55 protein-coding genes and 1 tRNA gene (1 of these 56 only partly in view) are annotated in these 56,658 nt (G+C 71.6%); 23 read left to right on the forward strand and 33 right to left on the reverse strand.

The genetic code is table 11. The annotated features are described in order from the left end of the window. The first annotated feature begins 213 nt into the window (after positions 1–213). Positions 214–675, forward strand: a complete 462-nt coding sequence (locus VFW71_08150; protein ID HEU5002734.1) for a PaaI family thioesterase — start codon at positions 214–216, stop codon at positions 673–675. Continuing rightward, on the forward strand, positions 668–2,104 hold the full coding sequence (locus VFW71_08155; GenBank protein ID HEU5002735.1) for a pyridoxal-dependent decarboxylase: 1,437 nt from the start codon (positions 668–670) through the stop codon (positions 2,102–2,104). The genes VFW71_08150 and VFW71_08155 overlap by 8 nt, the downstream gene beginning before the upstream one ends. Here VFW71_08155 and VFW71_08160 read toward each other — a convergent pair. Then, a complete protein-coding gene (locus VFW71_08160) occupies positions 2,040–2,981 on the reverse strand; it encodes an ABC transporter substrate-binding protein (protein HEU5002736.1) in 942 nt (313 codons plus the stop codon). The genes VFW71_08155 and VFW71_08160 overlap by 65 nt on opposite strands. 220 nt (positions 2,982–3,201) lie before the next feature. Between VFW71_08160 and VFW71_08165 the strand changes: the two genes are divergently transcribed. Both VFW71_08165 and cysS read left to right on the forward strand, forming a co-directional pair. Then, positions 3,202–5,205, forward strand: coding sequence for a hypothetical protein (locus tag VFW71_08165; protein HEU5002737.1), 2,004 nt, complete (start codon positions 3,202–3,204; stop codon positions 5,203–5,205). Between the two features lie 91 nt (positions 5,206–5,296). Continuing rightward, entirely contained in the window at positions 5,297–6,604 is a 1,308-nt protein-coding gene (gene cysS / locus VFW71_08170) for a cysteine--tRNA ligase (GenBank protein HEU5002738.1), read from the forward strand. Between the two features lie 37 nt (positions 6,605–6,641). Here cysS and VFW71_08175 read toward each other — a convergent pair whose 3' ends face one another. The 3 genes from VFW71_08175 to VFW71_08185 all read right to left on the reverse strand — a co-directional run bounded on the left by VFW71_08175 (position 6,642) and on the right by VFW71_08185 (position 8,278). Then, positions 6,642–7,232: a response regulator gene (locus tag VFW71_08175; GenBank protein ID HEU5002739.1), complete on the reverse strand. Its 591-nt coding sequence runs from the start codon at positions 7,230–7,232 to the stop codon at positions 6,642–6,644. After that, positions 7,229–7,573, reverse strand: a complete 345-nt coding sequence (locus VFW71_08180; GenBank protein HEU5002740.1) for a hypothetical protein — start codon at positions 7,571–7,573, stop codon at positions 7,229–7,231. Before VFW71_08180 ends, VFW71_08175 begins: the two co-directional genes overlap by 4 nt. Before the next feature lie 90 nt (positions 7,574–7,663). Beyond that, a complete protein-coding gene (locus VFW71_08185) occupies positions 7,664–8,278 on the reverse strand; it encodes an L-threonylcarbamoyladenylate synthase (protein ID HEU5002741.1) in 615 nt (204 codons plus the stop codon). An 11-nt stretch (positions 8,279–8,289) separates the two neighbouring features. On the opposite strand from VFW71_08185, the gene VFW71_08190 reads away from it, so the two are divergent. The 4 genes from VFW71_08190 to VFW71_08205 all read left to right on the forward strand — a co-directional run bounded on the left by VFW71_08190 (position 8,290) and on the right by VFW71_08205 (position 13,788). Next, positions 8,290–9,582, forward strand: a complete 1,293-nt coding sequence (locus VFW71_08190) for an NAD(P)/FAD-dependent oxidoreductase (protein HEU5002742.1) — start codon at positions 8,290–8,292, stop codon at positions 9,580–9,582. Between the two features lie 44 nt (positions 9,583–9,626). Beyond that, positions 9,627–11,012: an NfeD family protein gene (locus VFW71_08195; protein ID HEU5002743.1), complete on the forward strand. Its 1,386-nt coding sequence runs from the start codon at positions 9,627–9,629 to the stop codon at positions 11,010–11,012. 3 nt (positions 11,013–11,015) lie between these two features. Next, positions 11,016–11,903, forward strand: coding sequence for an SPFH domain-containing protein (locus VFW71_08200; GenBank protein ID HEU5002744.1), 888 nt, complete (start codon positions 11,016–11,018; stop codon positions 11,901–11,903). 106 nt (positions 11,904–12,009) lie between these two features. Next, the gene (locus tag VFW71_08205) at positions 12,010–13,788 is read left to right on the forward strand and encodes a GGDEF domain-containing protein (protein HEU5002745.1); all 1,779 of its coding nucleotides are present in this window, start codon (positions 12,010–12,012) and stop codon (positions 13,786–13,788) included. A gap of 142 nt (positions 13,789–13,930) precedes the next feature. Here VFW71_08205 and VFW71_08210 read toward each other — a convergent pair. Continuing rightward, positions 13,931–14,014, reverse strand: a tRNA-Leu gene (locus VFW71_08210). A gap of 126 nt (positions 14,015–14,140) precedes the next feature. Here VFW71_08210 and VFW71_08215 point away from each other — a divergent pair. From VFW71_08215 to VFW71_08225, 3 genes are all read left to right on the forward strand, one after another. Then, complete coding sequence (locus VFW71_08215; GenBank protein HEU5002746.1) at positions 14,141–14,848, forward strand: ABC transporter ATP-binding protein; 708 nt, start codon at positions 14,141–14,143, stop codon at positions 14,846–14,848. Positions 14,849–14,885: 37 nt separating this feature from the next. Further along, a complete protein-coding gene (locus VFW71_08220) occupies positions 14,886–17,258 on the forward strand; it encodes an FtsX-like permease family protein (GenBank protein HEU5002747.1) in 2,373 nt (790 codons plus the stop codon). 188 nt (positions 17,259–17,446) lie between these two features. Next, entirely contained in the window at positions 17,447–18,847 is a 1,401-nt protein-coding gene (locus tag VFW71_08225) for an aldehyde dehydrogenase family protein (protein ID HEU5002748.1), read from the forward strand. A 119-nt stretch (positions 18,848–18,966) separates the two neighbouring features. Here the strand turns inward: VFW71_08225 and VFW71_08230 are convergent, their stop codons facing one another. The 10 genes from VFW71_08230 to nadA all read right to left on the reverse strand — a co-directional run bounded on the left by VFW71_08230 (position 18,967) and on the right by nadA (position 27,996). Then, a complete protein-coding gene (locus VFW71_08230) occupies positions 18,967–19,185 on the reverse strand; it encodes a hypothetical protein (GenBank protein ID HEU5002749.1) in 219 nt (72 codons plus the stop codon). Between the two features lie 36 nt (positions 19,186–19,221). Further along, positions 19,222–20,034 (reverse strand): tryptophan synthase subunit alpha, encoded by an 813-nt coding sequence (gene trpA / locus VFW71_08235; GenBank protein ID HEU5002750.1) that lies wholly within the window; start codon positions 20,032–20,034, stop codon positions 19,222–19,224. Further along, on the reverse strand, positions 20,035–21,249 hold the full coding sequence (gene trpB / locus VFW71_08240) for a tryptophan synthase subunit beta (protein ID HEU5002751.1): 1,215 nt from the start codon (positions 21,247–21,249) through the stop codon (positions 20,035–20,037). Positions 21,250–21,263: 14 nt separating this feature from the next. Further along, positions 21,264–22,106 carry an indole-3-glycerol phosphate synthase TrpC gene (trpC, locus tag VFW71_08245; GenBank protein HEU5002752.1) on the reverse strand — a complete coding sequence of 281 codons (843 nt, stop codon included), beginning with the start codon at positions 22,104–22,106 and terminating at the stop codon, positions 21,264–21,266. 134 nt (positions 22,107–22,240) lie between these two features. Then, positions 22,241–22,690 (reverse strand): secondary thiamine-phosphate synthase enzyme YjbQ, encoded by a 450-nt coding sequence (locus VFW71_08250; GenBank protein HEU5002753.1) that lies wholly within the window; start codon positions 22,688–22,690, stop codon positions 22,241–22,243. Then, positions 22,687–24,162: an ATP-binding protein gene (locus VFW71_08255; GenBank protein HEU5002754.1), complete on the reverse strand. Its 1,476-nt coding sequence runs from the start codon at positions 24,160–24,162 to the stop codon at positions 22,687–22,689. The genes VFW71_08250 and VFW71_08255 overlap by 4 nt, the downstream gene beginning before the upstream one ends. Continuing rightward, the gene (locus VFW71_08260) at positions 24,159–24,893 is read right to left on the reverse strand and encodes a response regulator transcription factor (protein HEU5002755.1); all 735 of its coding nucleotides are present in this window, start codon (positions 24,891–24,893) and stop codon (positions 24,159–24,161) included. The genes VFW71_08255 and VFW71_08260 overlap by 4 nt, the downstream gene beginning before the upstream one ends. Before the next feature lie 300 nt (positions 24,894–25,193). Next, a complete protein-coding gene (trpE, locus tag VFW71_08265; protein ID HEU5002756.1) occupies positions 25,194–26,675 on the reverse strand; it encodes an anthranilate synthase component I in 1,482 nt (493 codons plus the stop codon). A 5-nt stretch (positions 26,676–26,680) separates the two neighbouring features. Then, positions 26,681–26,986 (reverse strand): phosphoribosyl-AMP cyclohydrolase, encoded by a 306-nt coding sequence (hisI, locus tag VFW71_08270; GenBank protein HEU5002757.1) that lies wholly within the window; start codon positions 26,984–26,986, stop codon positions 26,681–26,683. 32 nt (positions 26,987–27,018) lie between these two features. Beyond that, on the reverse strand, positions 27,019–27,996 hold the full coding sequence (gene nadA, locus VFW71_08275) for a quinolinate synthase NadA (protein ID HEU5002758.1): 978 nt from the start codon (positions 27,994–27,996) through the stop codon (positions 27,019–27,021). Positions 27,997–28,036: 40 nt separating this feature from the next. Here nadA and nadC point away from each other — a divergent pair, with 40 nt between their 5' ends. After that, positions 28,037–28,939: a carboxylating nicotinate-nucleotide diphosphorylase gene (gene nadC / locus VFW71_08280; protein ID HEU5002759.1), complete on the forward strand. Its 903-nt coding sequence runs from the start codon at positions 28,037–28,039 to the stop codon at positions 28,937–28,939. A gap of 63 nt (positions 28,940–29,002) precedes the next feature. Here nadC and VFW71_08285 read toward each other — a convergent pair whose 3' ends face one another. The 10 genes from VFW71_08285 to dnaE all read right to left on the reverse strand — a co-directional run bounded on the left by VFW71_08285 (position 29,003) and on the right by dnaE (position 40,338). Then, on the reverse strand, positions 29,003–30,199 hold the full coding sequence (locus VFW71_08285; GenBank protein HEU5002760.1) for a hypothetical protein: 1,197 nt from the start codon (positions 30,197–30,199) through the stop codon (positions 29,003–29,005). Positions 30,200–30,411: 212 nt separating this feature from the next. Further along, complete coding sequence (locus VFW71_08290; GenBank protein HEU5002761.1) at positions 30,412–31,188, reverse strand: SDR family oxidoreductase; 777 nt, start codon at positions 31,186–31,188, stop codon at positions 30,412–30,414. A 49-nt stretch (positions 31,189–31,237) separates the two neighbouring features. Next, positions 31,238–31,999 carry an imidazole glycerol phosphate synthase subunit HisF gene (gene hisF, locus VFW71_08295; GenBank protein HEU5002762.1) on the reverse strand — a complete coding sequence of 254 codons (762 nt, stop codon included), beginning with the start codon at positions 31,997–31,999 and terminating at the stop codon, positions 31,238–31,240. A 4-nt stretch (positions 32,000–32,003) separates the two neighbouring features. Then, positions 32,004–32,732: a HisA/HisF-related TIM barrel protein gene (locus VFW71_08300; protein ID HEU5002763.1), complete on the reverse strand. Its 729-nt coding sequence runs from the start codon at positions 32,730–32,732 to the stop codon at positions 32,004–32,006. Between the two features lie 18 nt (positions 32,733–32,750). Then, positions 32,751–33,347, reverse strand: a complete 597-nt coding sequence (hisH, locus tag VFW71_08305; GenBank protein HEU5002764.1) for an imidazole glycerol phosphate synthase subunit HisH — start codon at positions 33,345–33,347, stop codon at positions 32,751–32,753. Between the two features lie 25 nt (positions 33,348–33,372). Continuing rightward, positions 33,373–33,984: an imidazoleglycerol-phosphate dehydratase HisB gene (gene hisB, locus VFW71_08310; GenBank protein HEU5002765.1), complete on the reverse strand. Its 612-nt coding sequence runs from the start codon at positions 33,982–33,984 to the stop codon at positions 33,373–33,375. Next, a complete protein-coding gene (locus tag VFW71_08315) occupies positions 33,981–35,063 on the reverse strand; it encodes a histidinol-phosphate transaminase (GenBank protein ID HEU5002766.1) in 1,083 nt (360 codons plus the stop codon). Before VFW71_08315 ends, hisB begins: the two co-directional genes overlap by 4 nt. Beyond that, entirely contained in the window at positions 35,060–36,376 is a 1,317-nt protein-coding gene (gene hisD / locus VFW71_08320) for a histidinol dehydrogenase (protein ID HEU5002767.1), read from the reverse strand. Before hisD ends, VFW71_08315 begins: the two co-directional genes overlap by 4 nt. Positions 36,377–36,560: 184 nt before the next feature. After that, on the reverse strand, positions 36,561–36,794 hold the full coding sequence (locus VFW71_08325) for a hypothetical protein (protein ID HEU5002768.1): 234 nt from the start codon (positions 36,792–36,794) through the stop codon (positions 36,561–36,563). A gap of 22 nt (positions 36,795–36,816) precedes the next feature. Continuing rightward, positions 36,817–40,338, reverse strand: coding sequence for a DNA polymerase III subunit alpha (gene dnaE / locus VFW71_08330; GenBank protein HEU5002769.1), 3,522 nt, complete (start codon positions 40,336–40,338; stop codon positions 36,817–36,819). A 201-nt stretch (positions 40,339–40,539) separates the two neighbouring features. Between dnaE and VFW71_08335 the strand changes: the two genes are divergently transcribed. Beyond that, positions 40,540–40,881: a helix-turn-helix transcriptional regulator gene (locus VFW71_08335; GenBank protein ID HEU5002770.1), complete on the forward strand. Its 342-nt coding sequence runs from the start codon at positions 40,540–40,542 to the stop codon at positions 40,879–40,881. Here the strand turns inward: VFW71_08335 and VFW71_08340 are convergent. Then, positions 40,853–41,275, reverse strand: coding sequence for a type II toxin-antitoxin system RelE/ParE family toxin (locus tag VFW71_08340; GenBank protein HEU5002771.1), 423 nt, complete (start codon positions 41,273–41,275; stop codon positions 40,853–40,855). The two genes, VFW71_08335 and VFW71_08340, sit on opposite strands and share 29 nt — an antisense overlap. A gap of 5 nt (positions 41,276–41,280) precedes the next feature. Beyond that, entirely contained in the window at positions 41,281–41,862 is a 582-nt protein-coding gene (locus VFW71_08345; protein HEU5002772.1) for a hypothetical protein, read from the reverse strand. A gap of 136 nt (positions 41,863–41,998) precedes the next feature. On the opposite strand from VFW71_08345, the gene VFW71_08350 reads away from it, so the two are divergent. The 8 genes from VFW71_08350 to VFW71_08385 all read left to right on the forward strand — a co-directional run bounded on the left by VFW71_08350 (position 41,999) and on the right by VFW71_08385 (position 48,085). Then, positions 41,999–43,084, forward strand: a complete 1,086-nt coding sequence (locus VFW71_08350; GenBank protein ID HEU5002773.1) for a DUF929 family protein — start codon at positions 41,999–42,001, stop codon at positions 43,082–43,084. Continuing rightward, a complete protein-coding gene (locus VFW71_08355) occupies positions 43,077–43,553 on the forward strand; it encodes a vitamin K epoxide reductase family protein (protein ID HEU5002774.1) in 477 nt (158 codons plus the stop codon). The genes VFW71_08350 and VFW71_08355 overlap by 8 nt, the downstream gene beginning before the upstream one ends. A gap of 64 nt (positions 43,554–43,617) precedes the next feature. Beyond that, positions 43,618–44,226: a hypothetical protein gene (locus VFW71_08360; protein ID HEU5002775.1), complete on the forward strand. Its 609-nt coding sequence runs from the start codon at positions 43,618–43,620 to the stop codon at positions 44,224–44,226. 87 nt (positions 44,227–44,313) lie between these two features. Further along, entirely contained in the window at positions 44,314–44,883 is a 570-nt protein-coding gene (locus tag VFW71_08365) for a hypothetical protein (protein ID HEU5002776.1), read from the forward strand. 73 nt (positions 44,884–44,956) lie between these two features. Then, positions 44,957–45,904, forward strand: coding sequence for a zinc ABC transporter substrate-binding protein (locus VFW71_08370; GenBank protein HEU5002777.1), 948 nt, complete (start codon positions 44,957–44,959; stop codon positions 45,902–45,904). After that, positions 45,901–46,764 carry a metal ABC transporter ATP-binding protein gene (locus VFW71_08375; protein ID HEU5002778.1) on the forward strand — a complete coding sequence of 288 codons (864 nt, stop codon included), beginning with the start codon at positions 45,901–45,903 and terminating at the stop codon, positions 46,762–46,764. Before VFW71_08370 ends, VFW71_08375 begins: the two co-directional genes overlap by 4 nt. After that, the gene (locus VFW71_08380; GenBank protein HEU5002779.1) at positions 46,758–47,645 is read left to right on the forward strand and encodes a metal ABC transporter permease; all 888 of its coding nucleotides are present in this window, start codon (positions 46,758–46,760) and stop codon (positions 47,643–47,645) included. The genes VFW71_08375 and VFW71_08380 overlap by 7 nt, the downstream gene beginning before the upstream one ends. Then, complete coding sequence (locus VFW71_08385) at positions 47,642–48,085, forward strand: Fur family transcriptional regulator (protein HEU5002780.1); 444 nt, start codon at positions 47,642–47,644, stop codon at positions 48,083–48,085. The genes VFW71_08380 and VFW71_08385 overlap by 4 nt, the downstream gene beginning before the upstream one ends. 75 nt (positions 48,086–48,160) lie before the next feature. On the opposite strand, the gene VFW71_08390 is transcribed toward VFW71_08385, so the two are convergent. From VFW71_08390 to VFW71_08410, 5 genes are all read right to left on the reverse strand, one after another. After that, positions 48,161–49,396, reverse strand: a complete 1,236-nt coding sequence (locus VFW71_08390) for a S53 family peptidase (protein HEU5002781.1) — start codon at positions 49,394–49,396, stop codon at positions 48,161–48,163. 86 nt (positions 49,397–49,482) lie between these two features. Continuing rightward, the gene (locus tag VFW71_08395; GenBank protein HEU5002782.1) at positions 49,483–50,400 is read right to left on the reverse strand and encodes an RluA family pseudouridine synthase; all 918 of its coding nucleotides are present in this window, start codon (positions 50,398–50,400) and stop codon (positions 49,483–49,485) included. A gap of 4 nt (positions 50,401–50,404) precedes the next feature. Next, the gene (lspA, locus tag VFW71_08400) at positions 50,405–50,827 is read right to left on the reverse strand and encodes a signal peptidase II (protein ID HEU5002783.1); all 423 of its coding nucleotides are present in this window, start codon (positions 50,825–50,827) and stop codon (positions 50,405–50,407) included. Between the two features lie 26 nt (positions 50,828–50,853). After that, entirely contained in the window at positions 50,854–51,642 is a 789-nt protein-coding gene (locus tag VFW71_08405; GenBank protein HEU5002784.1) for a TraR/DksA C4-type zinc finger protein, read from the reverse strand. Positions 51,643–51,728: 86 nt separating this feature from the next. Continuing rightward, positions 51,729–52,055, reverse strand: coding sequence for a DUF167 domain-containing protein (locus tag VFW71_08410; GenBank protein HEU5002785.1), 327 nt, complete (start codon positions 52,053–52,055; stop codon positions 51,729–51,731). Between the two features lie 23 nt (positions 52,056–52,078). Between VFW71_08410 and ileS the strand changes: the two genes are divergently transcribed. Beyond that, complete coding sequence (gene ileS / locus VFW71_08415) at positions 52,079–55,234, forward strand: isoleucine--tRNA ligase (GenBank protein ID HEU5002786.1); 3,156 nt, start codon at positions 52,079–52,081, stop codon at positions 55,232–55,234. Positions 55,235–55,349: 115 nt separating this feature from the next. On the opposite strand, the gene VFW71_08420 is transcribed toward ileS, so the two are convergent. Beyond that, positions 55,350–56,000 carry a hypothetical protein gene (locus VFW71_08420; GenBank protein ID HEU5002787.1) on the reverse strand — a complete coding sequence of 217 codons (651 nt, stop codon included), beginning with the start codon at positions 55,998–56,000 and terminating at the stop codon, positions 55,350–55,352. 94 nt (positions 56,001–56,094) lie between these two features. Here VFW71_08420 and VFW71_08425 point away from each other — a divergent pair, with 94 nt between their 5' ends. Further along, positions 56,095–56,658: the 5' portion of a hypothetical protein gene (locus VFW71_08425; GenBank protein ID HEU5002788.1), read on the forward strand. It continues 6 nt past the right edge of the window; only the first 564 of its 570 coding nucleotides appear in the window; it begins with the start codon at positions 56,095–56,097; its stop codon lies off the right edge, out of view.

Consider the following 56,658-nt stretch of genomic DNA (forward strand, 5'->3'; position numbering starts at 1 on the left):
GCTCGCTCAGGCGCGTCTTGCACGGGACCGGGCGCAGAAACATCCTCCGGCGGGATGTCCTTGTGGCGGCCTAGGAGCCTCCGGATGTGACCCATCGAGGGGTGAAGCCCGCTCCATGGGGCGTGATTCTGCGACGGCCTGGTAGCACCCCCGGACACTCACAGACGATCCACGGCGGACCCAGTCGGGCGCCACTGCGGCACAATACGGCTCATGCCTGAACCCCAGCCAACCCCCGAGACCACGGCCGAGCGCGGGGCCGTCCCCGATCAGGTGGCCCAGGCCGCCCTGCTGACCAAGCTCGGCATCGAGTTCCTCGAGGCCACCGCCGAGAAGGTGGTGGCGCGCATGCCCATCGAGGGCAACACCCAGCCCCTGGGCATGCTCCACGGGGGCGCCTCGGCGGCCCTCGCCGAGACGGTGGCCTCCTACGGCGGGTGGCTGGCCGCCACGCCCGGGCAGCTCGTGCTGGGCCTGGAGATCAAGTGCAACCACCTGCGCCCCGCCCGGGCAGGATGGCTGACCGCCACGGGGGTGCCGGTGCACGTCGGGCGCACCACCCAGCTGTGGGAGATCCGCCTCACCAACGAGGAGGACAAACTGGTGGCCTTCGCCACCTGCACGCTGGCGGTGCGGGAGATGGACGCCCAGCCGGGCACCCCAGACGGTGGGTGACCTCTGCGAGGACCCGGGCGGCTACCTGGCGCCGGCGGTGGAGTGGGTCGACCACTACCTCGGCGGCATCCGGGAGCTGCCGGTGGCCCACCAGGTGGCCCCCGGCGACATCACCCGGGCGCTGCCCGAGGAGGCCCCAGCCCTCGGCGAGGACCTCCGGGCGGCGCTTGAGGATCTCGACCGGATCCTGCTGCCCGGGGTCACCCACTGGAACCATCCTCGCTTCTTCGGGTACTTCGGGATCACGGGGTCGCTGCCCGGCGTGGCGGGCGAGCTGCTGGCCGCCGCCCTCAACTCCAACGCCATGCTGTGGCGCACCGGGCCGGCGGCAACCGAGCTCGAGGGCGTCGCCACCCGGTGGCTCAGCCGCCTGCTGGGCCTACCCGACTGGTTCGGCGTGATCCAGGACACCGCCTCCAGCGCCACCTTCACCGCCCTGGCCGCCGCCCGCCACCGGGTGGACCCCGAGGTGCGCCGCCGGGGCCTGGCCGGCCGGCCGCCGATGGCCGTGTACTGCTCGGAGCTGGCGCATTCCTCGGTGGACAAGGCGGTGCTGGGCCTCGGGATCGGCACCGACCAGGTCCGCCACATCGCCGCCGACGGCGCGTTCCGGATGGACCCGGCGGCGCTGGAGGCGGCCATCGAGGCAGACGTCGGTACGGGTGTCCGGCCGATGGCGGTGGTGGCGACCGTCGGCACCACGGCGGTCACCAGCGTGGACCCCATCCCGCAGATTGTCGACGTCTGTGCCCGTCACGGGCTGTGGCTGCACATCGACGGCGCCTACGGGGCGGCGGCGGGAGCCGTGCCCGAGCTCCGCTGGGTGCTCGAGGGGGCCAGCGGGGCGGACTCCCTGGTGGTGAACCCGCACAAGTGGCTCTTCGTGCCGGTGGACTGCAGCGTGCTGTACCTGGCGGACCCGGAGGCGGCCCGGGCGTCCTTGTCGGTGGTGCCCGACTACCTGGCCGCCCCCGAGGACGCCCCCAACCTCATGGACTATGGCCTCCCGCTGGGCCGGCGCTTCCGGGCGCTGAAGCTGTGGCTGGTGCTGCGTTGCCTGGGGACGACCGGCATCCGGGCCGCTCTGCGGGAGCATGTGCGGCTGGCCGGGCTGCTGGCGGGCTGGGTGGAGGCGGAGCCCGGGTTCGACCTCGCCGCCCCGGTCCCGTTGTCGGTGGTGAACTTCTGGCCGCCGCCCTCCTACCCGGGCGGTGCCGAGGCCCTCGCCACGGCGGTGAACGCCAACGGCTTCTACGTCACCACCGCCCGGGTGCACGGCCGCCCGGCACTCCACGTGGCCGTCGGCAACCTCGGCACCACCGAGGACGACGTCCGGGCGCTCTGGGCGCTGATCACCCAGCTCGTCAGGGAGCCGGCGGTGAGCCCGGCTGGTTCGGTGGGGGCACCTGGAACCAGCGCTGGTAGATGAGCGCGTAGATCCCGTCGGTGACCATGTCGGCCAGGATGCGGTTGAGCGTGGCCCGCAGGTTGGGGTTGGTCTTGGCCACGGCGATGCCGTAGACCTCGCTGGTGCGGTAGATGGCCACCATCTGCAGACCGATCACCGCCTGCACCAGGCGCCGCGAGGTGGGGACGTCGGTCAGCACCGCCCCGATCCGGCCCACCGACAGGTCGGTGAACGCCTGCGAGATGTCGGTGTAGTCCTTGATGGCGAACCCCCCGTCGGGCGGCGGGTGGGCCCCGGAGAGCGCCTGGGCGCAGGTCTGCCCGTAGCTGCCCTTCAGGACCCCGACCGTCTTGCCGGCCAGCGACTTCACACCGGCGAAGCCCCGGGACTGGTCCACGCCGACGGTGAGGGCCAGGTCCTCGGTGAAATACGGGCTGGTGAAGTCGACCGCGGCACTCGCCTGCCGGGAGATCGGGATCGCCGATATGGCCACGTCGGTCTTGCCGTGGGCGACGTCGGCCAGGAGGGTGGCCTCGGTCTCGGGCTGGACCTCGGGCCGCAGCCCCAGCCGGCGGGCCACTTCGGCGATGAGGTCGATGTCGAAGCCGACGGGGACGGTCGCGCCCGCGCCCCCGTTGAGGGACTCGAACGGAGCCGTCCCGGGGATCGTCCCCACCAGCAGGATGCCGGACTGGGCGACGGTGTAGTCGCCCGAGTTGGACGCCGGGCTGCTGGCGGCCGGACTGGCGTGAGCCGGCGGGGCCACGCAGGCCGCCTGGACCGACGCCGGGGCCGAGGTGGGGTTGGGCGGCGTCGCGACGGTGGGGGCAGGCTCCTCGCACGCAGCCGCCGACAGCACCCCGACCACCAGGAGTGCAGCGAGCGCCAGCCTGCCCACGGAGCGCAAGGGAGTCGAAGCCGGGCAGGAGCTAGTGCGCGAAAAGGACCAGAAACTGGCAAAACCTGTTGACACCATTGGAAGGTACCAGGAGAATGCTGCGGCGGCACACGGAACGTAGGCGGAAGAAGAATTGAGGCGGAAGAAGAATCGACAAGGGGGGCACATGGGCGAACGTCGTACGCGTCAACGGTTCATTGCGGGTCTGAGCAGTCTCTTCGTGGTCGGCGGGCTCCTCGGAGTGGGCGTCGCGCTCACCGTGGCCCCGGTCGCCGCCCATGCGGCCACCGCCAGCGCCGCGCTCACCATCGGGGTTGACAATGTCACGCCGTCGCCCTGCACCGAGGCTCCCACCGGCACACTGCCCCCGGTGTGCCACAACTTCACCTACGACGACTATTTCCCGAACGGCGTCACCACGCCGACCCTCACCGTCCACTCCGGTGACGTGGTCGGGTTCGCCATGAGCGGTGGGTCGCAGGACGCACTCCACACCGTCACCTTCGAGAAGACGGGCGAGGTCCCCACCCAGACCCTGGCCGCCTACCCGCTGGCAGTGCCCGACCCGGTCACCGGCACCGATGCCGGAGACGACCCCGGGCAGCTGCAGTTCAACCCGTCCCTCTTCTCCCCCACGAGCCTGACGTGTGGCTCGTCGGCGGCAAACCCGTGCGTATACGACGGTACCAGCGATTTGAACTCAGGTGCCCTGCTCCCCGGGACGCCACCCACCTACGTCGAGGTGAGCGCCACCGTGGGGACGGCCGTCCACTTCATGTGCCTGATCCACCCGGGCATGCAGGGTGTGCTGAATGTGGTAGCCACCTCGACGGCCACCACGACGCAGGCTGACGCCAACGCCTGGTCTACCGCCACCTACACCACCGAGACCGCCGAAGCCCTCGCCCGGGAGAACGCGCTGGAGACCGCAGGCGCATCCCACACCACCGACAGCCACGGCGTCAGCAACTGGAACGTCACCGCGGGTGCCGACGGGCTCGCCTCCGACGGGTCGCCGGATCCTTTCGTCCAGTTGTTGGAGATGCTGCCCAGTGTGGTGAACATCAAGCCGGGCGACACCGTCACCTGGAATTCGCCCAGCAACTTCGAGCCGCACACCGTCACGTTCCCGCACAGCGAGGGGCTGACCCTCGGCAGCAAGTACGACTTCGCCCCGCAGGTCTGCGAAACCTCGACCGGCGACGTGCCGGCTGCCGGGCCGCCGCCCACCTTTGGGTGCGCCGGGCCTCCGTTCAGTCCTTCCGGGTTCGAGGTGCACCTCAACCTGGCACCGCTGGGCGGGCACAGCATCACCACCACCGTCACGCAGTCCACCTCGGGCGCCATCTCGTCGTTCCCGCTCGGGCCGGGTGCGCCGGTGACCTCCACCACGTACTCGTTCCCGAACCAGAACTCATTCAGCTACCAGTGCACGATCCACGACAACATGTACGGCGTGATCAACGTCATCGGCAGCCCGGGGTACCGTGAGCTGGGCGCCGATGGCGGGATCTTCAACTTCGGCTCGAGCAGCTTCCAGGGCTCGGCCGGCAGCATCAAGCTGAACAAGCCGGTGGTCGGCGGCGCCGCCACGCCCGACGGCGGTGGCTACTGGGAAGTGGCCTCCGACGGCGGCGTGTTCACCTACGGCGACGCCAAGTTCTACGGCTCAACCGGCAGCATCAAGCTGAACTCGCCCATTGTCGGTATGGCGGCCACGCCCGACGGCGGCGGCTACTGGCTCTTCGCCGCTGACGGCGGGGTGTTCAACTACGGCGACGCCGGGTTCTTCGGCTCCGCCGGCAGCATCAAGCTCAACAAGCCGGTGGTGGCCGGCATGGCCAGCCCCGACGGCCTGGGCTACCTGATGGTGGCGTCGGACGGCGGCGTGTTCACCTACGGCAACTCCCAGTTCCTCGGATCGACCGGCAGCATCAAGCTCAACAAGCCGGTGGTGGGCATCGCCGGGACACCCAGCGGCGGCGGCTACTTCCTGGTGGCCTCCGACGGTGGCATCTTCAACTACGGCGACGCCCTGTTCTTCGGCTCGACCGGCAGCATCAAGCTCAACAAGCCGATCGTCGGGCTCACCACCAGCATCGACGCCAAGGGCTACAACCTCGTGGCGTCCGACGGCGGGGTGTTCAACTACGGGGACACCTCCTTCGTCGGTGGCATGGGCGGGTCGCACCTCAACAGCCCCATCGTGGCGCTGACCCGCTGAGCTTCGCTGCACCGCACGACCGAAGCGCACGGGGGGGCGGGGAAACCCGCCCCCCCGTCGTTGCACCCGGCCCGGTACTGTGAAGGCACCCATGGAGCTCTACAACACCCTGTCGCGCCGCCTGGAACCGCTGCCGCCCGCCCCGGGACCGGTGCGCATGTACTTCTGCGGACCGACGGTCTACCGGAGCATCCACGTCGGTAACGCCCGGCCGTTCGTCATCTCCGCATGGCTCCGGCGCTGGCTGGCCGCCATCGGCTACGACGTGAGGCTGGTCCAGAACATCACCGACGTCAACGACAAGATCTACCAGGCCGCCCGCGCCCAGAAGATCGCCAGCGTCGACCTGGCCGCCACGGCGGCGCAGGCATACATCGACGACACCAGCGCCCTCGGCCTCGGGCGCCCCGACGTGGAGCCCCGGGCCACCGAGACGATTGCCGAGCAGATCGCCCTCATCCAGGACCTGTCCGACCGAGGCCTGGCCTACGCCGCCGACGGCGACGTCTACTTCCGGGTGGGGCGCTACCCGGCGTACGGCGAGCTCTCCGGCCAGCGCCCCGACCAGGTGCAGGAGCAGGAGCCCAACACGCGCAAGGAGGACCCCCGGGACTTCGCCCTGTGGAAGGGCCGCAAGCCCGACGAGGACACCTGGTGGCCCTCACCCTGGGGCGATGGGCGGCCGGGGTGGCACATCGAGTGCTCGGCCATGGCGGAGGCGTTCCTGGGGCCGGCGTTCGAGATCCACGGTGGGGGCCTCGACCTGATCTTCCCGCACCACGAGAACGAGCTGGCCCAGTCCCGGGGGGCGGGGCGGGACTTCGCCAAGATCTGGATGCACAACGGGATGCTCGAGATGTCGGGCGCCGACATGCACAAGTCGCTGGGCAACGACGTCTCCCTGCACAACGCCCTGGCCACCTGGGGGCCGGAGACGCTCCTGGTGTTCTTCCTCTCCGCCCACTGGCACAGCTCGATCGACTTCTCCGACGACGCCCTGAAAGCCGCCCGGGCGCGGGCCGCCGGGTTCCGGGACGCCTTCGCCGGGGGCGGCGCCTCGGCCCGGGAGGCCCCGGACGGGACCTGGGAGGAGCTGGTGGCGGTGCTGGACGACAACTTCAACACCCCGGAGGCCCTGGCCCTGTTCCACCGCTGGCGTTCGGCGGGCTACCTGGCACCGCTCCGCCGGGCGTTGGAGATTTTCGGCCTGAGGTCGCTCACGTCGTCTCGCGACGTGCCCGGGGAGGTGGTCGCCCTGGCAGAGGCCCGGCAGGCCGCCCGGGCGAAGCGGGACTGGGCGGAGTCTGACCGCCTACGGGCGGAGCTGGCGGCGGCGGGCTGGGAAGCCCGGGACACGGCCGAGGGGTTCACGCTGGTCCCGCTGGTCACCGCCACCTAGAGCTGGGTACCGCCACCGGCCGGAGATCCCTTCTCCGTCAGCTGGGCAGCCGGCCGTTCCACACGTCGCCGTCCAGGAGCCGTTCGGCGACCTTCGCCATCGGCATCCCCCGCTCCATCGAGATCCGCTGGATCAGGCGGAAGGCGTCCTCCTCGGACAGCCCGTGGCGGTCCCGCAGCACGCCCTTGGCCCGCTCCACCAGCTTGCGGGTCTCCAGGCGCTCGGTGAGGTTCTTCGACTCGTTGGCCAGTGCCCGGGCCTCGGTCCAGCGTTGCACGGCAACCTCAATGGCCGGCACCAGGTCGGCTTTGTCGAACGGCTTCACCAGGTAGGCCATCACGCCGGCCCGCGTGGCGCGGGCCACCTTGTCCCGGTGGCTGAAGGCGGTGAGGATCAGGACGGCGGCCAACTCCTGCTCGACGATGGTCTCGGCGGCGGACAGGCCGTCGGTCTTGGGCATGACGATGTCCAGGATCACCAGGTCGGGGCGCAGCTGCTCGGCGAGCTTGATGGCGTCGTCGCCGTCGGCAGCCTCGCCGACCACCTCGTAGCCCTCCTCGACCAGCATCTCCCGCAGGTCCATGCGGATGATGGCCTCGTCCTCGGCGATGACGATGCGGGCGCTCACGGCCGCCGTCCTCTCCCGCGGCCCGACGGGGCCGTCTGGTGAGCGTCCAGCTCCTCGACCCCTTCGAACAGGCGCTCCAGCAGCGCGTCGCGCTCGGCGGCCAGGGAGGCGATGTCCGCCCGGGTGCGAGACTCGTGCTTGCGCAGGCGCTCGAGGTCGTCCCGGGCCTCCCGGAACTCACGGTCCGCCAGCGGGGTGCCCGCGACCACCATCCGGGTCTGGGCCTCGTCCACGACGCCGGATTGGAAGGCCACCTGCTCGCCGGCCACGACCAGCTCCTGCTTGGCCCGGGCCAGGCGGCCGGCAAGCTCGTCGAGTTGGTCGTGAATGGTCATGGGCATGGTCCCGCGGTCGTTCGGATAGGCCCGGCTCCCACAGGGTGTGGGAGATTGGTGCGGGAGATTATCGCGTGCTCGTCGGGTCGTTCGCCGTCAAGCCAGCGCCGACAGGACCTCGACTCCCGGGAGGGCGCCCTCCCGCAGGACCACGGGCTGCCCGCCCACCAGCGACACCACCGTGGAGCCCAGGCCCCCGGGCGCCGGCCCACCATCGAGGTAGACCGCAACCGCCTCGCCGAAGACGGCCACGATGGCACCGATCTCCCCCGGGGTCGGCGCCCCGGACCGGTTGGCCGAGGTGGTCGCCAGCGGCCCGGTCCGTTCCAGGAGCGTGCGGGTCGCCGCCAGGGCGGGCACCCGCAGGCCGATGGTTGCCTCGTCACCGCCGAGCGGCGCGGCGAGCCCCGGCCGGCGGGGCACAACCATGGTGAGCGCCCCGGGCCACCAGGCGGCAGCCAGGGCGTCAGCGGCCGGCGAGAACACACCCAGCAACCCCGCATCCCGCGCCGAGGCCACCAGCACCGGCAGCGCCAGGTCAGGCGGGCGGCCCTTCGCCACGAACAGCGCCTTGAGGGCGTCGGTGCGGTCCAGGCGGCCCGCGATGCCGTAGATCGTGTCGGTGGGCAGGACCACCAAGCCTCCCGCCGCGAGGGCCCGGGCGGCTGCCTCGTGCGCCTCGGGGGTTTGGGCAGGCAGAATGGGGGTCACAGGAGGAAGGGATGATCGCGGAATTGAGCAAGCGGCCGAGGGTGCTGATCGTCGGCGGGGGGTTCGGCGGGCTGTCGGCCGCCCGCGGGCTGAAGGAGGCCCCGGTGGACATCACGGTGATCGACCGGCGCAATCATCACCTGTTCCAGCCCCTCCTCTACCAGGTCGCCACCGCCCAGCTGACCGCCAGCGACATCGCCCAGCCCATCCGCCAGGTGCTGCACAACCAGGCGAGCACCGACGTGATCCTGGGGGAGGTCGCCGCCATCGACGTCGGGAGCCGCACCCTCAAGCTCACCGACGGCACCGCCCTGGGCTACGACTACCTTATCGTCGCCGCCGGGGCGGGCCACACCTACTTCGGGCACGACGAGTGGGAGGCCTACGCCCCCAGCATGAAGAACATCGACGACGCCCTGGTGGTGCGGCGCCGGCTCTTGTACGCCTTCGAGGCCGCCGAGCGGGAGGCCGACGCCGATGCCCAGCGGGCGTGGCTGACCTTCGTGATCGTCGGCGGCGGCCCCACCGGCGTGGAGCTGGCCGGCTCCCTGGCCGAGATGGCCCGCCACACCCTCACCGGCGAGTTCCGCCACATCGACCCGGCATCGGCCACGATCATCCTCATCGAGGGCCTCGACCGGCTGCTGCCGACCTTCCCCGAGAAGCTCTCCGCCCGGGCGCGCAAGGACCTGGAGGGCCTGGGGGTCGAGGTGCGGACCGGGACCCTGGTGCGCGACATCGACGACCGGGGGGTGACGGTGGACGGGCACCACATGGCCGCCCACACCGTGCTCTGGGCCGCCGGGGTGCGGGCGTCGCCCCTGGGCGAGGCGCTCGGGGCGCCGCTCGACAAATCCGGGCGGGTGCTGGTCGAGCCCGACCTCTCCATCCCCGGCCACCCCGAGGTGTTCGTCGTCGGCGACCTGGCGGCCGTGCTCCAGGACGGGGAGGTGGTGCCCGGGGTCGCCCAGGGTGCCCTGCAGGGCGGCAAGCACGCCGCCGAGACCATCATCGGCCGGCTCGAGGGGTGGGGGCCGAAACCCTTCCACTACAAGGACAAGGGCATGCTGGCCACTATCGGCCGGGCCGACGCGGTGGCGGACCTGCCCGGCGTCAGGCTCTCCGGGCTCCCCGCCTGGCTGGTGTGGGCCGGGGTGCACATCTACTTCCTGATCGGCTTCCGCAACCGTTTCGCCGTCATGGCCTCGTGGAGCTGGGCATTCCTGACCGGCGACCGGCACGCCCGCCTCATCACCGGCCCCCCGCCCCGGCCCCCCGGGAAAGACCCGAGCCCGCAGGCCTGAGCGGCCGGCACCGGGACCGCCGGAAACGGTGGCATCATGTCCCCATGAGCCGCTTGCGGCTTCTGGTGCGAGTGGGGGCCGGCGCTGCCGGTGGGCTCCTGGTGGCGGTCGCCACGCTGGCGTTCCTCCTCGGGAACCCGGCGGCCGGAGCGGCCAGCACCAAGCCGGTCCTGACGCTCAACCTGACCGGGGTCGTCGACCCCTTCATGGCGACCTACATCGAGCGGGGCATCGCCGCCGCCGAGGCCGGCCACGACCCGGCGGTCCTCATCACCATCGACACCCCGGGCGGGCTCGACTCTTCGATGCGGGGCATCGTGCACGCCATCCTGGGAAGCTCGGTGCCGGTCGTCTGCTACACGCCGCCGGGGGCCCGGGCCGCCTCGGCGGGCACCTTCGTCATGGAGGCCTGCCCGATCAACGGGATGGCGCCCGGCAGTGAGATCGGTGCCGCCCACCCGGTGGGGATCTCGGGCGCCATCGAGACCGCCAAGGTGGTCAACGACGCCGCCGCCTTCATCGCCGGCCTCGCCTCCCGGCAGGGCCGCAACGCCACCTGGGCGACCGGTGCGGTGCGGAACTCGACCAGTCTCGACGCCGCCGGGGCGCTGACCCGCAACGTCGTCGACTTCGTCGCCCCGAGCGCGACGGCGATGCTGGCTGACGCCGGCCGCTGCACCGCCGGGGCCGGGACCCCCACCACGGGAGCGGACCGCAGCGCCGCCTACCGCGTCCCGACGTGCGGCGCCCCCACACAGGCCTTCGGCCCGACGGTCGGCGAGCGCCTCTTCCACGCCGTCGCCGACCCCAGCATCGCCTTCATCCTGCTGGACATCGGCCTGGTGGCCCTCATCGTCTGGGCCTTCCACCCCGGGTTCCACCCCCCGCTTGCCGTCGGCGTGGTCAGCCTCGCTCTCGGGCTGGCCATCCTCCAGACCCTCCCGGTGCGGCTGGCCGGTGTCTTCCTGCTGGTGGTGGCCGCCGTGCTCCTGGTGCTGGACATCAAGGCGAAGGTGCACGGCATCCTCACCACCGGCGGGGTCGTCGTGCTGGTCCTCGGTGGGCTGCTGCTGTTCAACCCCTCGGTGCCGAGCGCCCGGGTCTCCCCACTGCTGCTCTACCCGCTCCCGGTGGCCATCGGCGTCATGACCTTCTTCCTGCTCCGGGCTCTGGCCGCCGCCAAGCAGGAGCCGCTGCACGCCGGCGTCGGCGCCCTGCCCGGGACCATGGCGGTCGCCGAGACCGCGCTCACCCCCCTGGGCCGGGTGCGCCTGCGGGGCGAGTCCTGGGCGGCGGAGTCGGTGGGCGGCGAGGTGGCGGCGGGCACACCGGTTCGGATAGTACGTGCCCGAGGCCTGACTCTGGAGGTCTTCCCCGAGCCCGCCGCCGATATGGGAACCGGCTTGGGGTCCGCAACGAAAGGGGCGTAGCCGATGGAAGCGCTGATCGCGATTGCGGTGGTGGTGGTCGTCGTGCTGATCATCATCGCCAAGGCCATCCGGGTGGTGAAGGAGTACCAGCGGGTCGTGCTGTTCCGCCTGGGCCGGGCCATCGGCCTGCGGGGGCCGGGGCTGGTGTTCATTACGCCGGTGGTCGACCGGGCGGTGATGGTGGACCTCCGGGAGCAGTACCTGGAGATCCCCAAGCAGACGGCGATCACCGAGGACAACGCCGCCATCAACATCGACTTCATCATCTTCTACAAGGTGGTGGACGCCGAGATGTCGGTGCTGCAGGTGCAGAACTTCGCCGGGGCGGCGCTGAACATCGCTGCCACCACCCTGCGCAGCGTCGTGGGCGACATGACCCTGGACGAGGTCCTCTCCAAGCGGGACCAGATGAACCAGGTGCTGCAGGTGAAGCTGGACGAGGTCACCGAGCGCTGGGGCGTCAAGGTGGGCAACGTCGAGGTGCGGGAGATCGTGCCCCCGCCCCCGGTGCTGGATGCCATGACCCGGCAGATGTCGGCCGAGCGCACCCGGCGGGCCGTGGTCACCGAGGCCGAGGGGTCGAAGCAGTCGCAGATCACCGTCGCCGAGGGCCAGAAGCAGGCAGCGATCCTGTCCGCCGAGGGCGACCGCCAGGCCGCCATCCTGCGGGCCGAGGGATTCTCCCTGGCCCTGGGCAAGATCTTCGAGGTGGCCCGAGGCCTGGATGCCAACACCATGAGCCTGCAGTACCTCGACGCCCTGAAGCAGATCGGCGCCTCGCCCTCCACCAAGTTCGTGGTGCCGATGGAGCTGGCCGGGCTGCTGAGCTCGGTGACCGGCTTGACCGGCAAGGCGTTCGGCAACGGGGGGCCGCCCGCACCCCACGACTAGGGATTTCTACTAGTCCCGACCTGGTCCCTTTGCACTATGGAGGCCACCGGTCGGCCCGCCGATAGAAGGGAAGGGAGGACCTTTTCCCGTTCCCTGGAGGTTGCCGGTGTCACGGTTGTCGCTGAAGGCGCGGGCCCTGATCGTGCTCGGCGCTGTGCTCATCCCGGCGTTCCTCGCCATCGCCGCGGTGCAGGCCGGGCCGAAGTCCCTCCTGCTCCAGTACGGGGCCCACGTCACCGCCAGCCTGGCGGCCAAGGACCTCGACGCCCACCTGGGCGACGCCCACCTCCTCGCCGCCGAGCTCCTGGATGCCGCCAGCGGAGCGGAGACCCAGCAGCTCACCACCCAGCTGCTCAACCAGGCGGTGCCGGCAGTGGATCTCGGCCTGCAGACCATGCGGGGCCTGCAGGACGACGACCCGGCCGCACAGCAGTCGGCCCTGAACACCATTGCCGGCGCATGGCTCCGGTTCAAGACCCTCTGGGCGACGCAGGGTCTGGCGCCCCTGACCGACGCCGCCCGGGCGCCGGAGCTGGACCAATTGGATGCCCTCTTCACCCCGATGGAGGCCGGCTCCGAGTCACTGGCCGAGGCCGAGACCACCCAGGCGCAGACCGCCTACCACCGGGCACTGCGCAATTACCAGTCCACGGTGTGGGTGATGCGGGGCCTCCTGCTGGCCGGCCTTGCGCTGAGCGCAGCGGTGATGCTCTGGCTGGTCCGGGGCATCCTGCCGCGGACCGCGGCCTACGCCCGCTTCGCCGAGCGCATGGCCGACGGCGACTACAGCGAAGCCCCGGAGGTCAAGGGCAACGATGAGATCGGGCGCCTCGGCCACACCCTCGCCGCCATGGCGGCCCGGCAGCGCACCGCCGGGGAGTACGAGGCCACCCAGCTCGAGTTCGGCGACAACCTGCAGATGACCGAGAACGAGGAGGAGGCCCACGACCTCCTGAAGCGCCATCTGGAGCGGTCGATCCCGGCCAGCACGGTGACGGTCCTCAACCGCAACAACAGCGCCGACCGGCTGGAGGCCAAGACCGACGTGCCCGCCGGCTCGCCGCTGCGCACCTCGCTGCAGGGGGCGGAGCCCCGCTCGTGCCTGGCCATCCGCCTCAGCCGGCGCCACACCGAGGGCGGGGCCGCTCCCCTGCTCCCGTGCTCGGTGTGCTCGGGCTGCCCGGGCATGTCGGCGTGCACCCCGCTGCTGGTGGGCGGCGAGGTGATCGGCTCGGTGCTGGTCAACGGCCCCCAGCCGCTGGCCGAGGAGCAGGACCGCCGGATCCGGGAGACGGTGACCCAGTCCGCCCCGGTGCTGGCCAACCTGCGCAACCTGGCCATCGCCCAGCTCCGGGCGGCCACCGACGCCCTCACCGGGCTCGCCAACCGCCGGGCGGTGGACGACACCCTGAAGCGGATGGTGGCCCAGTCCTCCCGCACCCTGACGCCGCTGAGCGCCCTCCTGTTCGACCTCGACCTCTTCAAGCAGCTCAACGACACCTACGGCCATGGCCACGGCGACGAGGTCCTGGCCGCCGTCGGCGCCGCCCTGCGGGCGACGCTGCGGGACAGCGACTTCGCCGGCCGCTACGGCGGCGAGGAGTTCCTCGTCCTGCTCCCGGCCACCGGCGTCGACGGTGCGGCCGTGCTGGCGGACAAGATCCGGGAGGCGGTGGCGGAGATCTTCGTGCCGAGCGTGGAGCGGGCGATCACGATCAGCGTCGGGGTCGCCACGATCCCGGACCACGCCGCCGACGCCGACTCGCTCCTGCGCTCCGCCGACCGGGCCCTGTACGCCGCCAAGAGCGGGGGCCGCAACCGGGTGGAGGTAGCCATCCCCGGGGGCCACGCCCGGGAGGAGGAGCGAGCGCACCCGGCGGCGTAGAGCCTGTGCGGAGTGCGGTGGCCCCACGGTGGCCCCACGGTGGCCCCGGCGTTGGCCCCCGCGGGCATAGTTGGCGGCGTGGTACAGCCAGGGGATGTACTACTCCACCAACCATCTCCGGACCGTCCCCGAACTGGGCTCGTGCCGGGGACGGGATTCGAACCCGCATGGGCTTGCGCCCAGATGGGTTTGAGCCATCCGCCTCAGACCGTTGGGCTACCCCGGCCCTCCGAGTGTACCGGGCACCGCCGCCCGCCCGCACTACCCCGTCGGTAGCCCCTTCGCGCTAGTCCGCACGGGCTACGTGACATTCGCCATTGGGCGCCTCGTGGGGGAGCCCGATATACCTTGCATGGAACCCCTCGCCAAAGCCGAACGGCTCAGCAGGTGGATCGATGCCGGCGGCAAGCGCCACCCGATCCTCGAGGACCTCAACTTCGTGATTCCCCGAGGGAGCCTCTTCGTCATCAACGGGCCCTCGGGCAGCGGCAAGTCCACCTTGCTGAACCTGCTCACCGGCGTTGACCGCCCCAGCAGCGGCGGCATCCTGTTCTCGCACGAGCGCATGCCCGACAAGGGCGAGAACGCCCTGGCGCAGTGGCGGGGCCGCACCTTCGGGATCGTGTTCCAGTCCTTCCAGCTCATCCCCACGCTGTCCGCCCTCGACAACGTCATCCTGGCCCTCGAGCTGGGCAAGGGTCACTTCCTGCGCAAGCACTGGGCCTCCCGGGCGCTGGAGTGCCTGGCCCAGTTCGACGTCGCCGACCTGGCCCACCGCCTGCCGAGGCAGATGTCCGGCGGCCAGCAGCAGCGGGTGGCCATCGCCCGGGCCATGGCCAACGACCCCCCGATCGTCGTCGCCGACGAGCCCACCGGCAACCTCGACACCACCGCCGCCAGCGGCGTGATCGAGGCCCTGCGGGGCCTGGTCGCCCGGGGCAAGACCGTGGTGCTCGTCACCCACGACGCCGACATCGCCCGCCGGGGTACCGCCGGGATCGATCTGATGGACGGCCGGATCGTCGGCCGCAGGCTCGCACCCGCCTTCGTCGCCGCGTAACCACCGCCACCGAACCCAGAAGGGGGGCCGGACCACGATGCGGTTCTCGGCCCCCGGCTACTCGGCCCGTCGCTTCTCCGCCCTGGCGCGGAAGTCGCTGGCGGACGTCGCCCAGCGCCCGGCCCGCTCCAGCCTGGTGGTGCTCGGCATCGCCGTCGGGGTGGCCGGCCTGTGCGCCATCAACCTCTCGTCCCGGGCCATCGTGGGGGCGCAGGCCGCCCTGGTGAACTCGGGCCACACCGCCGACGTGCAGGTCGTCACCACCGGCACCAACCCCGCCCTGGCGGGCGCCCTGCAAGCGGTGCCCAACGTCAAGGCCGCCGAGCTGGCCACCGTGTACCAGGGCCTGTGGGAGATCTCGGCCGCACCCGGCCAGGTCAACCTGCAGATCACCGCCTACCCCAACCCCGCCCACATCGCCGTCCAGCCCTTCGAGCTCACCAGCGGGCACCTGCCCGGGCCGGGCCAGATCGTCATGGACTCGACCGACCGCGGCTATCAGGGCTTCACGCTGGGCGACACCGTGGACCTGCGCACTGCCAGCGGCGACGTCCTGCTCACCGTCGTCGGCACCGCCCGGGCGATGGGCCAGGGCAGCGCCTCGCTGGTCGGCACCGCCCGGGGCTACATGTCGACCGCCGGCCTCGCCGCCATCAGCGGGCTCACCAAGCCCAACCTCGCCCTCATCGAGGTGACCAACGAGAGTCAGGCCCAAGACACCGCGAAAGCGGCCGAGGCCGTGCTGCGCAAGGGCGGGAGCACGGTGGTCGGCACCGTCTTGGGCTCGGGCGGCGTGGCGAGCAGCGAGGTCCGGGGCCTCTACCTCGTCCTCGACACCCTGTCGGCCGCCGCCCTCCTGCTGGCTGCGCTCCTCATCCTCAACACCATCACCGCCCTGGTGGCCGAGCAGCAGCCTTCGATGGGCATCATGAAGGCGCTGGGCGGGACCCGCAACGCCGTGGTGCGGGGCTACCTGACCACCGTGTCGATCTACGCGCTCGCCGGGACCACCCTCGGCCTCCTCGCCGGCGTGCTCGGGGGCCACTGGCTGACCGGGGTGCTGGCCAACGCCATCGTGCTCGACACCGGGCGGCTCCCCCTCGATCTCGGCGTCCTCGCCCTGAGCGCCGCCCTCGGCCTGGTGGTGCCGGTGCTGGCGGCGATGGGGCCGATCTGGTGGGGCACGAAGGTCACGGTGCGGGAGGCCCTGGGCGGCCAGCGCTCCGGCGCCCGCGAGCTGGCCCTGCCGGCATGGCTCTCCCGGGTCGCCGCCCTGCCCCGCACGATGTGGCTCGGCCTGGCGGGCGCCTTCCGGCGGCCGGTGCGGGCGGCACTCACCCTGGCTGCGCTCGCCTGCGCGGCGACCACCTTCCTGGCGATCCAGACCACCAGCTACTCGTTCAACCGGTTCCTCGACAATCTGTCGGGGCAGTTCCACGCCGACATCTACGCCCAGACCGCCCAGCCCCGCTCGGCCGCCTCGCTGAATGACACCCTGAAGGCCCTCCCGAACGTCGCCGCCACCGAGCCGTTCAACGAGTCGGCGGCCAGCTCGTCGTGGGGCAACGTCATCCTCGAGGGGACCGCCCCCACCCCCGCCCTCTACCAGCTCCAGGTGGTGGCCGGCCACTGGGTGGCGCCCGGGCAGGCCAACCAGCTGCTGGTGAACGAGGAGCTCCTCGCCCGGACGGGCGTGCAGGTGGGCGGGACGATCACGCTGGCCACCGCCACGCGCAGCCAGAGCTGGACGGTCGTCGGCGTGGTCCACGACGTCAACACCGGCCTGGGGACCGCCGGGGTGGCGGTGACCACCCTGGACAACTTCGATGCCTTCGAGGGCCTTTCCCCCGGCTCGACCATGGGCCTCATGGTGCGCACCACCACCCATGGCGCCGCCGCCGTCGGCGCCGCGGCCAACCAGGTGGAGGACGCCCTCCTGAAACAGGGCCTCAGCGCCTCGGTACGCACCGCGGCGGAGAACCTGCAGCGCACCCGGGACGAGTTCGGTGTCCTCAGCCTGCTCCTCAAGTCGGTGGCGGCCATCGTGGCGCTGATCGGCATCCTCGGGCTGTCCAGCACGCTGGCGACCTCGGTGCTCGAGCGCCGCCGGGAGATGGGCACGCTGCGGGCGCTGGGGGCCAGCAGCCAGAAGGTCGCCTCGGTGTTCGTGGTCGAGGCGCTGTCCCTCGCCGGGATCGCCGTGCTGGTGGCCACCGCCCTCGGCATCCCGCTGGCCTACGCCTTCGTCCACCTGATCGACAACGCAGTGGTGAACTTCGGCTTCGCCTTCAACCCCGCCATCCTGGTGGCGATGGCGGTGTTCACCATCGGCGTCTCGCTGGTCGCCGCCGTGGTGCCCGCCTACGGGGCCGGCCGGCTGGCGGTGGCCGACTGCCTGCGCTACGAGTAGGGCGCCCTCGATCTGCGCACGATTTAGCTCCTTAGCGAGGTTAGACTTCTAAGTAAGCAACAAAAGCCGTGCTGCGCACGGCTTTTGTGCCCCACCTCGCCCAGTGCCCCAGCTGCGGGCGCACGCACTCGATGCAGCAGGAGACCGGCCCGTTTGCAGCCTGTCGCCCCGGGGGACATGATCGGGGTATGAGCCTCGTCGCCGAGCGCACCATCCCGGGCCGGGTCGCCGCTCTCCGGGCCACCTTCGACTCCGGCCGCACCCGGCCCATCGACTGGCGCAAGGCGCAGCTCAAGGGCTTCCGCCGGCTGCTGACCGAGGGCGAGGCCGAGCTGGCCGCCGCCATGGGGTCCGACCTCGGCAAGGCCCCCGCCGAGGCCTGGATGACCGAAACCCGATTCGTCGACAGGGAGGTGGGCTACACGCTCTCCCACCTCCACGGGTGGATGTCGCCCGAGCACGTGCACGTCCCGGTGGTGCTGCAGCCCGGCCGGGCGAAGGTGGTGCCCGAGCCCCTCGGCGTCGCGCTGGTCATCGCCCCGTGGAACTACCCGGTCCAGCTGCTGGTGCTGCCGATGGCGTCGGCAGTCGCCGCCGGCAACTGCGTGGTGGGCAAGCCTTCCGAACTGGCCCCGGCCACCTCGGAGACGATCGCCCGCCTGGTGCCGAAGTACCTCGACACCGACGCCGTCGCCATCGTCGAGGGCGGGGCCGAGGCGGCGACCGAGCTGCTCGCCCAGCGCTTCGACCACATCCTGTACACCGGCAGCGCCCGGGTGGGGCGCATCGTGCTGGAGGCGGCCATCCCCAACCTGACCCCGGTGACGCTGGAGCTGGGCGGCAAGTGCCCGGCCATCGTGGACAAGGACGCCGCCCTGGGCGTCGTCGCCCGCCGGCTGGCCTACGGCAAGTGGCTGAACGCCGGGCAGACCTGCGTGGCCCCGGACTACGTGCTGGTGCACGAGGACATGGAGCAGGCCCTGGTGGCCAAGCTCACCGAGCTGCTGCACGACTTCTACGGCGACGACCCCAAAGCCAGCCCGGACTACGGGCGCATCGTGAGCGACGCCCACTTCGCCCGCCTGACCGGGCTGCTGCAGGCGGGCGGGTTCGCCGAGACGGTCACCGGGGGCCTCGCCACCGCCGATCCGGCGACGCGGTACCTCGCCCCGACCATCGTCCGGCGGGTGGCCACCGACGCCGCCCTCATGGGCGAGGAGATCTTCGGCCCCATCCTCCCCATCATCCCGGTGGCCAGCATGGACGAGGCGGTGGCCTTTGTGAACGCCCGGCCCAAGCCGCTGGCGCTCTACGTGTTCACCAGCCACGGCTCCGTGGCAGATGACATCCTGGACCGGACGTCCTCGGGCAGCGCGTGCGTGAACACGTGCACGGTGCAGCTGGCCGTGCCCGGGCTGCCGTTCGGCGGGGTCGGGGCGAGCGGCTCGGGCGCCTACCACGGCCGGACCGGGTTCGACACCTTCAGCCACCGCAAGGCGGTGCTCTCCAAGCCTGCCCTGCCCGAACCGCCGCTGCAGTACCCGCCCTACACCAACACCCGCCAGGGCGTGCTGCGCAAGATCTACTGACGGGCCTTCGATTACACCGGACCGCGGCCCCGGCTCACCGGCACGGAGTTCTGTGGACTTTTTTCCGCCAAAAAGACGGCAAAAACGTCCCCAGAACTTTGGCCGAAACGGACTGATCCCTAGTAGGTCTCTCCCTGCAGGCCCGTGACGTAGCGGTGGAAGGCCAGGTGGTCGCTCACGAACTCCCGCTCCTCGCCCGAGGCGGCCTCCCGCACCACCACGCGGTCGGCGGTGCCGGCCGGCCCCTCGACGTCCTCCTCGACGCTCGCCACTTCCCACCCGGCCTCGACCAGCCCGCGCAGTTCCTCCAGGATCGGGTCGTCTCCCCAACCAGCCACGTTGCCCCTCCCTCCTCTACCGTTCGACGAGTGACCTCAGTGCAGTTGGTCCAGCGCCCGGCGGATCTCCCGGGCGAGGGCCGAGACCCCGGCGGCGTCGTCGGCCAGCACCCGCTTCACCAGCGCGCTGCCCACGATGACCCCGTCGGCCAGGCGGGCGGCCGCGGACGCACTGGCCCCGCTCGAGATCCCCACCCCGAGGAGCACGGGCAGCCGGGTGTGCGGCCGGATGCGCACCACCAGGCCCATCGCCGCCGAGGAGAGCGCCTCCTGCTCGCCGGTCACCCCCAGGCGCGAGACCGCATAGATGAAGCCGGAGGAGCCCCGGGCCAGCATGGCGGCCCGCTCCAGGCTCGTCGTCGGGGCGATGAGCTGCACGAGAGCCATGCCCCGGGGCGCCAGCGCCTCCCGCAGCTCGGCGGACTCCTCGAAGGGCAGGTCGGGGACGATCATGCCCGAGGCACCCGCCTGGCGCAGGGACTCGGCAAAGTGCTCGGCCCCCAGGGCGTGCACCGGGTTGTAGTAGGTCATGGCCACCAGCGGGACCTCGGCGTAGCGCCGGGCATTGCGGATCAGCTCGAAGCTGCGCTCGATGCTGATCCCGCTCTGGAGCGCCTGGGTGGAGGCCGCCTGAATCACCGGGCCGTCCATGACCGGGTCGGAGAAGGGCACCCCCACCTCGATGGCGTCGGCGATGCCCGACAGCTCGGCGATGAGGTCGACGAAGCGCTGCGGGGTCGGCAGCCCGGCGGTCAGGTACGGCACGAAGAGCTTGCGCCCACCTGATCGGGCGGACTGGAGGCGCTCCTCGAGCTCGGTAGCCCGGGCGGCGGGCGGGCGGGCCCCCACCTACGAGGAGGGCGCCAGGCCCAGCGTCCGGGCGACCACCTCGACATCCTTGTCGCCCCGGCCCGAGAGGTTGACCAGCACGTTGGCACCCCGGCCCATCTCGCGGGCCAGGTCCACGGCCCGGGCAACGGCGTGCGCCGACTCCAGGGCCGGGATGATCCCCTCGGTGCGGGCCAGCAGCTGGAAGGCGGCCAAAGCCTCGCGGTCGTCCGCCGCCAGGTAGCGCACCCGGCCCGAGTCCTTCAGCCAGGAGTGCTCGGGACCGACCCCCGGGTAGTCCAGCCCCGCCGAGATCGAGTGCGCCTCCTGGATCTGGCCGGCGGCGTCCTGCAGCACGTAGGAGCGGGCGCCGTGCAGCACGCCCGGCCCCCCCTTGGACAAGGTGGCGGCGTGCCGGGCGGTGCCCAGGCCCTCCCCGGCGGCCTCGACGCCGTACAGGCGCACCTCGTCGTCGACGAAGCCCCGGAAGATGCCGATGGCGTTGGAGCCCCCGCCCACGCAGGCCACCACAGCATCCGGCAGCGCCCCGGTGACCTGGAGGAACTGGCCCTTGGCCTCGTCACCGATCACCCGCTGGAAGTCGGCGACCAGGGCCGGGAACGGGTGCGGGCCGACCACCGAGCCGATGACGTAGTGGGTGGTCTCGACGTTCTCCACCCAGTCCCGGAAGGCCTCGTTGATGGCGTCTTTCAGCGTCTGCGAGCCGGCCGCTACCGGGCGCACCTCGGCGCCCAGCAACCGCATCCGGGCGACGTTCAACGCCTGGCGCCGGGTGTCCTCGACGCCCATGTAGACCACTGCCGGGATCCCGAACCAGGCCGCCGCGGTGGCGGTGGCGACCCCGTGCTGGCCGGCCCCGGTCTCGGCGATCACCCGGCGCTTGCCCATCCGTTGGGCCAGCAGGAGCTGGCCGAGGGTGTTGTTGATCTTGTGGGCGCCGGTGAAAGCGGCGTCCTCCCGCTTCAGCCACAGCTCGGCACCGCCCACCTCCTTGGTCAGGCGGCGGGCGTGGTAGAGCGGCGTCGGCCGGCCGGCGACCTCGCGGAGCAGCGAGTGGAACTCGTCCTGGAACCCCGGGTCGTGCATCGCCTCGAGGCGGGCCTTGTCCAGCTCCTCCAGAGCGCCGACCAGCACCTCGGGGGCGTAGCGCCCGCCGTAGGGGCCGAACCACCCGCGGGCGTCGGGCAGTGCGTCGGAGGTGGAAGTGGGAGCCATGGGTGGTTGGGAGTTTAGCGGTCGGACGAAACGGGCTCGGGCTCGAGGTCCTCGTCGGTCTCCGGGTCGGGCTCCTCCCGGCCGAGCAACGTGGCGGTGGCGGCCGCCGGGTCCGGAGCCCGCATCAGCGTCTCGCCCACCAGCATGGCGTCCACGTCGGCCTCCTCCAGGGCGGTCACGTCGGCCCGGGTGGCGATCCCGCTCTCGGCCACCACGACCACATCCGGGGGGATCCGCGGCCGCATCCGGATGGCGAGCCCGGTATCCACCGCGAACGTGCGCAGGTCGCGCTGGTTGACCCCGACGATGGCGGGCTCGACGGCGAAGGCGGCGTCCAGCTCCCACTCGTCGTGGATCTCGACGAGGGCGGCCAGGCCATAGTCCCGGGCGGCGGCAGCCAACTCGGCATAGCGCCCGGGGTCCCGGAGGGCGGCGACGATCAGCAGGATGGCGTCGGCGCCCGCCAGCCGGGCCTCGACCACCTGGTACGGCTCGAGGACGAAGTCCTTGCGGATGGCCGGGAGGGCGGTGACCCGGCGGGCGGCCTGCAGGTCGGCCAGGGAACCGGAGAAGAAGTCGGGCTCGGTGAGCACCGACAGCGCCCGGGCGCCGCCCCGCTCGTACGCCCGGGCGGTGCGCTGCGGCGTGGCGTCGGCCCGGATGGCGCCCTTGGAGGGGGAGCGGCGCTTGAACTCGGCGATCAGGGAAATGCCTTCCGCCCGCAGAGCACCCGTGAAGTCCCGGGGCGACCCGACCTCCCGGACGTCGCGCTCCAGGTCGCCCAGCGAGCGGCGGGCCTGGGCGTCCACCAATCGGCGCCGGGTAGCGTCGAGGATGCGGTCGAGGTAGGTGTCCATGGCGGTCCGCGGACCCTACCACCGGCCTGGGGCAGGGCCGGGGCCGGCCGGCTACTGCTGGACCAGCATCACCGCCGAGCCCCCGAGCACCACCGCCCGGTCGAGCGCCTCCTGGAGGTCATTCGGTAGCCGGCTCAGAACCCGAAGACGTGCAGCACCACGTCCCGGGTGCGGGCCCCGTCCAGCTCCACCAGCATCAGGCGCTGCCAGCGCCCCAGCAGCGGCCGCCCGGCTCCCACCGGGATGGTGTGCGAGGCGCCCCCCATGAGCATGTGGGCGATATGACTGTGCCCGTTCACCGGCTCCTCCCAGTCCCCCACGTTCTGGTACCGGCGGGTGAGGTCGTCGTGGGCGTAGTAGCTGTCGGTGGGTGCCAGGGCGTCCAGGCGCTTGCGGAAGTCCTCCAGCAGCCCGTCCTCGAACTCCCCCAGCACCAGGGTGCAGGTGGTGTGGGCACAGAAGGCCACGGCGCAGCCCTCCGTCACGCCGGAATCCTTGACCGCCCGCTCGAGGTCCTCGGTGACGTCCACGACGTCGAGGCGGCCTGCTGGCGTGACCTGGAGTGTCGTCGTTGCTGATCTCACTGCAGTAGCCCTCCTTGCACATGCGTCAGTGGGGGCTCGACAAGCGAGCCGGAACCCATCCCGGGACCCATCGAGGATCCCGAGTCCCACGCTGGAACTACGAACCGGAACGTCGCCCCGCCCTGCTGCCCGTGCTCCGCCCAGATGCGGCCGCCGTGGGCCTCCACCACCGAACGGGCAATGGCCAGCCCGATGCCCGTGCCCCCGTCGCTGCGCGCCCGGGAGCCGTCCACCCGGTAGAACCGCTCGAACACCCGGGCCAGGTGCTCGTCGGGGATGCCCGCCCCCAGGTCCTCCACCGACACCGAGCACGCCCCATTCTCGACGTGAGCGCCCACGGTGACCGTCCCGCCGGCCGGGCTGAACCGGAAAGCGTTATCCAATAGGTTGTAGAGCACCTGGTGCAAACGCTCCCGGTCCGCCCGCAGCGGCGGCAGGCCGGGCTCCACCTCGTTGTGCACCGCCACCGCCCGCTCGGCCCGGGCCACGCCCACCTCGGCAGCCACCTGGTCCACCAGCGGGGAGAGGCGCACGGGCTCCAGCTCGAGGGGGACGTCGCCCGACTCCAGCCGGGAGAGATCGAGAAGCTGGTCCACCAGGCGGGCAAGGCGCTCGCACTGGCCGAGCATCAGGGCCAGCACGGCCATGTTGGGCTCCTCGACGCCGTCCAGCAGGTTCTCCAGGTGGGCCTGCAGGGCCGAGATCGGCGTCTTCAGCTCGTGGCTGACATTGCCCACCAGCTCCCGGCGCATGCGCTCGACGCCCTCCAGCTGCGACGCCATGCGGTTGAAGGCCTCGGCCAGCTGGCCGACCTCGTCCCGGGAGCGGGCGGTGACCCGGTCCCGGTAGTCGCCCCGGGCCATCCGGCGGGCGGCGGCGGCCATCTCGCGCAGCGGCGTGGTCATGCCCCGGGCGAGGAAGCGGGCGCTCAGCAGGGCGAGGGCGGCGGCGGCGATCCCGGCCGCCAGCAGCTGCCACCAGAACCCGCGGAGCAACTCGGCGGTGGCCGACACCGCCCCGGTGGCGGCGCTGACCGGGGTGCCGACGTAGACCGCCCCGGTGACCGCACCGGCGCGCACGACGGGCACGCCGACGTAGGCGACCCCGCCCACGGTCCCGCTGTCCACCACGCCGTCCAGCGCCTTGGTGACCGACGCAGGCAGGGGCATCGACGACTGCAGCACGTGGCCGGCATCGTCCACCACCAGCGCGAAGCGGCCAGCCCGGGCAGCGGCGGCGCTCAGCGATGCCGAGGGCGCCCCGGCGGGGCTGAACGCCTGGGCGGCCAGGCCGCGGGCGTCGGTCAGGGACTGGCGGAACACCAGCTCGCGCTCCGAGTCCCGCAGGGCGAAGCCCACCAGCAGGTAGAGGGTGACCACGGTGACCGCGACCGCGAAGACGGTGATGGAGCCGAGCTTGGCCCGGATGGTGGGGAGGCGGTCGAGGGGCCGGAACTCTCCGAGGCGCCTCACGGCGCGGGCTCACAGAAGGCGTAGCCCACCCAGTGCACGGTGCGGATGTAACGGGGCTCGGCGGAGTCCTCCCCCAGCTTGCGCCGGATGCGGGCGACATGGCTGTCCACCACCCGGCCCCCGGCGTGGTCCCGGTAGCCCCAGACCCGCTCCATCAGCTGCTCCCGGGCGAAGACGACGCCGGGTACCTGGGCCAGCGCCAGCAGGATCTCGAACTCCAGGGGCGTGAGGGGGATCTCGCTGCCGTCGCGCACGACCCGGCGGCGGGAGGCGTCGATGGTCAGATCGAAGCGCTGCAGGATGTCCACCGCGGCGACTGCCCCGCGGGCCTCCACCCGCTCCATCCGGCGCAGGATGGCGCGCACCCGGGCGGCGAGCTCGCGCAGGGAGAACGGCTTGGTCAGGTAGTCGTCCGCCCCGACGGCGAACCCGGCGATCATGTCGGTCTCCTGGGTGCGGGCGGTGAGCATCAGCACCGGCACCCAGTCCCGCTTCTGGATCTCCCGGCACACCTCGAGGCCGTCCATGCCCGGCAGCATCAGGTCGAGGATCACCAGGTCGGGGGCCTCGGCGTCGATCTCCGCCAGAGCGGTCAGCCCGTCGCCGGCCACCCGCACCACGTACCCCTCGCTCACCAACCGGGCGCGCACGGCGTCCACCAGCGCCTCCTCGTCGTCCACCACCAGGATGCTGCGCGCGGGCACGGCCCGGAGGGCCTGAGCAGGCTTCATATCCCCACGATCCTACGGTGAATCAGAGCCTTGACTCCCGCCCCGGTGTTGAGAAGGTGTGAAGGCTTTGTTGCAAAGCGTGCTCGCCCGTTGCGCGCTCAGCGGGCAACGCGGGCAGTACCGCATCAGAGGAAAGCCAGCCCGGGCAGGGCGAGCAGGCACTTCATGGTCCCGCCCACCTGGGAGTCACACCCCAGGTCGGCCACGCCCACCGGTTCGCCGACCAGCCCGTCCCGTGCCACCGGTACTCCTGAAGGCGGGGGGCCGCCACCCCGGCCCGGACCTGTGGTCGGCCGCCACCTACGCCGGATCGGCCTGCCGCAGCCGTCCGGCGATCTGGGCCGCGGTCAGGAGGGCCTTCGCCTTGTTCACCGACTCCCACCACTCCTTGCCCGGGTCCGAGTCGGCCACGATGCCCCCACCCGCCTGGATGTGGAACTGCCCCCCGGCGATGTAGGCGGTGCGCAGGGCAATGCAGGTGTCGAGGTTGCCGGAGAAGTCGAAGTAGCCCACCACGCCGGCGTAGGGCCCCCGGCGGGTGGGCTCCAGCTCGTCGATGATCTCCATCGCCCGGATCTTGGGCGCCCCGGACACCGTCCCGGCGGGGAACGAGGCGTAGAGGGCGTCCAGGGCGCTGCAGCCGTCCCGTAGCTCGCCGCCCACCTGGGAGACCAGGTGCATGATGTGGCTGTAGCGCTCGACCACCATCAGTTCCTCCACCCGCACGCTCCCCCACCGGCTGACCCGGCCGACATCGTTGCGGGCGAGGTCGACCAGCATGATGTGCTCGGCCCGCTCCTTCTCGTCGGCCACCAGCTCGGCGGCCAGGGCGGCGTCCTCCTCCTCGGTGGCACCCCGGGGCCGGGAGCCGGCGATCGGCCGCTGGGTGATGTGGCCGCCCGCCACCTTGATCAGCGGCTCGGGTGAGGACCCGATCACCGTGATCTCGGGGTGGCGCAGGTAGAACATGTAGGGGCTGGGGTTGACGAGGCGCAGGACCCGGTAGATCTCGAACGGGTCGGCGTCCAGCGGCGCCGAGAAGCGCTGGGCGATCACCACCTGGAAGATGTCGCCCGCCATGATGTACTCCTTGGCCGCCTCGACCGCGGCCTCGAACTGCTCCCGGGCCATGCTCGACCCGGGCAGCGCCACCTCCACCGGCGTCAGCGCCCGGGGGGCGTAGGCCAGCGGCGTGCCCAGCGCAGCCACCAGGGCCTCGATGCGCTCCACCGCCCGGTCGTAGGCGCCGGGGCCGTCGCCGGCGACGACGTTGGAGACCACTGCCACCCGCTGGCGGAGGTGGTCGAAGGCCAGCAGGCTGCGGGGGAACATGAGCATCAGCTCCGGGGTGCCCACCTCGTCCACGGTGGTCTGGGGCAGCTCCTCCAGGTAGCGCACCACGTCGTAGCCCAGGTACCCCACCGCCCCGGCGTGCAGGGGCGGCAGCCCAGACAGCGCCGGGGAGGAGTAGGACTCCAGCACGGCCCGGAGCACCTCCAGGGGGGTCCCTTCGACAGACACCGGGGGCATCCCCTCCCAGTCCACCGAACCATCCCGGGAGGTCATCACCAGGAACGGGTCCACCCCGATGAAGCTATAGCGGCCCCAGCGCTCGCCACCCTCCACCGACTCCAGCAGGAAGGCGTGCGGCTGCTCGCCCAGCTTCATGAACGCCGAGACCGGCGTCTCCAGGTCGGCGATCACCTCCCGCCACACCGGGACGACGGGGAACTCACCGGCGAGCCGATCGAACTCGTCGCGGGCGGGCCGGTACTCGGGCACGGCCTTTACGTGAAGGCGCGGTAGAAGCAGGTGCGCTCGCCGGTATGACAGGCGGGGCCGTCGGCGTTGACCTTCATCACCAGGGCGTCGCCGTCGCAGTCGTACAACGCCTCGACGACGTGCTGGAAGTTGCCCGACGTGGCCCCCTTGTTCCAGAATTCCTGGCGGCTGCGGCTCCAGAACCACGTGGTGCCCTGCTCGAGGGTGCGGCGCAGCGACTCCTCGTTCATCCACGCCATCATCAGGACCTCGCCGGTGGTGGCGTCCTGGACGATGGCGGGCACCAGGCCCTTGTCGTCGAACTTGATCATGCTGAGGTCAGTGTTTTTCGTTTCCACGACAGTCATCCGATCGCGATCATGCGCTCGATCGCCCGGCGGGCCCGGTCGGCGACGGCGGGTTCCACCGTCACCTCGTGGACGCCCAGGCGCAGGCACTCGAGCAGGTTTTCCGGGGTGATCATCTTCATGTAGCGGCAGAAGGCCGCTTCATTGGCGGCAATGTACTGCCGGCCAGGCGCCACCCGCTCGAGCCGGTGGATCAGCCCGGTCTCGGTGGCGACGATCACCCGCCGGGCGTCGGTGGCGGCGGCCCGGCGCAGCATGCCGGCGGTGCTCAGCACGTGGGTCCGCTCCCGGGGCAGGGCGCCGGTGGAGTTGAGGTACAGGGCGTGCGAGGCGCAGCCGCACTCCGGGTGGATGTGCAACTCGGCGTCGGGGTACTCGGCCAGGCGGGCATCGAGGTCGGCGGGCTCGATGCCGGCGTGCACGTGGCACTCCCCCATCCAGATCTCGAGCTTGCGCCCGGTCTCCCGCTCGACGTGGGCGCCCAGGAACATGTCGGGCAGGAAGAGGACCTCCCGGGCGGGGTCGATCGCCTGCACCACCTGGACGGCGTTCGCCGAGGTGCAGCAGTAGTCCGACTCCGCCTTCACCTCGGCCGAGGTGTTCACGTAGGCCACCACGACGGCGCCCGGGTGCTCGGCCTTCCAGGCCCGGAGCTGGTCGGCGGTGATGGTCTCCGCCAGCGAGCAGCCCGCCCCGGGGTCGGGGATGAGGACGGTGCGGTCGGGCGAGAGGACCTTGGCGGTCTCCGCCATGAAGTGCACGCCGCAGAAGACGATGACCCGGGCACCGGTGGCCGCCGCCTGGCGGGAGAGCTCCAGCGAGTCGCCCACATAGTCGGCCACTTCCTGGATCCAGGGAGCCTGGTAGGTGTGCGCCAGGATGACCGCATCCCGCGCCGCCGCCCGGGCACGGACCTCGCGCGCCCAGTCCCGGTAGTCCCGTGCCGAGATCTCGGCGGTTGCGGTGCTGGCCATGAGCTATAAGTACAGCTTTCCACAAACGGAGACCGGACCGATGCCCGCAGCCCACGTCCCCCCATCCGCCGACCAGCAGGAGCTGGAGGAGCTCGCCCGCCGGGCGCTCGCCGAGGACCTCGGCCAGGCGGGCGACGTCACCTCCAAGCGCATCGTGCGGGCCGAGCTGCCCGGCCGGGCGCGGATCCTCGCCAAGTCATCCGGCATCCTGGCGGGCACGGCCATGGCGGCGGCGGTTTTCAAGGCGGTGGACCCCGCCCTGGCGGTGGACTGGAAACTGGCCGACGGGGCATTGTTAGAGCCAGATGCGACCGTGGCCGAGCTGGCCGGGCGGGCGCGGGCGATCCTCGCCGGGGAGCGGGTGGCCCTGAACTTCCTGCAGCACCTGTCGGGAGTCGCCACCCTGACCGCGGCGTTCGTGGCAGCCGCCCAGCCCCACGGCGTGAAGATCCTGTGCACCCGCAAGACCGTCCCCGGGCTGCGCCGGCTGGAGCGGGACGCGGTTGCCGCCGGCGGGGGCACCAAGCACCGGGCCGGGCTCTACGACGCCATCCTCATCAAGACCAGCCACATCAAGCTGGCCGGCGGGATCGGCGAGGCGGTCCGGCGGGCCCGGGCCAACCCCCCGATGCCGGTCGAGGTGGAGGTGCGCACCGCCGAGGAGCTGGAGGAGGCGCTGGCGGCCAAGGCCGAGTGGGTGCTGCTGGACAACGCCGGCCCGGCGGAGATTGCCGCGGCCGTGGCCCGGACCCGGGGCGTGGCCTCGCTCGAGATCTCGGGCGGCGTCAGCCTCGCCACCGTGGGAGCCATAGCGGCACTCCACCCGGACGCGATCTCCGTCGGGGCACTGACCCATTCGGCTCCGGCGGTCGACCTGGCGCTGCACATCGCAGGACCCGTGGGTGCGGGGCCCCGGGGCGCGGTCCCTGCCCGCGGCGCCTGAGGCGGGTACGCCAGAGGCGTCCCTGGTCCGAGCGCCGGAGCGCCATCCCGTCGGCGGGCACGGCTACTCGGCCTCCTCGGGGGGCGTTGCACGGCTCCGGGAGCCCCGGCCGACCAGCAGGGCGGCACCCCCGAAGACCAGGCAGGCCAGGGCCGAGAACACCAGCGGCACGAGGTCGAGCCCGGTGAAGGGCAGGGCGGGCGGCGAGGTCTTGGCGTGCTGCACGCCGAGGACCTGTTCGGGGGCAACCACCACGGGTTCGGCCGGCGGAGCCACCACCGGTTCCGCCTGCGTGGTGAGCACGGGCGGCGGCGGGGTCGGGCAGGGCAGCGAGCTGATCTGGTCGCCCTGGGTGCCCGACACGCCATACAGGTTGCCCATGGCGTCGGCGGTCAGGTAGCCCACCGAGGGCACCCCCTGGCTGCCGATGTCCGAGGTCGCCCCGGTCACCATGTTGACCGTCGCCAGATGCGGGTCGGTGTCCCCCCGGCTGATGGTGGCGTACATGACGCTGTCCACCACCGCGATGCCCCGGACCTCGCCCCGGCCCCCGTCCCGGGCGACCGTGACGTAGTCCATACCGGTCCCGAAGGCGTTGTGCACCACGGCGCCGGTCGCCGGGTCGATCTGCACCAGGAGACTGGTGTTGTCGCCGGCCGCCACCACGCCGTAGAGCGTGTTGCCGGCCAGGTCGAACCCGAGGGCGGCGAGGGCATCGGCTTCCACCGGTCCGGCGGCGCCGTCGATGTGGCCGAACCAGTCCTTGGTGGGCGTCAGCGTGCCGCTGGTGCGGTCGACCACCTCGAGCTGGTCGCCGACCGAGACGAACAGGGTGTCGGTGGCGGTGTCGAGCGCCATGGCGTCGATGGTGAAGTCGCCGACTGCGCCGATCGGCGTCTGGCTGGTGGTCGGGTTGCACGCGAACGAGCTGAAGCCCATGAGCAGGAAGCCGTGGTGGTCGGCGGCCAGGAAGCACTTCCCCGCCCCGGCGCCCTGGCATACCACGCCGTCGTAGTCCTCGCCCTCGACGTTGCCCCCGGGCAGGGCCACGGCGGCGGTCACCGCGCCGGTGGTCTTGGAGATCTGCAGGAAGGCCTGCTCCATCGGGCCCCCGGCGGCCTGCGCCGGGGCGGCGGCGAGGAGAAGCGGTCCGGCGCCCAGGGCGAGGAAGAAGCCGGCAGCGGCGGCGGTACCCACCCAACGTGGGATCCCCCCGGCACCCACCGCCCGCCCCGACAGCAACCCTTCGAACCTGCGCACCGGACCCACCCCCTGACCCTGCATCGGGCCACAGCCACGGCATGCCCGCCCCCAGGCCGCCCCCTGCTGCTTCCCCTTCGTTTGATCACTCACCGTGGTCGGATGACCACAATCCAATCATCGGAGGGGCGGGGAGGTAACTAAATAGTTCTGAGGAATCCCTCACCGAATGTGCGCTGGCGCACGGTGCTCCTGTGCTGCATCACCAGGCTCTAGCGCCGGGTCTCCTGCATGCCCCGGGCGATCTGGGTCACCCACTTGCGCGGGCCCAGCCGCACGCCGAAGGCGAGCACCTTGTTGCGCAGGCCGGGAATCACCACGGGGCGGCCCGCCTGCATGGCGGCGTAGCCCGCCTCGGCCACGGCCCGGGCGCCCATCTTGGGCCCCCGGAACAGCTTGGTGCCCGCCGTCCCCGCCCGGGCGGAGAAACCGGTCACCGTCGGCCCCGGGCACAGGGCGGTGGCGGTGACCCCGGAGCCCGCCAGCTCGTTGGCCAGGGCCTCGGTGAACGACAGCACGTAGGCCTTGGAGGCGTAGTACACCGCCATCAGCGGACCGGGCTGGAAGCCGGCGGTGGAGGCGACATTGAGGATGGCGCCCCGGCCCCGGGCCCGCATGCCGTCGAGGAACAGCCGGGTGAGCACGGTCAGGGCGACAACGTTGAGCTCCAGCATCCCGGCCTGCTCGGCGGCGCCCAGCTCGGCGACGGCCCCTTTGAGCCCGAAGCCGGCGTTGTTGATGAGCAGATCCACCTCGAGGCCCTTCGCCTCGACCACCTTCAGCACGGTCTCGGGGGCCCCGTGCTCGGCGAGGTCGAGCGGGATGACGGTGACGCCGACGCCGTGATCGTGGGCGAGCCGCTCGCCCAGCTCGGTCAGCCGGTCGCCGCTGCGAGCGACCAGGACCAGGTCCCGGTGATCCCGGGCGCACAGCTCGGCGAACTCCTTGCCGATGCCGCTGGAGGCTCCGGTGATCAGCGCTGCCGCCATACCGCCATTAGACCTCAGCCGCGCCTCAGCCGCGCCATTGGCGGCATCTTCAGCGGCGCACAGCGATCCCGTCGGCGGCCATGTGGTCCTTCACCTCGGCCACCCGGAGCTGGCCGAAGTGGAACAGCGAGGCGGCCAGGACGGCGTCGGCGCCTCCGGACAGGACGGCGTCCGAGAAGTGCTGCAGGGTCCCCGCCCCGCCCGAGGCGACCAGCGGGATGGTGATCCCGGCGTTGACCGCCGCCAGCAGCTCGAGGTCGTAGCCGTCCTTGGTCCCGTCCCGGTCCATGGACGTCAGGAGGATCTCGCCCGCCCCCAGCGCCTGCGCCCGGGCGGCCCACTCGACGGCGTCCCGGCCGGTCCCCCGCCGGCCCCCGTGGGTGAAGACCTCCCAGCCGCTCCCGCCCGCCCGCCGGCGGGCGTCGATGGCCACGACGATGCACTGGGCGCCGAACTCCTCGGCCCCCTCCGAGATCAGCTCGGGGCGCTCGACGGCGGCGGTGTTGATCGACACCTTGTCCGCCCCGGCCCGCAGCAGGCGGCGGACATCGTCGATTCCCCGGGCACCGCCGCCCACGGTGAGCGGGATGAAGACGCTCTCGGCGGTGGCGTGGGCCACCTCCAGCATGGTCTCCCGGCCCTCGTGCGACGCCGTGATGTCCAGGAACACCACCTCGTCGGCGCCCTCCCGGTCATAGAAGGCGGCCAGCTCGACGGGGTCGCCGGCGTCCACCAGGTCGACGAACTGCACGCCCTTCACCACCCGCCCGGCGTGCACGTCCAGGCACGGGATGACCCGCTTGGCCAGCACCGGCTCAGGCGCCCTTGGCGGCGGCCGCCAGGGCGTCGGCCAGCGTGACCGCCCCGGAGTACAGGGCCTTGCCCACCACGACGCCCTCCAGCCGGGGGTGGCCGAGGCCCACCAGGGCCTCGATGTCGCCCACCCCGGAGACCCCGCCCGAGGCGATGACCCCCATCCCGGCGTCGAGGACCTCCCGGGTGGCGTCCAGGTTGGGCCCCTCCAGCGTGCCATCCCGGCCGATGTCGGTGAACAGCACCCGGGGCGCCCCCGCCCGGGCGAGCCGGCCGAGCACCTCCCCGGTGGACAGCGCCGAGGACGACTGCCACCCGGCCACCTGCACGGTGCCGCCACGAGCATCCATCGCCGCCACCACCCCGTCGCCGTAGCGGCCGAGGGCAGCGTCCAGGAACTCCTCGTCGATGGCCCGGGTACCGACGCACACCCGGGCGGCCCCGGCATCCAGCCACCGGCCGATGGCCTCCACCGAGCGGATCCCGCCCGCCACCTCCACCGGGATGTCCACCGACCGGAGAATCTGCTCGATCACCGCCGCGTTGGCTGGCTGGCCGCGGATCGCCCCGTCCAGGTCGACGACGTGCAGGAAGGTGGCGCCCCCGTCCTGCCAGGAACGGGCGGTGGCCACCGGATCCTCGCCGTACACCGTGGCGGCAGCGGGATCGCCCCGGAGCAGGCGCACCACCCGGCCCCCGGACAGGTCGATGGCAACGAAGATCGTGAACACTCTCGGTCCCCGGCCCAGCTAGGCCGGGCAGATCGCCCCGAGGGCCGCCCGGAGCAGCGCGAGCCCGTCGTGGCTGGACTTCTCGGGGTGGAACTGCACGCCCACCACGTTGCCGGCGATCACCGCCGAGGCGAAGGGCTGGGCGTAGGTGGTGACCGCGGCGGGCTCGCCCGCAGGGACACAGGCGTAGGAGTGGACGAAGTAGAAATGCTTGCCCTCAAAGGGTTGCAGGAAACCGGTCGTGGACGACACGGTGTTCCAGCCCATGTGCGGGACCTTCACGTCGCCCCGTAGGCGCACCACCGACCCAGCCACGATGCCGAGGCCGGCGGTGTCGCCCTCCTCAGAGTGGTCGAGGAACATCTGCATCCCCATACAGATGCCGAGCAGCGGCCGGCCCGCCCCCGCCCAGTCCTTCACGAAGGCGTCGAGGCCGCCGTGGCGCAGGTTCGCCATCCCGGCGGCGAAGTTGCCCACACCGGGCAGGACCACGAGGTCGGCCCCGCCCAGGGTGTCGGGGTCGGGCGACACGAAGCTCTGCGCGCCCACCTTTTCCAGGGCCTTGGCGACGCTGGCCAGATTGCCCATGCGGTAGTCGACGATCCCGGCTCTCATCTGGCGCTCCGCCAAGGCTCCGCTCTCACAACACCCCCTTGGTCGAGGGGACGGCACCGGCCGCCCGGGGGTCGATCTCCACCGCGATCGCCAGCGCCTTGGCCACCGCCTTGAAGACCCCCTCGACAATGTGGTGCGGGTTGCGCCCGGCCAGCAGCCGCACGTGCAGCGTGATACCGCCGGTGCGGGTGAGGGCCATGAAGAACTCCTCGGTGAGGTCGGGGTCGTAGTTGCCGATCTGCTCGGTGGGCACCGGGGCGTCATAGGCCAGCAGCGGGCGCCCGGAGAGGTCGATCGCCACCAGGATCAGCGCCTCCTCCATCGGCACCGCCGCCCAGCCATAGCGCCGGATGCCCCGCTTGTCGCCCAGCGCCTGGGCCAGGGCCGTGCCGAGCGCGATGCCCACATCCTCCACCGTGTGGTGGGAGTCGACGTGCAGGTCGCCCTCGGCGTGGACGGTGAGGTCCAGGCGGGCGTGGCGGCCGAGCTGGTCCAGCATGTGGTCGAAGAAGCCCACCCCGGTCTCGACGGTGGTCTCCCCGCTGCCGTCGAGGTTCAGCTGCACGGAGATCTTCGTCTCCCGGGTGACCCGGTCGACCGATGCGGTGCGGGGCTCGGGCGGTCCGGTGTCGCTCACCGGAGGGCCTCGGACAGCGCCTGCAGGAAGCGCTCGTCCTGCTCGGCGGTGCCCACCGACACCCGCAGGCAGCCCTCGCACCCCTGGGTGGAGGAGAAGTCCCGGACCAGCACGCCCCGGTCCAGCAGGCGCTGCCACACCGTGGCGGCCTCCACCGCGTCGCAGCGGAACAGGATGAAGTTGGCCCGGCTGGGGAAGGCGGTGATGCCCCGGGTGGTGGACAGCTCGTCCCACAGGCGCCCCCGCTCGTGGCGCATGGTGACCACCGTCGACTCCAGCTCCTCGGCGTGCTCGAGGGCGGTCAGGGCGGCGGCCTGGGTCAGGCTGGACAGGTGGTAGGGCAGCCGCACCTTCAGCACCTCCTGGATCACGGGCGCCTGGGCGATCAGGTAGCCGATCCGGGCGCCCGCCATGCGGAACGCCTTCGAGAAGGTGCGGGCCACCACCAGGTGCTCGTGGTCCTCCACCAGCCGCCAGGCCGACTCGCCGGCGAACTCGGCATAGGCCTCGTCCAGCACCACCAGCCCGGAGGCCGCCGCGGCGATCGCCTCGATGTCCTCCTCGGGGATCAGGGTCCCCGACGGGTTGTTGGGCGAGCACAGGAACACGATGTCGGGGCGGTTGACCCGGATCGCCTCCAGGGAGGTCTCAAGGTCCATCGTGAAGTCGGCGTTGCGCCGGGCCCGGATCAGCCGGGTGCCGGTCACCCGGGTGATGCGCCCGTGCATGTCGTAGGTGGGCTCGAAGGTCATCGCCTTGCGCTCCGCCCCGCCGAAGGCCAGCACCAGCTGCTGGATGATCTCGTTGGAGCCGTTGGCCACCCAGACCTGCTCGGTCAGCGTGCCGACATGGGCGGCGAGGGCCTCGCGCAGGTCCCGGAAATCCCGGTCCGGGTACCGGTTGAGCCCCAGGGCGCCCACCCGGCGGGCGAGGTCCTCCATCACCGCCGCTGGGGCCGGGTAGGGGCTCTCGTTGGTGTTCAGGCGCACGGCGACGTCCAGCTGCGGTGCCCCGTAGGGCACCAGGTCGGCGAGGTCGGGGCGCGAGGCCAGGCGCTCGGCCAGCTCCCGGTCGCTCACTGCAGCTCCCCTTGGGCCTCGGTGGCCCCTTGGACCCCGTCGGCCCCGGCGCCGGAGAAGCGGGCCTCGACGGCGCGGGCGTGGTTGGGCAGCCGCTCGGCGGTGGCGAAGACATTCAGGTGGCCGCGGGCAGCGCTCAACGCCGCCTCGTTGCCGACGATGAGGGCGCTGGCCCGCTGGAAGTGGGCGGTGCGCAGGCCGGAGGCGAAACGGGCCGACGCCGCGGTGGGTAGGACATGGTTGCTCCCCGCCAGGTAGTCGCCCAGCGACACCGGCGCCCACGGCCCGACGAAGATCGCCCCGGCGTTGCGCAGGGTCAGGGCGGCCTCCTCGGCGCCCTCGAAGAGCAGCTCGATGTGCTCGGGGGCGAAGCGCTCGGCGGCCTCGATGCCTTGGGCCTGGTCGGCCACCAGCACCGCGCAGCACCCGTCGTCCAGGATGCCCAGCAGCTCGCGGCTGGCCCCGATGCGCGTGACCACTGCGTCGAGGGCCGCCTCCACCCGGGCGGGGAGGTCGGGGTCCCACGTGATCAGCGGGAAAGCGCCCAGCGGGCCGTGCTCGGCCTGGGCCACCAGGTCGGCGGCGATGATGTCCGAGTCCTGCCCGGGGCCGGCCACGATGGCGATCTCGCTCGGCCCGGCCACCGAGTCGATGGCGATGGTGCCCGAGACCTCCCGCTTGGCGAGGGCGACGTACAGGTTGCCCGGCCCCACGATCACCTCGACCGCCGGGATCGACTCGGTGCCGTAGGCCATGGCGGCCACCGCCTGCGCCCCGCCCACCTTGTAGACCTCGGTGACGCCGGCCAGGTGGGCAGCCGCCAGGGTGGGGGCGGGCACCGAACCGTCGGCGGCGGGCGGCGTGCAGAGCGCCACCTCGGGCACCCCGGCGACGGCGGCGGGCACGGCGGACATCAGCACCGACGAGGGGTACGCCGCCCGGCCCCCGGGCACGTAGATGCCCGCCCGGGCCAGCGGCTGGATGGTCTCCCCCAGCAGCGCCCCACCGATGGTGGCCTGCCAGGGCGTGAGCGCCTGGTGTTCGGCGAAGGCCCGGATGCGGTCGGCGGCCTCCTGCATGGCGGCCATGAGGTCCGCCGGGGCATCGGCGGCGGCTGCCTTGATCTCCGCCTCCGGCACCCGGAGGGACTCCAGGCGGGCACCGTCGAAGCGTTCGGTGAACTCGAGCACGGCGGCGTCGCCCCGCTCCCGGACGGCGTCCATGATGGCGCGCACGGCCTCCACCGGCTCGGCACCGGCAGGCGGGCGGGGGATGGGGGCCGAGGGGTCGGCCCGGAGATCGATGCGCCGCATGGAGGCCTGAAGTGTACCCGTGACCGTGAGGGCGACCGATACGCCCGCACGGGAGCGGAGCGGGAGGCGGAGCAACTGGGGGACATCCGTCCCGCTGCGTGGGACGAAAGTCCCCCTCTTCCGATGAGCTCCTTCGGCCCCACCCGTTCTCGGCTTGAACCGCCGCCGAGCGGGCACCTGCGGGCTACACGCCGGGCGCGATCTCGCCGCACGCCCGGCAGACCACCGAGCCCAGCATCATGGACAGCCGGCTGCTGCCGCATTTCTGGCAGTGGTCCGAGCGTTGGTGCCAGGCCGGGTCGGCAGCCTGGCACTCCGGGCAGAGCAGCACCTGCTCCCCGCCGGTGACGAGGCGGGCCCAGGGCGACTTTCCCTTGGCGGGATCGGTCTGGTTCTTGCCGCATTGCACGCAGGGCATGCGTCCAGCGTACCGGTGGGGCTCAGACCAGCAGTGCCTCCGACCCCAGCACGCTGCGGATCTCGGCGTACAGCCCGTTGCGCTGCTCGACGCAGAAGTCGCCGCCCAGGCGCAGCACGGTCACCTTGTCCCGGCCCCCCAGGTGCAGCAGCACCGGCGACGGCCCCGGGTGCGCCGCCAGCACGCCCTTCAGGACCTCGATGCGGTCCGGGGTGCAGTCGGCCACCGACATCTTGATCCGGAGCGGGCTGTTGGCCGCCGATAAGTCCACCGACGAGACCCGGAGGACGATCAGCTTCTGGGCGTCGTCCCGGGCGTCCACCCGGCCCTTGAACAGCAGCGGGCGGTCCACCACCAGCAGTTCCTCGGGGGTCTCGTTGACCGCCGAGGGGAACAGCACGACCTCGATGGAGCCCTTCATGTCTTCGAGGGTGCCCACCATCATCAGCTCGCCCTTCTTGGTGAACTTGCGGTCGAGCTTGGAGAGGATGCCGCCCACCACCTTGATGGTGCCGTCGGGAACGTCGGCCAGGTCGGCGATCTCGGCGTCGGCCTGGTAGCGCAGAGCGGATGCCAGCCCGGACAGCGGGTGCTGGGAGACGTAGAACCCGAGCATCTCCTTCTCGGCCGCCAGCAGTTCATTGCTCGGGAGGCTGCCGGGCACCAGCACCTCCTCGAGCGAGATGTAGACCACCGGGCCGGTGTCGCCCTCGGGCGGCGGGTCCCCCCCACCGAACAGCGAGAACTGCCCGGCATCCTCCGAGCGCCGGTTGGCCATGGTGGACTCCACCGCCCGCTGGGCCTGCTCCGAGAGGCACAGCCCACCCTTGGGGTCCCGGGCGAGGAGGGCGGAGCGCTCGACCCCCAGGTGGTCGAAGGCCCCCGCCTGGGCCAGGGACTCGATGACCTTCTTGTTCAGCACCGTGGTGGGCACCCGCTTGCAGAAGTCGTGGAAGGTCCGGAACCCGCCCACCGAGGCCCGGGCGCCGACGATCGCCTCGGCCACCGACTCCCCCACGTTGCGGATCGCCGAGAGGCCGAAGAGAATCTCGGAGCCCTTGGGGGTGAAGTCGAGCTGCGAGGAGTTGACGTCGGGCGGCAGCACGGTGATGCCGAGGTTGAGGCACTCCCCCAGGTAGGCCCGCATCCGGTCGGTGTTGGCCTTCACCGAGGTCAGCAGTGCCGCCATGTACTCCACCGGGTAGTGCGACTTCAGCCAGGCGGTCTGGTAGGCGACGATGGCGTACCCGTTGGCGTGCGCCCGGTTGAACGAGTAGCCGGCGAAGGGCAGGATCAGCTCCCAGAGCTGGTCGGTCTGGCTGGCGGTCAGCCCGGAGGCCTGGCAGCCGGTGGCGAAGCGGGCCTTGGCCTGCATCATCACCTCGGTCTTCTTCTTGCCGATGGCGTAGCGCACCATGTCGGCTTCCTCGGGGGCGAAGCCGCCGACCACCTGCAGGATCTCGGTGACCTGTTCCTGGTAGACGATGACCCCGTAGGTGTCGTACAGCACCTGTTCCAGCTTCGGGTGCAGGTAGGTCACCGATGACCGGTCGTGCTTCGAGCGGACGTAGCGGGGGATCTCGTCCATGGGCCCCGGGCGGTAGAGGGCGATGAGGGCGGCGATCTCTTCGAAGCGGTCCGGGTGGAGCTGGCGCAGCAGCCGGGTCATGCCACCGGATTCCATCTGGAAGATGCCGGGCGAGCTGCCCCGCTGCAGGAGCTCGTAGACCAGGGGGTCGTCGAGCGGCGCCCCATCAACGTCGGCGATCTCGCCTTTGTTGGCCTTGATGTGGGCGAGGCCGTCCTCGATCACGGTCAGGTTGCGCAGGCCGAGGAAGTCCATCTTCAACAGGCCGAGCTGCTCGACGACCTGCTGCTCGTACTGGGTGACGACTTCGGCGTCGGTGCGCTGCAGGGGCACATGGCCGACCAGTGCCTCCCGGCCGATCACCACCCCGGCGGCGTGGATCGAGTGCTGCCGGCGCAGGCCCTCGAGCTTGCGGGCGGCGTCGATCACCTGCCGGGAGATCTGGTCCTCCTCGTAGGTCTTCCGCAGGTCGCCGGCGTTGGCGTAGGCATCGTTGCGGCCGGTGGAGCGGGGCCACTCCATCGCCGAGTCGAAACAGGCGGCGAACGGCGGGTCCTTGCCCAGGATGGCCGGCGGGTACATCTTGGCCAGCCGGTCGCCTACCGAGTAGGGCAGCCCGAGCACCCGGGCGGCGTCCCGCATGGCCTGGCGGGCCTTGATGGTGGAGAAGGTGATGATCTGGGCGACCCGGTCCTCGCCGTAGCGCTCGGTGACGTAGCGGATGACCTCGCCCCGCCGGCGCTCGTCGAAGTCGATGTCGATGTCGGGCATCTGCTTGCGGCCGGGGTTGAGGAAGCGCTCGAAGCCCAGGTTGAACCGGATGGGGTCCAGCTCGGTGATGCCGAGGGCGTAGGCCACCAGCGACCCGCCCGCCGAGCCCCGGCCCGGCCCCACCCGGATGCCGTGGCGCTTGGCCCAGGAGACGAAGTCGGCCACGATGAGGAAGTAACCGGGGAAACCCATCTGCTCGATGACGTTCAGCTCGTGGCGCATCCGGTCGGTGATCTGGGGCGTCACGTCTGCGTAGCGCCGCCGGACCCCGGCCTCGGTCTCCTTGTAGAGGAAGGAGGCCAGGGTTTCGCCCTCGGGGACCTCGAAGTCCGGCACCAGGGCGTTGTGCAGCGGGATCTCCATGGCGCACCGCTCGGCCACCATGAGGGTGTTCTCGACCGCCTCCGGGTACTCCGGGAAGGCGGCGTCCATCTCCGCCCGGTTCTTCAGGTAGAACTGGTCGGTGTCGAAGCGCAGGCGCTGGGTATCGCTCAACTCCTTGCCGGTCTGGATGCACAGCAGGACGTCGTGGGCGCCGGCGTCGTCCTTGTGGGTGTAGTGCGAGTCGTTGGTGGCCACCAGCGGGATGTGCATCTCCCGCCCGATGGCGGCCAGCTGCTCGTTGAGCGGCGGCTGCTGGGCGAGGCCCTGGTACTGGATCTCGAGGAAGTAGCGGTCGCCGAAGATCTCCCGGTACTCGGCCACCACCCGGCGGGCGTCGTCCGGCTTGCCGGCCACCAGGTTCTTCTGCACCTCGCCCGACAGGCAGCCGGACAGGACGATGACCCCCTCGGAGTGCGCCCCGAGCAGCTCCCGGTCCATCCGGGGCCGCCGCGAGCGGGGGTCGTAGCCCTCCAGGAAGGCCAGCGAGGACAGCTTCATGAGGTTGCGGTAGCCCGTGAGGTTGGCGGACAGCATGGTCAGGTGGTGGTAGGCGGTCTCCCGGTGAGCGGGCCGGTCGAAGCGGCTCTTGGGGGCCACGTAGGCCTCGACGCCGATGATGGGCTTGACCCCGGTGGCCCGGCCCTCGAGGTAGAACGGGATGGCCCCGTACATCACGCCGTGGTCGGTGAGCCCCAGCGCCGGCATGCCCATCTCCTTGGCCCGGGCGAACATCTGGGGGATGCGGCTGGCCCCGTCCAGCATCGAATACTCGGAATGGGAATGCAGATGGACAAAGCTCACGCGGCGACCTTTCTCCTCCGGCGCTCCGCCGAGGCTCCGCTTGACCCGGCCCTCCCTATGAGGGGGGCCCGAGAGCGGGAAAACTTACACTGATGTAACTCGAACGGCCGGATTCTAGACCCCGCGCCGCCCGCCTTCAAGGGGCCCTGCGATTTGCTGGCGTATCATTGATGATACGGTGACAGCATGAGAGGCGGCCCGGTGGGTGAAGCAACGGGAGCGGAGCGGTATTTCGCCGGACGGATGCTCGACCCTGCCTACGCGTCTGCCTATGAAGAGGCCCGAGCCCGGGTCTCCTTCATCGACGGCCTCATGGGTGAACTGGACCGTGAACGGCGCCGGAGCAATCTGAGCAAAGCCGAGCTCGCCCGCCGGGCCGGGCTCCGCCCCGAAGCGGTGCGCCGGATTTTCTCGAAGACACCTGCCAACCCGACCCTGGCGACGATCTATGCCCTGGCGAAGGCGTTGGACTCGGAACTGAAGCTAGTGACCCCCAAGCCGACCGTCGACCCATCTACGGAAGAACCGATCGACGTTTACTGAACTCGGTGGCCAGCTGGCGAATTCTCCTGTATTCACGCTGGCTAGCCGCCTCTCGACGGCGCTTCTGCAGTCCGCCGAGAACGATGATGGAAGAACCTCCGAGGTCGGCGGCGTCGCGCTCAAGAATGCAGAAGAGTCGGAAGTTCGTATCCCCAGCGCCAATGCGGATCTCGTAGAGGCCCGCCATATCGCCATGCATGGCCTCCCATTTGCCGCCACCCGAGAAGCTCGGGGGCGGGGCCTGTGCCACAGCATCCAGGACGGCATGGAATTCGGCGGCGACCTTGCGGGGCAATGCGTCAAGGAAAGCCCGTGCCGGCACAGATTGGGCAGCATCGTCGGCGACATGCCGCCGAAAGAAATGGATTCGCCAGGACGGGGTGGTGCTAGGCACTCTAATCAGCCCTCATCGTCAATGGCAAGGCTTCGAAGAAACTGGCACATTCTCTCAATATCCGAAAGCGGAACGCGGGCGGGCAATTGTAGATACGCAACATCCCCGGCCTTGAGCGGGAAGGGATAGGTGAGCAGTCTTAGGGTGGACGGTGAGCGATCCGCCGGCTCGAAATCATGGGCGACACCAACTTCCTGGCTAATCTCGGTCGGCTTGTTGCTCGCCGATCGTTTGCTGGTCGAACGTCGCACACCTGCGTTTCTTGGCTTCAGGCCAGTAGGATTAGATAAATAATCGATGTACATCGACATAGAGTCTCGGAAGCGTTGGCCATACGTTCGGAGGCTTTCAGGCTTGTAACGTCCGCCTTTCGCGTTAGCGAACCGCTGTACCTGCTGTTCGACGTCGATCGAGAGCAGATCCGTACTCAGCCAGTCGTCTCCTTCGAGCGAGAGGACCGCCTGGGACGCCGAACGCCAAGCATCTGCCGTCCGCCCCGGCATGAGACCTTTCTCCTTCACGTACGTGAGGAATTCAATCAGACCTGCGGCCTGGCCAGACATGATGTCATCCACGGGCTCCTCCATCTCTCTCATTCTACCGCCAAGAATGATATCACAGACAATCTGTCATCTAACTGGAGCAATACGTCGTCAGGGGGCGCGAGACGTGCCGCCTAAGGATGGGGCGGGGATCCGGGGAGCGGCTGCGTAGAATGCCCCGATGACCGATGCGCCGGAACCTGGGAACACCTCCTCCGGGCCGGCATCCCCCAGCCCGGCCCCCAAACCGGCAGCCCAAGCCCACAAGCCCGCCCCGAAGCCCCGCAAGCCGGGCAGCGGGCAGCACCGCAAGAAGGTGGTCGAGGATCCCGCCATCGCCGAGCGGGCCGCCGCGGCCAAGGCCGCTGCCCTCGCCCGGCGCCAGGCCGAGGCTGAGACCGCCGCCAAGGCCCGGGCGGCCGCCCTCCGCCGGGCCAAGCGGCGCCGGGCGGGCTGGGTGAGCGGCGTGGCGATCGCCGTCGTCCTGATCGCCGTGGCGGTGCTGGTGGTGATCCGGGTCTCCCACAAGCCCTCCGACCCCTTCGGCAAGGGGACCTCGGCTGCCGACCCGACCGTCGTCTCGCAGATCACCTCCATCCCCAAGGGCGTCCTCGACCAGGTGGCTGACGGCGGCATCACGCCCCAGTTCAACCTCCCGGCGGGCAAGCCGGCCGCCCTGACCCTCAGCAACCTGCCCCGGGTCGTGTATGTCGGCGCCCTCTACTGCCCGTTCTGCGCCACCGAGCGTTGGCCGATGATCGGCGCCCTGGCGCGCTTCGGCTCTTTCACCGGACTCAAGTTCCAGGTCTCGGCCAGCGCCGGGGAGGCGTTCAAGGACATCCACACCTTCGACTTCTCGGGGGTGACCTACACCAGCCAGTACCTGGCCTTCACACCCAAGGAGACCGAGGACCGGGCGCACAAGACCATCGCCCAGATGGACTCCACCGAGGCGCTGCTGTTCTCGACCTACGACTCGCCGCCGACGCTGCCCCAGGGCTCGAGCGCGACGACCATCCCGTTCATCGACCTGGGCAACAAGTGGGTGCTCAGCGGGGCCAGCTTCCCGGCCAACCTGGTGGTGGGCAAGTCCTGGCGGCAACTGGCGAGCGCGGCGGCAACCGGTTCGGGCGTCGGCCAGCAGATCGACGGCACCATCAACTGGCTGACCGCCGCCCTGTGCACCCTCACCCAGGGGCAACCGGCGTCGGTGTGCTCCGATCCGATGGTGACCACCCTCCAGGCCCGGCTGCCGGTCGGTGGCTGAGGAGGGCCGGCCACAGGTCAGTGTCCCGCGGTGGATCCTGGTCGGCGCCCCGGTCCTGTGCCTCGCCGGGCTGGGGGCGGCCGGGTACCTGACCCTCGCCCATTACACGACGGCGGTGCCGCTCGCCTGCCCCGAGACCGGGATCATCAACTGCACGGCGGTGACGACCAGCCCGCAGTCGGCCATCCTCGGCGTCCCGGTGGCCCTCCTGGGACTCCTGTACTTCCTCGCCGTGACCCCGCTGCACGCCCCGACCGCCTGGCGGAGCCCCTCGGCCGGGATCCGGGCGGCCCGGGTCGGTGCAGCGGTTGCCGGCATCCTCATGGTGCTCTACCTGGTCTACACGGAGCTGTTCACCCTAGACACCATCTGCCTGTGGTGCACCGCGGTGCACGTCATTACCTTCCTATTGTTCGCAGTCACGCTCATCGGCACCACCCAAAGCCTCTCGGAGCCTGCCAGCGCATGAGGAAAATCGTGACTAGCGAGACTCCCCCGTTGAGCCTGCCTCGCCCGATGCCGATAAACAGTCCATGCCCTCATCTTGGGTCCCGGACGATGGCGCTGCCGAGGACGTGCTCGACCGCATCGCCGCGCCTACCCCCGCCTGGCGGCGACGCCTTGCGGGGGCCGTCGGCGATGTGGTCGCGCTGCTGTCGTTCTGGCTCCTGGCCGGCCTGGGACTCCCGACCGCACTGGCGTTGCTCACGGCCGGGGCAGGGTGCACCGGAGCTGTCGGCGGCATCGCGCTTGCCGCCGGCCGCTACCGGCGCCGGCGGAGCTTGAAGCCGGGCGAGCTGGCGACGGCGTTCGCCTGGCTGGACCCCGCCGAGCTCCAGGGGGTGTCGGACCAGGCGGACATTGCGGAGCCGGACGATCCGCTGACCGGCTCGCTCTCGGTGCGCTGGGACGCCCTGGCCTGGGTGCCGAGCCCCCGCTCGGTGGCCCGGGGGGCGCCGGAGCTGGCCTGGGACTGGGAGCTGATCGCCCGGATCGAGAAGGCCCGCTGGACCTACGCCGTCCCCCGCCACGCCCTGGCCGTGCGCCTGCGCGACGGGCGCGACGTCGTGTTCCTGGTGCGGGACCCGGGGGCGGCCGAGGACCGGATCGCCGCGGCCGGAGTCCCGGTCGGCTCCGTCTGACCGTTTGTTCGGGGCCGTTATCCGGCCCTTTCACCGTCCCCCGATCCATCCCTTTATCCGGGGCCCGCTCCTGCCGATGACTAACCCATGACGGGTGCGGGCTCGGCTGCCCGGGACGCGCTGGATCGGATCCGCTCCTCGAGCGCACGCCAGACCCGGCTGTTCGCCCTCGGGGTGGTGGTGGCCACCCAGTTCGCCTTCGCCTGGCGGTTTGCCCGGCTGAGCCCCGGGGGAGCTCTCCTGTACGTGGGCGGCCTGTGGGCGGCGGTGCTGCTGGCCGACCAGGCGATCCGCAGCCGGCGCCGCCGGCGCCTCGCCGTGCTGGAGCCGGGCGAGCTGGCCTCGGCCCCCGCCAACCTCCGCTCCGCCGAGCTCCAGCGGTTGCTGCCCGACGTGGCGGCGGACCCCCACGAGTACACCCTGTTCGGCACGCTGTCGGTGCGCCCCGAGGGCCTGGCGTGGGTGCCCCTGGTGGTGGGGACCCCAGAGCTGGCATGGCGGTGGGACGAGATCGGCCGGGTGGACTGGGCCCGCTACACCTGGGTGCCGGCCAAGGACGCGTTTGCCGTCGTCCTCCGGTCCGGCGCGGACGTGGTGTTCCTGCTGGACGACGCCCGGGCGGTGCAGCGGGCGGCCCGGCCGTTCGTCGTGGCGTAAGCCGTTGCCCGACGGGCGTCCAAGCCCCCGCTAGGCCGTGGCGGATGAGAACGGTTCTTGTTATCATTCCGGCATGCGCACCTGGGTGCCCCTCGGCCTCCTCATCGCCCTGCTGGCGGCGGCCTGCGGCAGCGCCGCCACCCCGGCGACCGCCGACGGCGGCACCACGGCGGGCGCCCCGGGCGCCCCGGGTGCCCCGCCCACCGTGCTCAGCGTCGTGGCGGCGGAGAACTTCTGGGGCAGCCTGGTCAGCCAGCTCGCCGGGAGGGCCGGGCACGTGACCTCGATTGTGAGCGATCCCAACGCCGACCCGCACAGCTACGAGTCCAGCGCCGCCGACGCCCGGGCCTTCGCCACCGCCGACTATGTCGTCGAGAACGGCGCCGGCTACGACGCCTGGGCGGACCGGCTCCTGTCGGGCAACCCCAGCCCGCACCGGAAGGTGCTCAACGTCGCCACCCTGCTGGGGCGCAAGCCGGGCGACAACCCCCATTTCTGGTACGACCCCGCTGCGGTGCCGGCGGTCATCGCCCGGATGGAGGCCGACCTCGTGGCCCTCGCCCCCCGCGACGCCGCCTACCTGGCGGCCCAGCAGCACGCCCTGACCCGGGCATTCGCCCCCGAGCGGGCGACGCTCAGTGAGATCAAGTCTCAGTTTGCCGGGACCCCCATCGCAGCCACCGAGAGCATCGTCGTCCCGCTGGCCACCGCCCTGGGCCTCGACGTCGTGTCGCCGCCCCAGTTCATGAACGCGGTCTCGGAGGGCAACGACCCGCCGGCCCCCTCGGTCACCACCTTCCAGCAGCAGGTGACCGGGAGGCAGGGCCGGGTGCTCGTCTACAACCAGCAGACCGCCACCCAGGTCACCACCACGATCAAGAACCTCGCCGGGCGCACCGGCATCCCGCTCGTCGCGGTCACCGAGACCATCCAACCGCCGGGAACGCCGTTCCAGGTGTGGTTCGGCAAGGAGCTGTCCGCCCTGGAGGGTGGCCTGCAGAAGGCGAGCCCGGCGCCGTGACCGTCGTCTCCGCCCGGGACCTGGCTGCCGCGTACGGCCGCCGCACGGTGTGGGAGGGCGCCACCTTCGACCTCGAGCCCGGCGCCTTTGTCGGGGTGCTCGGCCCCAATGGGGCCGGCAAATCCACACTGTTCCGCTTGCTGCTCGGCCTGCTGCGCCCGGCGCACGGCTCCCTGACGGTGCTGGGCGAGGTCCCCCACCGGGGCGATCCCGCCATCGGCTACGTGCCGCAGCGCCGGCCGGTGGACGCCGAGGTCCGCCTCCGGGGCAGCGAGTTCGTCAAGCTGGGCCTTACCGGGCACCGCTGGGGCATCGGCGGCCCCCGGAGCCGGCGGGAGGCGGCCGCCGAGGTCGCCGGCGCCCTCGCCACCGCCGGGGCCACCGCCTACGGCGACCGGGCGATGGGGTCGCTGTCGGGCGGCGAGCTGCAGCGCCTGACCCTGGCCCAGGCGATCGCCAGCCACCCGAAGCTGCTGCTGCTCGACGAGCCCTTCTCCAACCTCGACCTGCGCAACCAGGTGGCCGGGGCGCAGCTGTTCGCCCGCCTCGCCGCCGAGCGCGGGATCGCCGTGCTGCTCATCGCCCACGACGTCAACCCGTTGCTGCCGCTGCTCGACCAGGTGATGTACGTCGCCCGGGGCCAGATCACCCTCGGGCCGCCCGACGAGGTGATCACCTCCGCCCGCCTCTCCGCCCTGTACGAGACCCAGGTCGAAGTCCTGCGGGACAGCCGGGGCCGGCTGTTCGTGGTGGGCCTCGAGGAGGAGGCGTCGCACCCGCATGCCCACGACGACGACTGCCACGAGCACGGCGCCGGCCACCCGACGGGCGCTCAGGAAGGGTCGCTGGAGCTGTGCTGACCGCCGGGCTCACCGCCGTGGTCTCCCCGCACCCAGGCTGGAACGTCGTCGCCGACCTCCGGGACCTGCTCAGCTACCCCTTCATGCGCCACGCCTTCGTGGCCGGGACGATCGTGGCGGTGGTAGCCGGCGTGGTGGGGTACGTGGTCGTGCTGCGCCAGTCGGCGTTCGCCGCCCACGCGCTGTCCGAGATCGGCTTCGCCGGGGCATCGGGGGCGGTGGCCTACGGGCTGAACCCGGTCGCCGGCCTGCTGGCGATGAGCCTGGTGGGGGCGGGGGCGATCGGCGTGCTGGGCAAGCGCCTGCGGGGCCGGGACGCGGCCATCGGCATCGTGCTGGCGTTCTCCGTCGGGCTCGGCTCCTACTTCCTCACCATCTACAAGGGCAACGCCAGCGGGGCCTTCGCCCTGCTGTTCGGGGAGATCCTGGGCATCAGCGTGGGCGACATCTGGATCATCGCCGTGGCCGGGGCGGTGGTGCTCCTGGCACTGGCCGCGGTGTACCGCCCGCTGCTGTTCGCCTCGCTGGACGAGGACGTCGCCGAAGCCCGGGGCGTGCCCGTCCGGGCGCTCTCGGTCATCTTCCTGCTCGTGCTGGCGGTGGCGGTCACCGCGGCCGTGCAGGTGGTGGGGGTGCTGCTGATCTTCGGGCTCCTGGTCACCCCGGGGGCCATCGCCGAGCGGGTCACCCGGACCCCGGCCGCCGGGATGGCCCTGTGCGTCGGGCTGTCGCTGGCGTTCATCTGGGCCGGCCTGGCGGTGACCTACTACAGCAGCTTCCCGGTCGGGTTCCTGGTGACCGCCCTGGCGTTCGCCGCCTACCTGGTGGTGCGCATCGGCGGAGCGCTGCGCTCGAGCCCTATGCTGGTGAGCAGCCCGTGATCCAGCCGCCCCAAGCCCTGCACGACGCCGTGGCCCTCCGCCTGGCCCGCCTGGACCAGCGCTACACCCGCCCGCGGCAGGCCCTGGTGGACACCCTCGCCGGGGCCGGACGGCCCCTCACCATCCCGGAGGTCCTGGCCGCCTGCCCCGAGCTCCCGCAGAGCAGCGCCTACCGCAACATGACCGCGCTGATCGAGGCGGGCATCGTCCGGCGGGTGGCCGGCACCGACGACCACGGCCGCTTCGAGCTGGCCGAGGAGCTGTCCGGCCACCACCACCACCTGGTGTGCGCCACCTGCGGCAAGGTGGACGACGTCGCCCCCAGCCCCCGCCTGGAGCGGGCGCTGGCCGAGGCGGCCCGGGCGGCGGCCGAGGAGCAGGGGTACGCGGTTACCGACCACCGCTTCGATCTCGTGGGGGTCTGCCCCGCCTGCCGCTAGGCGCATGGGCGCACCCGCACCCGGGCGCGGCGGGGGCCGGGTCGCCCCGGCCCCCGCGTCACTGCCAGTTCGGTGCTAGAAGGCGCCCGTCCCGTTCGGCGTGCCGAGCCCGGTCGGGCCGTCCCAGCCGGCGCCGGCGGTGCACAGGGCGTTGCCGCAGCTGCCGTTGGTCCCGCTGGTGACGTCGTTGAGGTTGGCGGACGTGCCGTGCAGGTAGGGGTACGAGCTGTTGGTCACCGAGGCGGTGTTGCCCGCCAGGGCGTACACGCCGGCGACGAGCGGCGAAGCCAGGCTCGTCCCGCCCACGAGGATCCAGCCGCCGTAGCCGTAGGTGTCGTACACCGCCGCCCCGGTGTTTGGGTTGGCATCGGCGGAGACGTCGGCGGTCGCCCGCATGGCGCACACCGCGGTCAGGGTGCTCACCGCCGCCTGCCAGGTCGGCTGGGATTCGCCCTTGCTGCACCCGCTGCCGCCGCTGTTCCAGGCCGACTCGACCCAGCCCCGGGCGTTGGTCGACGTCTGGAGGGTCGTGCCGCCGACCGCAGTGACGTAGGGCGAGGACGACGGGTACTCGATCTGGAAGCCGGTGTCGCCGGTGCTGGCCGTGATGGCCACGCCGGGGTGGTTGTAGTACGAGTCATAGGCCGACTCCCCGGCACCGTCGTTGCCGCCGTAGCTGTTGGAGATCGACTTGGCGCCCAGGCTGGCAGCGGTGTTCTCCGCGTTGCCCAGGTCGGTGAAGGACGCCGAGTAGGCCTCGACGAGGACGAGGCTGCACTTCGGGCACACCGCCGACGCGGCATCCAGGTCGAGCGACTCCTCGAGCCCCCAGCCGCTGTTGCCGGACGGGCCCCGCCCGAACCGGGTCATCTTGACCTTCTTGAAGCAGCCGTTGGCCGTCGTGCACGGCGGCAAGCCTTCCGTCGAGCGGTAGGTGGCCAGGTTGGACTCGGCGTAGGGGTTGTCGTAGGCGTCCACCAGAGCGATCGTGCCGCCGTTGGTGGCCGCCGCCGCCGTCAGGTTGTACGCCGACTGGAACTGCGTGGGGCCGTAGCCCACGGGGTTGGCGTTGGTCAGCGGCGCTCCGTGGCCATCCACGATGACCCGGGCGGTGCAACTTGCCTCTCCCGGACCCGGGTCGCTGCACACCCGGGCGCTGGCCAGGCCGGCCAACCCGGGGGGGAGGATCGGGGCGGGGGTCGATGACGGGGGCTGGGCACCAGCAAACGGGGCGAACAGCAGTGTACCAACCAGCGTAGCTGTTGCCCCGATAACGATCAGGGTGGCCGGCCGGAAGCGATGCGTCTTCATCGGGATGCTGCCTCCTTCTGGCGAGTGCGATGCGACCGATTAAGCGTTCGACCCGACAGCATGGCTGCCGGCCACATGAGCACTCCTTAATTCGGCACGCTCCGGAGGTCACTTAAGGCCCTTCTTAGATCCTCGGGGAGAGGATCGATCGCCTCGATCCGGATCCCGGTCACCGGGTGTACGAACTCTAGGCGGAGGGCGTGGAGGAAGGGCCGGTGCAGCCCGAGGGCGCGGGCAAGCCCGGCCGCGGCCCGGCCATAGGTCGTGTCGCCGACGACCGGGTGCTGGATGTGCGCCAGGTGCACCCGGATCTGGTGCGTGCGGCCGGTATGCAGGTGGACCTCGAGGAGCGAGGCGGGCGCCGGCCGCTCGAAGCGCTCCGAGACCGTGAACTCGGTCACCGCTTCCCGGCCCCCAGGCGCCACCGCCATCCTGGTCCGGTCACGCTGCGACCGGCCCACCGGGGCTTCGATGCGCCCGGCCGGCATCCCGAAGACCCCGGCGACGAGGGCCTGGTACGTGCGGGCGATCTTGCGGGCCTGCATGGCGGCAACCAGGCCCCGGTAGGCGTCGTCGGTCTTCGCCACCACCAGCAAGCCGGAGGTGTCCTTGTCGAGGCGGTGCACGATGCCCGGCCGGCTCCCCCCCGCCGCCGGGGCCAGCGCCATGACCCGGGCGAGAGCGTCCACCAGCGTGGGCCCCCGGGTGCCGGGGGCGGGGTGCACGACGACCCCGGCGGGCTTGGCGACGATGGCCAGGTGGTCGTCCTCGACCACGATCCGGTACTCGGCGTCGGGTCCCTCGACGGTGCGCTCAGGCAGCGCCTCAGCCTCGATCACCTCACCGGCCACCAGGCGGTGGGACTTCGCCGCCGGGCCCCCTTCCCGCGTCACCCTGCCCGCCTCGACCATGTCCTGCACCTCCCTGCGGGACCACCCGCCGGCACCGGCCAGCCAGGCGTCCAGGCGGGCTCCGGCGGCATCGTCGGGCACCACGAAGCGCACGGCCCTACCGCCGCCGGAGCTCGAGGAGCAGCAGCAAGCCGACCCCCACCACGATGGAGCTGTCGGCCAGGTTGAACGTGGGCCAGTAGCGGAAGTGAATGAAGTCCACCACCCGGCCCTGCAGGTGCCCGGGGGCCCGGACCACCCGGTCGATGAGGTTGCCGAGCCCCCCGCCGGCCACCAGCCCCAGCGGGACCGGCGCCTGGGAACTGCGCAGCCCGAGGACCAGGACCGCCCCGACGATCAGCGCGGTGAGGGCCAGGAACAGCACCGGCGAGTTCGGGAACAAGCCGAAGGCACCGCCCGGGTTGCGGGTGAGCTGGAGGTCCAGGAGGGTGCCGAGGATGCGCATCGGGCGCCCGGAGGCCAGGAGGCGAACGGCAAGCGCCTTGCTTATCTGGTCATAGGCCACCGTGAGGGCGACCATGCCAGCCAGCAGCGCTCTTGGGCGGGCTACCGGCGCTCCTCGGCCTTCTTGCACTTCAGGCACAGCGTGACATGGGGCAGCGCTTTCAGCCGGGGGCCCTCGATGGGCTTGCCGCACGACTCGCAGATGCCGTACGTGCCGTCGTCGATCTTGTGGAGGGCACGGTCGATCTTCGAGCGCAGGTCGGAGACATTGTTGGCGATCGACAGATCCTTCTCCCGCTCGAAGGTGAACGACCCGGAGTCGGCGAAGTCCTCGTCGTAGCTCACCTCGCCCGAGATCTCGGACTGCGAGGAGTTGAACGTGACCTCCTCGATCTCGGTCAGCTGGCGCTGGAGTTCTTCGCGCTGCTGGACCAGGGCCCCCCGGATCCCGGCCAGCGTCTCGGCGTCGAACGCCGTGCGGGCGACGGGGACGGAGGCGGCCGCAGCCGGCTTGGGGGCCGCAGGCGTCGCCTTGGCGGTGGGCTTGGGCGAGGCTTGTGCGGCCGCGGGCTTGGGAGCCGGCTTGGCCGCAGCGGGCTTGGGGGTGGGTTTGGAAACCGGCTTGGCCGCCGCGGCCTTCGCCGTTGCCTTGGGAGCGGCCTTGGCGGCGGGCTTGGCGGGCTGATTCACGGCGGCAGGCTTCGCAGCCGCCTTGGCCGCCGGTTTGGGAGCAGGCTTCGCAGCCGCCTTGGCCGCCGGTTTCCGGGCCGGCTTTGCTGCCCCCTTGGCCGCCGGTTTCGGGGCCGGTTTGGCGGCGGCGGGCGCGGCCTTCCGGGGAGCGACCTTCGGCTCCCCGTCCGGCAGTTCGGGCTTGCTGACTTTGCTTGGCATGACCGCCCACAGGAAGCACTAAAGCGGATGAATGAAACGTTTCTGCAGCAGAAGGATGCGGGGGGAAAATTCGGCGAACCATACCACTATGGCTGCGGCCAGTCAAGACCGGAGTCAACGCTGGCGCCGAGGGCGGCGGCGGCCTCCTCCGGGCTCCGTCCGAGCACGTGCACCCGCTTGTTGCGGCTCTGCGAACCGGACAGCAGCGTGGCCGACGACCGGGGGACGCCCAGCCGCTCGGCCAGAAGCTCGAGGAGGGCGTCGTTGGCCTTGCCGCCCTCGGGCGGCGCCTTCACCTTCACCTTGACCGCGCCGGCGTGCATCCCGATGACGGCGGTCCGCACCGCGCCGGGCTGGCAGAACACGGCCACCACGACGCCGTCCGCGACTGCCTGGAAAGGGGAAGCCCGCACAGCCCCTTTATAGTGGGCGGACCATGGCTCCTCCGTTCAGCCCGGTCGCGCCCCAGGTCCGGTTCCCCGAGGTGGAGCAGCGGATCCTGGCCTACTGGGCGCGCCACGACATCGTCGCCCGCGGTCTGGCCCAGAACGAGGGGGCACCGGAGTGGGTCTTCTACGAGGGGCCGCCCACCGCCAACGGCCGCCCCGGCGTCCACCACGTCGAGGCCCGCATCTTCAAGGACATCTTCCCCCGGTTCCAGGTGATGCGGGGCCGCTACGTCCACCGCAAGGGCGGGTGGGACTGCCACGGCCTGCCGGTCGAGCTGCAGATCGAAAAGGAGCTGGGCTTCAACCGCAAGGCTCAGATCGAGGAGTACGGCATCGAGAGGTTCAATGCCGCGTGCCGGGAGTCGGTGCTGCGCTACGTGGCCGAGTGGGAGCGCCTCACCGAGCGCATCGGCTTCTGGATCAACATGGACGAGGCGTACCTCACCATGAGGCCGGAGTACGTCGAGAGCGTGTGGTGGAGCCTGAAGGCGCTGTACGACGCCGGGCTGCTCTTCCAGGACCACAAGTCGGTCCCCTACTGCCCCCGGTGCGAGACCGCGCTCTCCGACCACGAGCTGAACTACGCCGGCTCCTACCGCACCGTCACCGACCCCAGCGTCTACGTCCGCTTCCCGCTGGTGGACGGCGACGCCGACCTCCTGGTCTGGACGACGACACCCTGGACCCTGCCCTCCAACCTGGCCGCCGCGGTGAACCCGGAGGTGACCTACGCCAAGGTGGCATGGGGCCACGAGCGGCCAGTGATCCTGGCCGAGGAGCTGGTCACCCAGGTGCTGAACGAGGGCGCCCGCATCATCGAGACCTTCCCCGCCTCCGAGCTGGTCGGCAAGCACTACACGCCGCCGTTCCGCTACGTCGAGCCGGACAGTGACGCCTGGTTCGTGATCGACGAGGAGTACGTCACCACGACCGACGGCACCGGCATCGTGCACATCGCCCCGGCGTTCGGCACCGAGGACCTGGAGGCCGGGCGGCGCCACGGGCTGCCCTTCGTCAACCTGGTGGACCGCTCGGGGCACTTCGTGCCTGAGGCCGGGCCGCTGGCGGGCATGTGGGTGAAGGATGCGGACCGGGTGGTCATCGAGGATCTCTCGGCCCGGGACCTGCTCTTCAAGGAGGTCGCCTACGAGCACAACTACCCGCACTGCTGGCGGTGCGGCACGCCGCTGCTGTACTACGCCAAGAGCTCGTGGTTCGTGCGGACGACCAGGTTCCGGGAGGGCCTCCTCGCCCAGAACGAGCAGACCACCTGGCACCCCGAGGCGATCAAGCACGGCCGCTACGGCGACTGGCTGGCGAACAACATCGACTGGGCCCTCTCCCGGGACCGGTACTGGGGGACCCCCCTGCCGATCTGGGAGTGCCCCGAGAACCACCGCACCGTCGCCGGCTCCCGGGAGGACCTTTCCAAGCTCGCCGGGCGGGACCTGACCGGGCTGGACCCGCACCGGCCCTTCGTGGACGAGGTCACCTTCGCCTGCCCGGAGTGCGGCCAGGAGGCGCACCGGGTGCCCGAGGTCATCGACGCCTGGTACGACTCGGGCTCGATGCCCTTCGCCCAGTGGGGCTACCCCCGCACCGGGGTCGAGACCGTGCGCCGGCGCTTCCCCGCCGACTTCATCTGCGAGGGGCTCGACCAGACCCGGGGGTGGTTCTACTCGCTGATGGCGGTCTCCACGCTGGTCTTCGGGCGCAGCTCCTACAAGCAGGTGCTGTGCCTGGGGCTGATCGTGGATGAGGACGGCCGCAAGATGTCGAAAAGCACGGGCAATGTCCTGGACCCCTGGTCGGTGCTCGATGCGCAGGGGGCCGACGCCCTGCGCTGGTACCTGTTCACCAGCGGCTCGCCCTGGGCCAACCGGCGGCTGGGACCGGGCGTCGTCGAGGAGTTCCTGCGCCGGTACCTGCTCACGCTGTGGAACACCTACTCGTTCTTCGTCACCTACGCCAACCTCGACGGCTTCGACCCCGCCCAGGTTCAGGCGGTGCCGGTGACCGAGCGGCCGGAGCTGGACCGCTGGATGCTGGCCGAGCTGAACGACACCGTCGCCGAGGTCACCGACGCCCTGGAGTCCTACGACGCCCTGCGGGGCGGCCGGCGCCTCGACGCCCTGGTGGACGACCTCTCCAACTGGTACGTGCGCCGGAGCCGCCGGCGGTTCTGGCGCTCGGAGGGGCTGGAGGCGACGGACAAGGCCGCCGCCTACGCCACGCTCTGGGAGTGCCTGGTGACCATCGCCCAGCTGACCGCCCCGTACACCCCGTTCATCGCCGAGGAGATCTACACCAACCTCACCGGGGCCGGTGCATCGGGGGGCAGCGTGCACCTGACGTCCTGGCCGGCCGGCGACCCGGGGATGGTCGATCGGGACCTGATGGATCGCATGCGCCTGGCCCGCCAGCTGGTGGCCCTCGGCCGGGCCGCCCGGGCCAAGGCCAAGCTGCGCACCCGCCAGCCGCTCCCCCGGGCGCTGGCCGTGGTCCCGGCCGCCGAGCGGCCGGGCGTCGCCCAGATGGCCCGGCTGGTGGCCGAGGAGCTCAACGTGAAGGAGCTGGAGCTGGTGGACAGCCTCGAGGAGCTGGTCCACTACACCATCAAGCCCAACTTCCGGGCCCTCGGGCCCCGCTTCGGCAAGCGCATGCCGGCCATTGCCGCCGCCATCGCCGGGCTGTCCGCGGCGGAGCTGCGGGACATGCGCGATGAACTGGCGGTGGGCGGGCCCACCGCGCTGGTGATGGACGGGGAGACGATCACCCTCGACGCCACCGACCTCGAGGTCCGCGCCGAACGCCGGGAGGGCTACGAGGTGGAGCACGAGGGCGGCTACGCCGTGGCCCTGGACACCGACATCACCCCCGAGCTGCGGGCCGAGGGCCTGGCGCGTGAGGTCGTCCGGGCAGTCCAGGACGCCCGCAAGGAGGCGGGCCTGGAGATCTCCGACCGCATCCGGTTGTGGCTGGGAGCCGCCGGCGAGCTGGCCGGGGCCATCGAGGCGCACGAGGCGTGGATCCTCGGCGAGGTGCTCGGGGTGGAGCGGCTTGCGGCGGCCCCGGCGGGCGGGTTCTCCAAGTCGGTGGAGGTGGAAGGTGCGCCGCTCGAGGTGCGCCTGGCGAAGGCCTAGCGAGTCCCCGCAGAGAATCGGCACTCCCTTTGTGCCGTCGCCGTTTCGAGTGGGTAGGCCCCAGGTTCGGCCACCGCCAGGTCGAGCTTGCCCACGGTTGGGGCACGGCCTCCGCTCAGGCGAAGTGCACGACGCCCATCAAGGTGATGCCGGTGGCCACCGCCAGCAGGCTCCCCGCCAGGGCGCCCTGGCGCCCCTTCCAGCTCACGATCGCCAGGTAGGCCAGGCCCCCGGCCCCGAAGGCCAGCCCGGCCCCCAGCTCGGGAGGCGAGACCAGGTGCAGGGCGTACTTCACCACCAGGAACCCGGCCACCACCAGCACCCACGACGCCACCGCCCGGACCACCGCCTGGCGGTTGGTGAGGCCCTCCCGGCGCAGCACCGCGACCAGGGCGGTCGCCTCGGGGATCAGGTGGGCCACCAGCCCGGCCGAGAGCAGCACGCCGAGGGCCACGCTCACCCCGTACCCGGTGGCGGTTACCACCCCTTCCAGGAACGAGTGCAGCCACATGCCCAGCGTCGAGGCCCACGAGGCGCCTTGATGGCCCAGCGCGTCGAGGCCCTGGTGGATGGCCACGAAGAACCCCAGCCCGGCGAGCGCCCAGATGATGGTGGCCGGCACGCCGGCCCGGGTGCGGGCGTAGGGCAGCACCTCGAAGGCCGCCGCCCCGGCAAAGATGCCGGCCGACAGCGGCACCACCCACAGGCGCCACGAGGGCAGCGCCACCTCGGTACCGGCGGTCTGTTCGATCGGCAGTTCCAGCATAGATAGATCCTCGCAGATCCACGAAACCTAATCCCCGGACATAGACTTAAAAGCGGTGACACGGTTCCCGTATTCCACGCAGTCCCATCCAGGGATGCGCGCGGCCCGGAGCCTCTCGGTGGCGGTGGCGGGCCTGTTCGTCGGCCACCTGCTCGTCTACCGCCTCATCGCCCCTAACGCCATCCAGCGGGCCGTGCTGCTGGCCAGCACCGGGCACGCCTACCTGCCCCCGGCCGTCGCCGGCGGCGCGGCCTTGGCAGGCATCGGCGCCATCGCCAGCTTCCTGCTCGCCTTCCGTCGGGGCCGGGCCGCCATCCGGGGGCGCTCGCCGCTGCTCTGGGCCCTGGTCCTTCCGGCCGTCGCCCAGGCGGGGGCCTTCGTGGTCCTGGAGGTCGCCGAGCGCCTCCTGTCCGGTGTCCCCCTGGGCGGGCTGTTCCTCATCCTGCCGGTGGGCATCGCGCTGCAGCTGGCCGTGGGTGCCCTCGGGGGGCTGCTCCTCTTCGGGATCGACCTCGCCGGGGAAGGCGCCGGGCAGCTGGGAGTCCGGGGCCGGCCGGCCGCCACCCCTCCCCGCACCACTGCAGTGGTGCCCGCCCCGGAGGCGCCCGCGGTGGCCCCCCGGGTCGAGGCATTCGGCATCCGGGGGCCGCCGCGGGCG

It is taken from the genome of Actinomycetota bacterium (assembly GCA_035765775.1).
Lineage (GTDB): Bacteria > Actinomycetota > CADDZG01 > JAHWKV01 > JAOPZY01 > DASTWV01.

Excerpts from the sequence above, each read along its gene's own strand:
- VFW71_08150 (HEU5002734.1), top strand. The coding sequence starts at position 214 with ATGCCTGAACCCCAGCCAACCCCCGAGACCACGGCCGAGCGCGGGGCC.
- cysS (HEU5002738.1), top strand. The coding sequence starts at position 5,297 with ATGGAGCTCTACAACACCCTGTCGCGCCGCCTGGAACCGCTGCCGCCC.
- VFW71_08180 (HEU5002740.1), bottom strand. The coding sequence starts at position 7,573 with ATGCCCATGACCATTCACGACCAACTCGACGAGCTTGCCGGCCGCCTG.
- VFW71_08190 (HEU5002742.1), top strand. The coding sequence starts at position 8,290 with ATGATCGCGGAATTGAGCAAGCGGCCGAGGGTGCTGATCGTCGGCGGG.
- VFW71_08195 (HEU5002743.1), top strand. The coding sequence starts at position 9,627 with ATGAGCCGCTTGCGGCTTCTGGTGCGAGTGGGGGCCGGCGCTGCCGGT.
- VFW71_08200 (HEU5002744.1), top strand. The coding sequence starts at position 11,016 with ATGGAAGCGCTGATCGCGATTGCGGTGGTGGTGGTCGTCGTGCTGATC.
- VFW71_08215 (HEU5002746.1), top strand. The coding sequence starts at position 14,141 with ATGGAACCCCTCGCCAAAGCCGAACGGCTCAGCAGGTGGATCGATGCC.
- VFW71_08220 (HEU5002747.1), top strand. The coding sequence starts at position 14,886 with ATGCGGTTCTCGGCCCCCGGCTACTCGGCCCGTCGCTTCTCCGCCCTG.
- VFW71_08225 (HEU5002748.1), top strand. The coding sequence starts at position 17,447 with ATGAGCCTCGTCGCCGAGCGCACCATCCCGGGCCGGGTCGCCGCTCTC.
- trpB (HEU5002751.1), bottom strand. The coding sequence starts at position 21,249 with ATGGCTCCCACTTCCACCTCCGACGCACTGCCCGACGCCCGCGGGTGG.
- trpC (HEU5002752.1), bottom strand. The coding sequence starts at position 22,106 with ATGGACACCTACCTCGACCGCATCCTCGACGCTACCCGGCGCCGATTG.
- VFW71_08260 (HEU5002755.1), bottom strand. The coding sequence starts at position 24,893 with ATGAAGCCTGCTCAGGCCCTCCGGGCCGTGCCCGCGCGCAGCATCCTG.
- hisI (HEU5002757.1), bottom strand. The coding sequence starts at position 26,986 with ATGATCAAGTTCGACGACAAGGGCCTGGTGCCCGCCATCGTCCAGGAC.
- nadA (HEU5002758.1), bottom strand. The coding sequence starts at position 27,996 with ATGGCCAGCACCGCAACCGCCGAGATCTCGGCACGGGACTACCGGGAC.
- nadC (HEU5002759.1), top strand. The coding sequence starts at position 28,037 with ATGCCCGCAGCCCACGTCCCCCCATCCGCCGACCAGCAGGAGCTGGAG.
- VFW71_08290 (HEU5002761.1), bottom strand. The coding sequence starts at position 31,188 with ATGGCGGCAGCGCTGATCACCGGAGCCTCCAGCGGCATCGGCAAGGAG.
- hisH (HEU5002764.1), bottom strand. The coding sequence starts at position 33,347 with ATGAGAGCCGGGATCGTCGACTACCGCATGGGCAATCTGGCCAGCGTC.
- hisD (HEU5002767.1), bottom strand. The coding sequence starts at position 36,376 with ATGCGGCGCATCGATCTCCGGGCCGACCCCTCGGCCCCCATCCCCCGC.
- VFW71_08325 (HEU5002768.1), bottom strand. The coding sequence starts at position 36,794 with ATGCCCTGCGTGCAATGCGGCAAGAACCAGACCGATCCCGCCAAGGGA.
- VFW71_08345 (HEU5002772.1), bottom strand. The coding sequence starts at position 41,862 with ATGGAGGAGCCCGTGGATGACATCATGTCTGGCCAGGCCGCAGGTCTG.
- VFW71_08350 (HEU5002773.1), top strand. The coding sequence starts at position 41,999 with ATGACCGATGCGCCGGAACCTGGGAACACCTCCTCCGGGCCGGCATCC.
- VFW71_08360 (HEU5002775.1), top strand. The coding sequence starts at position 43,618 with ATGCCCTCATCTTGGGTCCCGGACGATGGCGCTGCCGAGGACGTGCTC.
- VFW71_08365 (HEU5002776.1), top strand. The coding sequence starts at position 44,314 with ATGACGGGTGCGGGCTCGGCTGCCCGGGACGCGCTGGATCGGATCCGC.
- VFW71_08370 (HEU5002777.1), top strand. The coding sequence starts at position 44,957 with ATGCGCACCTGGGTGCCCCTCGGCCTCCTCATCGCCCTGCTGGCGGCG.
- VFW71_08390 (HEU5002781.1), bottom strand. The coding sequence starts at position 49,396 with ATGAAGACGCATCGCTTCCGGCCGGCCACCCTGATCGTTATCGGGGCA.
- lspA (HEU5002783.1), bottom strand. The coding sequence starts at position 50,827 with ATGGTCGCCCTCACGGTGGCCTATGACCAGATAAGCAAGGCGCTTGCC.
- VFW71_08405 (HEU5002784.1), bottom strand. The coding sequence starts at position 51,642 with ATGCCAAGCAAAGTCAGCAAGCCCGAACTGCCGGACGGGGAGCCGAAG.
- ileS (HEU5002786.1), top strand. The coding sequence starts at position 52,079 with ATGGCTCCTCCGTTCAGCCCGGTCGCGCCCCAGGTCCGGTTCCCCGAG.
- VFW71_08420 (HEU5002787.1), bottom strand. The coding sequence starts at position 56,000 with ATGCTGGAACTGCCGATCGAACAGACCGCCGGTACCGAGGTGGCGCTG.